This is a genomic window from uncultured Ferrovibrio sp., from assembly GCF_937960835.1.
In the GTDB taxonomy this organism is placed as follows: Bacteria; Pseudomonadota; Alphaproteobacteria; order Ferrovibrionales; family Ferrovibrionaceae; genus Ferrovibrio.
Genome location: NZ_CALGPC010000004.1, coordinates 57672 through 102190, shown reverse-complemented (window position 1 = coordinate 102190; position 44519 = coordinate 57672). Strand labels below are relative to the sequence as shown.

54 protein-coding genes and 2 pseudogenes (1 of these 56 only partly in view) are annotated in these 44519 nt (G+C 62.9%); 33 read left to right on the top strand and 23 right to left on the bottom strand.

What is annotated here, in order from left to right; genetic code table 11:
• Nucleotides 1-354 precede the first annotated feature (354 nt).
• From sulP to Q0603_RS04060, 11 genes are all read right to left on the bottom strand, one after another.
• Nucleotides 355-2091, bottom strand: coding sequence for a sulfate permease (gene sulP / locus Q0603_RS04110; RefSeq protein WP_298722479.1), 1737 nt, complete (start codon nucleotides 2089-2091; stop codon nucleotides 355-357).
• Nucleotides 2092-2173: 82 nt separating this feature from the next.
• Nucleotides 2174-3856, bottom strand: coding sequence for a bifunctional protein tyrosine phosphatase family protein/NAD(P)/FAD-dependent oxidoreductase (locus Q0603_RS04105; RefSeq protein WP_298722495.1), 1683 nt, complete (start codon nucleotides 3854-3856; stop codon nucleotides 2174-2176).
• A 13-nt stretch (nucleotides 3857-3869) separates the two neighbouring features.
• On the bottom strand, nucleotides 3870-4034 hold the full coding sequence (locus tag Q0603_RS04100) for a hypothetical protein (protein WP_298722476.1): 165 nt from the start codon (nucleotides 4032-4034) through the stop codon (nucleotides 3870-3872).
• Between the two features lie 81 nt (nucleotides 4035-4115).
• The gene (locus Q0603_RS04095; protein ID WP_298722473.1) at nucleotides 4116-4775 is read right to left on the bottom strand and encodes an MBL fold metallo-hydrolase; all 660 of its coding nucleotides are present in this window, start codon (nucleotides 4773-4775) and stop codon (nucleotides 4116-4118) included.
• Nucleotides 4776-4808: 33 nt separating this feature from the next.
• Nucleotides 4809-5288: a bacterioferritin gene (locus tag Q0603_RS04090; protein WP_298722470.1), complete on the bottom strand. Its 480-nt coding sequence runs from the start codon at nucleotides 5286-5288 to the stop codon at nucleotides 4809-4811.
• Nucleotides 5289-5333: 45 nt separating this feature from the next.
• Complete coding sequence (locus Q0603_RS04085; RefSeq protein ID WP_298722467.1) at nucleotides 5334-6281, bottom strand: MBL fold metallo-hydrolase; 948 nt, start codon at nucleotides 6279-6281, stop codon at nucleotides 5334-5336.
• 29 nt (nucleotides 6282-6310) lie between these two features.
• Nucleotides 6311-6748 (bottom strand): DUF6691 family protein, encoded by a 438-nt coding sequence (locus Q0603_RS04080; protein ID WP_298722464.1) that lies wholly within the window; start codon nucleotides 6746-6748, stop codon nucleotides 6311-6313.
• 4 nt (nucleotides 6749-6752) lie between these two features.
• Nucleotides 6753-7184 (bottom strand): YeeE/YedE thiosulfate transporter family protein, encoded by a 432-nt coding sequence (locus Q0603_RS04075; protein WP_298722462.1) that lies wholly within the window; start codon nucleotides 7182-7184, stop codon nucleotides 6753-6755.
• Nucleotide 7185: 1 nt separating this feature from the next.
• Nucleotides 7186-7401 carry a DUF2892 domain-containing protein gene (locus Q0603_RS04070; protein ID WP_298722459.1) on the bottom strand — a complete coding sequence of 72 codons (216 nt, stop codon included), beginning with the start codon at nucleotides 7399-7401 and terminating at the stop codon, nucleotides 7186-7188.
• 100 nt (nucleotides 7402-7501) lie between these two features.
• Complete coding sequence (locus tag Q0603_RS04065) at nucleotides 7502-8167, bottom strand: Crp/Fnr family transcriptional regulator (protein WP_298722455.1); 666 nt, start codon at nucleotides 8165-8167, stop codon at nucleotides 7502-7504.
• A complete protein-coding gene (locus Q0603_RS04060) occupies nucleotides 8164-8634 on the bottom strand; it encodes an Rrf2 family transcriptional regulator (protein WP_298722452.1) in 471 nt (156 codons plus the stop codon). Before Q0603_RS04060 ends, Q0603_RS04065 begins: the two co-directional genes overlap by 4 nt.
• 130 nt (nucleotides 8635-8764) lie before the next feature.
• Here Q0603_RS04060 and Q0603_RS04055 point away from each other — a divergent pair, with 130 nt between their 5' ends.
• From Q0603_RS04055 to Q0603_RS04025, 7 genes are all read left to right on the top strand, one after another.
• Complete coding sequence (locus Q0603_RS04055; RefSeq protein ID WP_298722492.1) at nucleotides 8765-9397, top strand: peroxiredoxin; 633 nt, start codon at nucleotides 8765-8767, stop codon at nucleotides 9395-9397.
• 35 nt (nucleotides 9398-9432) lie between these two features.
• The gene (locus Q0603_RS04050) at nucleotides 9433-10923 is read left to right on the top strand and encodes a multicopper oxidase domain-containing protein (protein WP_298722449.1); all 1491 of its coding nucleotides are present in this window, start codon (nucleotides 9433-9435) and stop codon (nucleotides 10921-10923) included.
• A 24-nt stretch (nucleotides 10924-10947) separates the two neighbouring features.
• Nucleotides 10948-12357: a cytochrome ubiquinol oxidase subunit I gene (locus Q0603_RS04045; RefSeq protein WP_298722446.1), complete on the top strand. Its 1410-nt coding sequence runs from the start codon at nucleotides 10948-10950 to the stop codon at nucleotides 12355-12357.
• 12 nt (nucleotides 12358-12369) lie between these two features.
• Nucleotides 12370-13374 (top strand): cytochrome d ubiquinol oxidase subunit II, encoded by a 1005-nt coding sequence (cydB, locus tag Q0603_RS04040; protein WP_298722443.1) that lies wholly within the window; start codon nucleotides 12370-12372, stop codon nucleotides 13372-13374.
• 121 nt (nucleotides 13375-13495) lie between these two features.
• Entirely contained in the window at nucleotides 13496-13924 is a 429-nt protein-coding gene (locus tag Q0603_RS04035; protein WP_298722441.1) for a DsrE family protein, read from the top strand.
• Nucleotides 13925-13935: 11 nt separating this feature from the next.
• Nucleotides 13936-14523 (top strand): rhodanese-like domain-containing protein, encoded by a 588-nt coding sequence (locus tag Q0603_RS04030; RefSeq protein WP_298722438.1) that lies wholly within the window; start codon nucleotides 13936-13938, stop codon nucleotides 14521-14523.
• 62 nt (nucleotides 14524-14585) lie between these two features.
• Nucleotides 14586-14972 carry a rhodanese-like domain-containing protein gene (locus Q0603_RS04025; RefSeq protein WP_298722435.1) on the top strand — a complete coding sequence of 129 codons (387 nt, stop codon included), beginning with the start codon at nucleotides 14586-14588 and terminating at the stop codon, nucleotides 14970-14972.
• A gap of 25 nt (nucleotides 14973-14997) precedes the next feature.
• On the opposite strand, the gene Q0603_RS04020 is transcribed toward Q0603_RS04025, so the two are convergent.
• Nucleotides 14998-15903: a hydrogen peroxide-inducible genes activator gene (locus Q0603_RS04020; protein ID WP_298722432.1), complete on the bottom strand. Its 906-nt coding sequence runs from the start codon at nucleotides 15901-15903 to the stop codon at nucleotides 14998-15000.
• Between the two features lie 106 nt (nucleotides 15904-16009).
• Between Q0603_RS04020 and Q0603_RS04015 the strand changes: the two genes are divergently transcribed.
• The 8 genes from Q0603_RS04015 to Q0603_RS03980 all read left to right on the top strand — a co-directional run bounded on the left by Q0603_RS04015 (nucleotide 16010) and on the right by Q0603_RS03980 (nucleotide 22150).
• Complete coding sequence (locus Q0603_RS04015; protein WP_298722429.1) at nucleotides 16010-16357, top strand: redoxin domain-containing protein; 348 nt, start codon at nucleotides 16010-16012, stop codon at nucleotides 16355-16357.
• Nucleotides 16354-16653, top strand: coding sequence for a hypothetical protein (locus tag Q0603_RS04010; RefSeq protein ID WP_298722426.1), 300 nt, complete (start codon nucleotides 16354-16356; stop codon nucleotides 16651-16653). Before Q0603_RS04015 ends, Q0603_RS04010 begins: the two co-directional genes overlap by 4 nt.
• Nucleotides 16654-16726: 73 nt before the next feature.
• A complete protein-coding gene (locus tag Q0603_RS04005; RefSeq protein ID WP_298722423.1) occupies nucleotides 16727-17608 on the top strand; it encodes an MBL fold metallo-hydrolase in 882 nt (293 codons plus the stop codon).
• A gap of 21 nt (nucleotides 17609-17629) precedes the next feature.
• The gene (locus tag Q0603_RS04000) at nucleotides 17630-18097 is read left to right on the top strand and encodes a ferritin-like domain-containing protein (protein WP_298722419.1); all 468 of its coding nucleotides are present in this window, start codon (nucleotides 17630-17632) and stop codon (nucleotides 18095-18097) included.
• 313 nt (nucleotides 18098-18410) lie between these two features.
• Entirely contained in the window at nucleotides 18411-19037 is a 627-nt protein-coding gene (locus tag Q0603_RS03995) for a type IV toxin-antitoxin system AbiEi family antitoxin domain-containing protein (RefSeq protein ID WP_366132445.1), read from the top strand.
• On the top strand, nucleotides 19027-19965 hold the full coding sequence (locus tag Q0603_RS03990; protein ID WP_298722413.1) for a nucleotidyl transferase AbiEii/AbiGii toxin family protein: 939 nt from the start codon (nucleotides 19027-19029) through the stop codon (nucleotides 19963-19965). Before Q0603_RS03995 ends, Q0603_RS03990 begins: the two co-directional genes overlap by 11 nt.
• 71 nt (nucleotides 19966-20036) lie before the next feature.
• Entirely contained in the window at nucleotides 20037-20321 is a 285-nt protein-coding gene (locus Q0603_RS03985; RefSeq protein ID WP_298722410.1) for a hypothetical protein, read from the top strand.
• 29 nt (nucleotides 20322-20350) lie between these two features.
• Nucleotides 20351-22150 (top strand): recombinase family protein, encoded by a 1800-nt coding sequence (locus tag Q0603_RS03980; RefSeq protein ID WP_298722406.1) that lies wholly within the window; start codon nucleotides 20351-20353, stop codon nucleotides 22148-22150.
• 114 nt (nucleotides 22151-22264) lie between these two features.
• Here the strand turns inward: Q0603_RS03980 and Q0603_RS03975 are convergent.
• From Q0603_RS03975 to Q0603_RS03965, 3 genes and pseudogenes are all read right to left on the bottom strand, one after another.
• Nucleotides 22265-22581, bottom strand: a pseudogene (locus Q0603_RS03975) (DDE-type integrase/transposase/recombinase); the annotation flags it as partial.
• A gap of 77 nt (nucleotides 22582-22658) precedes the next feature.
• Nucleotides 22659-22994 carry a hypothetical protein gene (locus Q0603_RS03970; RefSeq protein WP_298722403.1) on the bottom strand — a complete coding sequence of 112 codons (336 nt, stop codon included), beginning with the start codon at nucleotides 22992-22994 and terminating at the stop codon, nucleotides 22659-22661.
• A gap of 155 nt (nucleotides 22995-23149) precedes the next feature.
• Nucleotides 23150-24244 carry an XRE family transcriptional regulator gene (locus Q0603_RS03965; RefSeq protein ID WP_298722399.1) on the bottom strand — a complete coding sequence of 365 codons (1095 nt, stop codon included), beginning with the start codon at nucleotides 24242-24244 and terminating at the stop codon, nucleotides 23150-23152.
• 129 nt (nucleotides 24245-24373) lie between these two features.
• Between Q0603_RS03965 and Q0603_RS03960 the strand changes: the two genes are divergently transcribed.
• The 3 genes from Q0603_RS03960 to Q0603_RS03950 all read left to right on the top strand — a co-directional run bounded on the left by Q0603_RS03960 (nucleotide 24374) and on the right by Q0603_RS03950 (nucleotide 26044).
• Entirely contained in the window at nucleotides 24374-24598 is a 225-nt protein-coding gene (locus Q0603_RS03960; protein WP_298722396.1) for a DUF2188 domain-containing protein, read from the top strand.
• A 171-nt stretch (nucleotides 24599-24769) separates the two neighbouring features.
• Complete coding sequence (locus Q0603_RS03955; protein ID WP_298722393.1) at nucleotides 24770-25396, top strand: hypothetical protein; 627 nt, start codon at nucleotides 24770-24772, stop codon at nucleotides 25394-25396.
• Nucleotides 25397-25411: 15 nt separating this feature from the next.
• Nucleotides 25412-26044, top strand: coding sequence for a DUF6088 family protein (locus Q0603_RS03950; RefSeq protein WP_298722390.1), 633 nt, complete (start codon nucleotides 25412-25414; stop codon nucleotides 26042-26044).
• Nucleotides 26045-26131: 87 nt separating this feature from the next.
• Here Q0603_RS03950 and Q0603_RS03945 read toward each other — a convergent pair whose 3' ends face one another.
• From Q0603_RS03945 to Q0603_RS03920, 6 genes are all read right to left on the bottom strand, one after another.
• Complete coding sequence (locus Q0603_RS03945) at nucleotides 26132-26956, bottom strand: DUF429 domain-containing protein (RefSeq protein WP_298722388.1); 825 nt, start codon at nucleotides 26954-26956, stop codon at nucleotides 26132-26134.
• A gap of 6 nt (nucleotides 26957-26962) precedes the next feature.
• Entirely contained in the window at nucleotides 26963-27247 is a 285-nt protein-coding gene (locus tag Q0603_RS03940) for a hypothetical protein (protein ID WP_298722385.1), read from the bottom strand.
• A 6-nt stretch (nucleotides 27248-27253) separates the two neighbouring features.
• Nucleotides 27254-27544: a hypothetical protein gene (locus tag Q0603_RS03935; protein WP_298722382.1), complete on the bottom strand. Its 291-nt coding sequence runs from the start codon at nucleotides 27542-27544 to the stop codon at nucleotides 27254-27256.
• A gap of 149 nt (nucleotides 27545-27693) precedes the next feature.
• The gene (locus tag Q0603_RS03930; RefSeq protein WP_298722380.1) at nucleotides 27694-27957 is read right to left on the bottom strand and encodes a hypothetical protein; all 264 of its coding nucleotides are present in this window, start codon (nucleotides 27955-27957) and stop codon (nucleotides 27694-27696) included.
• A 122-nt stretch (nucleotides 27958-28079) separates the two neighbouring features.
• Nucleotides 28080-28769, bottom strand: coding sequence for an RES family NAD+ phosphorylase (locus Q0603_RS03925; RefSeq protein ID WP_298722377.1), 690 nt, complete (start codon nucleotides 28767-28769; stop codon nucleotides 28080-28082).
• Entirely contained in the window at nucleotides 28766-29170 is a 405-nt protein-coding gene (locus Q0603_RS03920) for an MbcA/ParS/Xre antitoxin family protein (RefSeq protein WP_298722372.1), read from the bottom strand. The genes Q0603_RS03925 and Q0603_RS03920 overlap by 4 nt, the downstream gene beginning before the upstream one ends.
• 209 nt (nucleotides 29171-29379) lie before the next feature.
• Between Q0603_RS03920 and Q0603_RS03915 the strand changes: the two genes are divergently transcribed.
• Together Q0603_RS03915 and Q0603_RS03910 are read left to right on the top strand one after the other, a co-directional pair.
• Nucleotides 29380-29685, top strand: a complete 306-nt coding sequence (locus Q0603_RS03915; protein WP_298722369.1) for a hypothetical protein — start codon at nucleotides 29380-29382, stop codon at nucleotides 29683-29685.
• Nucleotides 29685-30935, top strand: coding sequence for a HipA domain-containing protein (locus tag Q0603_RS03910; protein ID WP_298722366.1), 1251 nt, complete (start codon nucleotides 29685-29687; stop codon nucleotides 30933-30935). Before Q0603_RS03915 ends, Q0603_RS03910 begins: the two co-directional genes overlap by 1 nt.
• Nucleotides 30936-31204: 269 nt before the next feature.
• On the opposite strand, the gene Q0603_RS19310 is transcribed toward Q0603_RS03910, so the two are convergent.
• A complete protein-coding gene (locus Q0603_RS19310) occupies nucleotides 31205-31384 on the bottom strand; it encodes an RES domain-containing protein (RefSeq protein ID WP_366132444.1) in 180 nt (59 codons plus the stop codon).
• Between the two features lie 326 nt (nucleotides 31385-31710).
• Between Q0603_RS19310 and Q0603_RS03905 the strand changes: the two genes are divergently transcribed.
• From Q0603_RS03905 to Q0603_RS03865, 9 genes and pseudogenes are all read left to right on the top strand, one after another.
• Nucleotides 31711-32220, top strand: a complete 510-nt coding sequence (locus tag Q0603_RS03905; RefSeq protein ID WP_298722363.1) for a TRAP transporter small permease — start codon at nucleotides 31711-31713, stop codon at nucleotides 32218-32220.
• A complete protein-coding gene (locus Q0603_RS03900) occupies nucleotides 32217-33506 on the top strand; it encodes a TRAP transporter large permease (protein WP_298722360.1) in 1290 nt (429 codons plus the stop codon). Before Q0603_RS03905 ends, Q0603_RS03900 begins: the two co-directional genes overlap by 4 nt.
• Nucleotides 33507-33536: 30 nt before the next feature.
• Nucleotides 33537-33851, top strand: a pseudogene (locus Q0603_RS03895) (hypothetical protein); the annotation flags it as partial.
• Nucleotides 33805-34560, top strand: coding sequence for a TRAP transporter substrate-binding protein DctP (gene dctP, locus Q0603_RS03890; protein WP_366132443.1), 756 nt, complete (start codon nucleotides 33805-33807; stop codon nucleotides 34558-34560). The pseudogene Q0603_RS03895 and the gene dctP, both read left to right, overlap by 47 nt.
• A 63-nt stretch (nucleotides 34561-34623) precedes the next feature.
• Nucleotides 34624-35832 carry a CoA transferase gene (locus Q0603_RS03885; RefSeq protein WP_298722354.1) on the top strand — a complete coding sequence of 403 codons (1209 nt, stop codon included), beginning with the start codon at nucleotides 34624-34626 and terminating at the stop codon, nucleotides 35830-35832.
• Entirely contained in the window at nucleotides 35829-36974 is a 1146-nt protein-coding gene (locus Q0603_RS03880; RefSeq protein ID WP_298722351.1) for a CaiB/BaiF CoA-transferase family protein, read from the top strand. The genes Q0603_RS03885 and Q0603_RS03880 overlap by 4 nt, the downstream gene beginning before the upstream one ends.
• 9 nt (nucleotides 36975-36983) lie before the next feature.
• A complete protein-coding gene (locus Q0603_RS03875) occupies nucleotides 36984-38114 on the top strand; it encodes an acyl-CoA dehydrogenase family protein (protein ID WP_298722348.1) in 1131 nt (376 codons plus the stop codon).
• Entirely contained in the window at nucleotides 38114-39136 is a 1023-nt protein-coding gene (locus tag Q0603_RS03870) for an acyl-CoA dehydrogenase (protein WP_298722345.1), read from the top strand. Before Q0603_RS03875 ends, Q0603_RS03870 begins: the two co-directional genes overlap by 1 nt.
• A gap of 13 nt (nucleotides 39137-39149) precedes the next feature.
• A complete protein-coding gene (locus Q0603_RS03865) occupies nucleotides 39150-39953 on the top strand; it encodes a crotonase/enoyl-CoA hydratase family protein (protein ID WP_298722341.1) in 804 nt (267 codons plus the stop codon).
• Nucleotides 39954-39972: 19 nt separating this feature from the next.
• On the opposite strand, the gene Q0603_RS03860 is transcribed toward Q0603_RS03865, so the two are convergent.
• The gene (locus Q0603_RS03860; RefSeq protein WP_298722338.1) at nucleotides 39973-40740 is read right to left on the bottom strand and encodes an IclR family transcriptional regulator; all 768 of its coding nucleotides are present in this window, start codon (nucleotides 40738-40740) and stop codon (nucleotides 39973-39975) included.
• Nucleotides 40741-41111: 371 nt separating this feature from the next.
• Between Q0603_RS03860 and Q0603_RS03855 the strand changes: the two genes are divergently transcribed.
• The 4 genes from Q0603_RS03855 to Q0603_RS03840 all read left to right on the top strand — a co-directional run.
• Nucleotides 41112-41375, top strand: a complete 264-nt coding sequence (locus tag Q0603_RS03855) for a hypothetical protein (protein ID WP_298722335.1) — start codon at nucleotides 41112-41114, stop codon at nucleotides 41373-41375.
• 272 nt (nucleotides 41376-41647) lie between these two features.
• Nucleotides 41648-42424 carry a dihydroorotate dehydrogenase electron transfer subunit gene (locus tag Q0603_RS03850; protein ID WP_298722332.1) on the top strand — a complete coding sequence of 259 codons (777 nt, stop codon included), beginning with the start codon at nucleotides 41648-41650 and terminating at the stop codon, nucleotides 42422-42424.
• The gene (locus Q0603_RS03845; protein ID WP_298722330.1) at nucleotides 42328-43398 is read left to right on the top strand and encodes a dihydroorotate dehydrogenase; all 1071 of its coding nucleotides are present in this window, start codon (nucleotides 42328-42330) and stop codon (nucleotides 43396-43398) included. The genes Q0603_RS03850 and Q0603_RS03845 overlap by 97 nt, the downstream gene beginning before the upstream one ends.
• Nucleotides 43311-44519: the 5' portion of a hydantoinase/carbamoylase family amidase gene (locus tag Q0603_RS03840; protein ID WP_298722325.1), read on the top strand. 141 nt of this gene lie beyond the right edge of the window; the window shows 1209 of its 1350 coding nt (coding positions 1-1209); the start codon lies at nucleotides 43311-43313; its stop codon lies beyond the right edge, outside the window. Before Q0603_RS03845 ends, Q0603_RS03840 begins: the two co-directional genes overlap by 88 nt.

Below are 44519 nucleotides of genomic sequence, written 5' to 3'. Positions count from 1 at the left end.
TCTACGCGGCTCTGGAAACTGAAGCCATGGCCGCGTAACTAAACCAAATCAGCCTCCGGCAAACCCGGCGCGGTTCATCCGGACGCGAATCGGAACATTCCTAGTTAGTTATTTATAACTAACTAGGTGCGGACGTGCATATTGTCAACTGATGCGCCGTCGAGGCCCGCTCCTCATGGAAATTTCCCGGGCGCGGACACCCAATTTTGCTTGGCCCGTGCCTGCGGCGCTTACCGCATGTCGCGGCTCTGGTCTCCTGCGGGAAACCGGGCTGGAGAGCCCATGGTTCACTGCTGGGAGGCCGATGCGTGAACAACACCGATGGCATAAGGTGGCAGTTTCTCGATCGCCCAACTACTCCACCGCGCGGCTGGCGTGCTTGGCACCGCTCAAGGCCTCCCACGCGTCATACTGCGACAGGAAGACCTTGCCGTTCAGTTCGTCGAGGAAATGTGAGGTCTTGAGGCGATCCATGACCGGACCCTTGACTTCGGACAGATGCAGGCCGACGCCCATATCCCTCAGCCGATAATTGATGGCCTCGAGGCTTTCGAGTGCTGAATAGTCCACCTCGTTGACAGCGGAGAACATCAGGACGACATTTTCGATCGCGCAGCCTTCGGTCACCCGCTCTTGGATCAGGTCTTCGAGGAAGCGGGCGTTCACGAAGTAGAGGCTCTCGTCCACGCGCAGCGTCAGAAGGGTCGGAGCAGTGAGTACATCATGGCGCAGGATGTTGCGGAAGTGGTGGGTGCCGGGCACCAGCCCAACCTCGGCCACGTGCGGTCGTGAAGTCTTGTAAAGGTGTAGGAGAACCGAAATCGCCACGCCGCTGGCTACGCCCACCTCGACGCCCACCAGGAGTGTCAGCACGATGGTGGTGGCGACAGCGGCGAAATCGGCCTTGGAATAGCCCCATGTCTTCTTCAGGATCGACAAGTCTACGAGGCTCAAGACCGCAACGATGATTGTTGCCGCGAGCGTTGCCTTGGGCAAGAAGTGGACGAACGGCGTCAGGAACACAGAGGCGAAAAGCAGCCCCAGCGCGGTGAAGGCCCCGGCGGCTGGCGTTTCGGCGCCCGCATCGAAGTTGACAACCGAGCGTGCGAAGCCTCCCGTAACTGGGTAGCCGCCGGTGAAAGCCGCGCCAACGTTCGCTGCGCCAAGGCCGATCAGTTCTTGGTCGGGATGGACCCGCTGGCGTTTCCTGGCGGCGAGCGTCTGTGCGACCGAGATCGATTCCACGAAACCGATGATTGAGATCAGAATCGCAGGCACCAAGAGCGCGCCCAATAGATCTGGCGCAAATGAGGGCATTGTGAACGGCGGCAGACCCTGTGGAACCTCGCCGACGATGGCCACACCGCGTTCGGCGAGGCCAAGGGCCCAAACTGCGAGCGTGGTTACGACCACCGCCGCTACCGGACCGGCCTTGGTGAGCATGTCAGCGGGAAAGGCTGGCATGCCGACGCGTCGCAGAAGCGGCTTCAGCCCCTTCCGTACCCAGAACAGGAAGACGGTGGCAGCCACGCCGATCACCAGCGTGATCCAATTGACTTGGTCAAGATGTCCGAAGAGAGAGTCCAGCATTTTCGGCAGCGAGTGGCCGTCGGCGGCGACACCTAGGATATGCTTGAGCTGGCTAGTGGCGATCAGGATGCCGGAGGCTGTGATGAACCCTGCAATCACGGGATGGCTGAGGAAATTGGCTAGGAATCCCAAACGGAACACGCCTAGCAATACTAGAAATACGCCCGAAAGGAACGCCAGCGACAGCGCCGCGAAGGCATAGCCTGCCGTGCCCTGTTCGGCCACCTGTCCGACCGCCGAGGCGGTCAGCAGTGAAACGACGGCGACTGGCCCTACGGCCAAAGCGCGCGATGTGCCGAAGATCGAATAGAGGATGATGGGTGCGATCGAGGCATATATGCCTGCTTCAGGCGGCAGGCCCGCCAGAAGCGCATAGGCGAGCGACTGCGGGATCAGCATGATCGTCACGATCACCGCTGCGATCAGATCGTTGGAAAACGTCTGCCAATCGTATTGGCGGCTCCAGTCCAAAATGGGCAAGTAACGGCGAAGCGAGTTCATCTGTTCTGGGTCCCGAAAAGCAGCGGTCAAAGCTTTGAGGCATCATTTCTGAGCTGCATCTTGCCAGCAGGGACTCTCAGCGTCATTGAGCATCCACCACCTTGATAGGCTCGGGGTGCGCCAGCCACTCCTTGCCTTTCAGCATTGCGTACCAGTAGATTGGCGGTAGCATTTTATCCTTTAGGAACCAGGCTAGGCGGCTGGGCTTGGTGCCGTCGATCAGCCACTTCGGAAAGCTAGGCTTGAGCACCCCGCCATAGGAGAACTCGGCCAGAACGATCTTGCCTCGCTCCACCGTCAATGGGCAAGAACCGTAGCCATCGTACTGCGCCGCGGGCGAGCGGCCCTCGATATCTGCCATGATGTTCTCGGCCACGGTGGGGGCCTGCTTGCGCGCCGCGGCGGCAGTCTTGGCATTGGGTGCGTTCATGACGTCGCCCAGGGACCAGATGTTTTCGTAGGTCTTGTGACGCAGCGTGGCTGGGTCGACGTCGACCCAGCCGGCGGCGTCGGCCAGCGGCGAGACGCGGATGAAGTCCGGCGCCGTCTGCGGCGGGCAGACATGCATCATGTCGAACTTCATCTCGACGCGGCGCGGCTCTTTTCCGGGTTCCTTGACCTCGAAGGTGGCCGTCTTCGCCGGGCCATCAACGGCCACAAGGTTATGAAAGAATTCGAGCTTGACTTCGTATTTCTTCACATACTCCATCAGGGCAGGCACGTAGTCCTTCACTCCGAAGAGCACGCCGCCCGCGTTGCAGAAATGGATGTCAATGTCCTTTAGTCGCCCTGTGCGGTACCAGTGATCTGCCGAGAGATACATCGCCTTTTGCGGAGCGCCCGCGCATTTGATGGGCATCGGCGGCTGGGTGAATAGCGCGGTCCCGCCCCGCATCCCCTGCACCAGCTCCCATGTATAGGGCGCAAGGTCGTAGCGGTAGTTCGAGGTGACGCCATTGCGGCCGAGCGTCTCCACCAGACCTTCGACGACCCCCCAGTCGAGCTTCAGGCCCGGACAGACCACGAGGCGATCGTATGTCACCACACGGCAGCCATCCAGGATGACGGCATTGTTCTTTGGCTCGAAGGCGGCGACGGCGGCCATGATCCATTTCACCCCGCGCGGAATGAGCGAGCCCATGGCCTTCGCCGTCTGCTCGGCCCTGAAGATGCCACCCCCCACCATTGTCCAGCCAGGCTGGTAGTAGTGCACATCGGAAGGATCGATGATGGCGATCGAAAGGTCCGGCTTGCGCCGCTGCAGGCTGGACGCCGTGGCGATGCCCGCGGCACCACCGCCGACGATCACGACATCGAACTTCGCATCGCCCGTTTCGGTCGGCGTCTTCCCCCCATTCGCAATCCGGCGCGCGACTCCGGTCATGTCATAGCCTGCAGCTTTGGTCGAGGCCAGGATCTCGGGCAGCGGACGCTTCTTGGCCTCATGCAGCGACCAGAGCGTGGCCGAACGCGTGCCAGTGCGGCAGTAGCACAGAACCGGGCGCGGCACCTTCTTCAAAGCCGCCCCGAAGGCCTCCACATCCTCGTCCCGCACCATACCCGATTGCACCGGCACATAGGCGGCCTCGATCCCGAGTTGCTCCGCCGCGCGGCGGATCTCCTCGAAGCTCGGCTGGTCGCTACCCTCGCCATCCGGGCGATTGCAGATGATCGCGCGAAACCCGGCCTTCTTCACCTCGGCCAGTACCGGCAACGCGATCTGCGGCGACACCGACACCTTTTCAGTTATTTTTCTTATTTCCATTGATCCCACCTTTTTAAAACTTATTTGCCGGGATCTTGAAATAGCTGTGCCCGTCGTCTTCAGGCTCAGGCAAGCGGCCGCCACGTAGGTTCACCTGCAGCGCCGCGAGCATCCGGTCCGGCAGCGGGAGCGTTCGGTCGCGCGCCTCGCGATTTTCAACATATTCCTGCTTGGACACGCCTCCGCCCACATGGATGTTGTTGGCCTTCTGCTCCGCGACCGTGCTTTCCCATGCGGGCTCCGCGCGTCTGTCGGTCCCTTAATCGTGACCGATGAAAATGCGATAATGGTCGGGGTGGTCGAGGATCGCCATGACACTGTCATAAAGCTTAGAGGCCGATCCGCCGGGAAAGTCGGCGCGCGCGGTGCCGGCGTCAGGCTGCATGAGCGTATCATGGGCGAAGATCGCATCGCCCACGACATAGGTGATCGAGCCAAGCGTGTGACCGGGCGACAGCATCACCTTCACATTCAGTTTGCCGATCCTGAAGGTGTCGCCATCGGCAAACAGGCGATCAAAGTGCGGATCGATAGGGAAAGCCTCTGGTGCATTGTAGATTTCGCGCCAGAGTGCCGCTATGTCGCGCACTTTCTCGCCAATGGCCATCGGGATGCCAGTCTGCTCCTTCAGCCAGGCGGCGGCCATGAAGTGATCGGCATGGGGGTGCGTGTCGAGGATCCATTCCAGTTCCAGCCCGTTCCGCGCAATGTAGTCCAGCGCCCATTGCGCATGCTCGAAGGCGGTGGAGAACGACTTTGGATCGAACTGCTGCACGATGTCGATCACCGCGCATTTTCGCGTTACCTCGTCGATGCAGATATACTGGCAGCTGCCGGTGTCGGGCTCATAGTAGCCCACGACGGCCGGGCTGCCTGCGCCGCGCGACTGTGAAACCTTGCTGATAATTTCCCTGTTCACCGGAAGCTCCTCTGTTCTTTGCACGTCGGAAGCTCACACCTCTTCCACCGTTTCAAGAAAGTGCGCGCTGTAGGCGGCCTCGCCCAGTCTTTCGAGGAGACCCATCTGCGTCTCAAGCCAAGCCTTGTGCCCTTCCTCGTCCAGCACGATCTTCTCGAAAAGAGCGCGCGACCCGATATCGTTTTCCTCGCTCGCCTCTCTTGCCGCACGCGAATAGAACGCGATGGCTTGCTCTTCGTCCTTGAGATCTGAGGCGAACATGTCTCGCAGCGTCTGCGCCCGGACTGGGGGCTTTTCAAAGGCGACCTCGGGACTGCCCTTGAGGAACAGAATGCGTCCGATGAAGCGGTCGGAGTGGTTGGCTTCTTCCGCCTGCTCCCGTCGCATCTTTTCGGCCAGTCTTGTGAGACCCCAGTCTTCCAGCACATGGGCGTGCAACTGATACTGATGCATTGCGCTCAGTTCCATCTTGAGAGCCTTGTTCAGGTTTTCGAGCGTTTTCTTGTTCGACACGCCGACCTCCATCAGAAACTCGGCTTTTATCGGAAGCTCCGCTGATCAAAGCTTGTTGATTGGAACCTTCAGCATCTGATTACCGTCCTTGTCGGTCGGAATTTGACCCGCACGGATGTTCACCTGGATCGAGGGTATGATCAGCGTCGGCATGGCCAACGTCTTGTCCCGCTCGGTGCGCATCTTTATGAATTCCTCGCGTGTCTTGCCGCCGCCGACATGGATGTTGTGCGCCTTCTCCTCGGCCACAGTGGTCTCCCACTTCACCTCGCGCCCGCCGGGCTTGTAGTCGTGACACATGAAAAGCCGCATCTGGTCCGGCAGGCTCAGCACCTTCTGGATCGAGTCGTAGAGCGTGCCCGCGTCGCCGCCGGGGAAGTCTGCGCGCGCTGAGCCGCCATCGGGCATGAAGAGCGTATCGCCCACGAAGGCCGCGTCGCCGATGACATGGGTCATGCAGGCCGGCGTGTGGCCCGGCGTGTGCATGGCGAAGGCGCTCATGTTGCCGATCGTGTAGGTGTCGCCTTCAGCGAAAAGCGCGTCGAACTGCGATCCGTCGCGCTGGAACTCGGTGCCCTCGTTGAAGATCTTGCCGAAGACCTGCTGCACGATCTTGATGTTCTCGCCAATGCCGATCTTGCCGCCGAGCTTCTGCTGGATGTAGGGCGCCGCCGAGAGGTGGTCGGCATGGGCATGGGTCTCGATGATCCATTCGAGCTTCAGGCCCTGCTTGCGGATCTCGCCGATCAGCATGTCGGCATGATCGAAGGTGATGCGGCCGGCGGCGTAGTCGATGTCCATCACGCTGTCGATGATCGCGGCCGCGTTCGAGGTCGGATCCTTGACGATATAGCTGATGGTCGCGGTTGCCTCGTCGTAGAAGCCTTTCACCACCGGCTTCACGCTCATGTCCACCGGATAGCCGGCGATGGGCGTGGCAATCGCCGCGGCCATCTTCCGTTCATGTGCGTCGATTTTCTGATGCGTGTTCATCTGTCCATCTCTTTTTTGTGTGTCGGCTGTCAGGCGCTCACAGGACGCGAGATCAGCGGTTGTCCCTTCAGGATCCGGGCCAATGCGAGGCCCACAACGACGGCACCGAGGAAAAGCACAACCTCCCAACGGCCGGTTCCGAGGGCGGGAATGGCTGCGCCCGGACAGAAGCCGGCTATGCCCCAGCCAATCCCGAACAGCGCCGAGCCGCCGACGAGCCGGGAGTCGATCACCTTCGAGGCCGGCACCTGGAAGCGGTCTTCGAAGAGCGGTTGCGCGCGCCGCCAGACCAGACGGTATCCAATGAAGGTCACAATGACGGCGCCGCCCATCACGAAGGCGAGGCTCAAGTCCCAGGTGCCGGCGATATCGAAGAAGTTCAGCACCTTAGCGGGGTTCATCATACCCGAGATCGCGATCCCGAGGCCGAAGACCAAGCCCGTGGCCCATGCGTAGATCAGTTTCATGGGGTCAACCTCCAAACACGTGGCGGATCAGGTAGACGGTGACGGCCGCGGTCGCCATGAAGGTCGGCACCGCCACCAGCGAGCGCAGCGAAAGTCGCGACAGGCCGCAGACACCGTGGCCCGACGTGCAGCCGGATCCGAAGCTCGCGCCGAGGCCCACGATCACGCCGCCGATGGCGATCATCGTCGGGCTGACTGGCACGTCGAGCGCGGGCCAGGCCCCGGTGACGATGAAGATCAGCCCGGGCGCCAGCACCATGCCGAGCACCAACGCGGCTCGCCAGGCAAACTCCGACCGGCTTTCTGCAAAGACGGAGCCCGAAACAATGCCGGTCGCGCCGAAGATCCGGCCAAGGCCCAGCATCAGAAGCACGGCGGCGAGCCCGATCAGAAGGCCGCCGCCGAACGAGGCAGAGGGGGTGAAAGCCGTCTCCATCTCAGCACTTCTTGCAGGTCTTGATCCCGATCAGCGAATAAAGCGGGCACATCCGGATGGCGGAGGTCGCCAGCATCACGACCCCAATTACGACGGCGCCGTATTTGAACAGAGGCGCGGCAAAGGTAGGCACGCCGCTGAGGAACGCGAGATAGAGCAGGACGACACCCAGCGCGGCGCGCAGGATACGGTCGATGTTTCCCATATTGGCGGTCATGGTGTCCTCCAGATGCAAGAGCTGAAGGTCACATAGGACCTTGCTCTCTGGCTTTCAGTGACAATGTCACCCAACGGACATTTTTTCGGGGAAACGCCTCTCAACCACTTTCTGCAAGCGCCCTCAGGCCCGGCTTATCGACCAGCGCGATCCGCCCTCGCGACTGCGCGATCAGCCCGCGTTTCTGGAAATCGTTCAAGATGCGCGAGATCACCTCGCGGGCTGTTCCAAGCTCGTCGGCAAGCTGCTGGTGCGTCGCTGTGATTTCCCGGTAGCCCGCGGCGAGGGTCAGGAGCCGGTCGGCCAGTCGCACGTCCATGCGCCCGAAGGCCACGTCGTCGACGACGCGGAGAAGATCGAGCAGCCGCCTGGAGTATGCCGCGAACACGAAGTTCCGGAACGCCGACTCCTCGCCGGCTAGCTGATCGAGCGCGAGCTTGGGTAGGCTGACGATGGTGACGTCGGTCTCGGCGGTGCCTTCGGCGTTGTAGGCCTCTTCGGCCAGCATGCAGGCCGTGGTCAGTACGCAGCTTTCCCCCGCCTCGACCCGGTAGAGCACGATCTCGCGCCCGTTGTCCGAGCTTTGCGAGACGCGGATCGTGCCGTCGTAGAGGAACAGAAGATTGTCGGGCACGTATTTGGGCCCGAAAACCTGTTCGCCCTTGGCGATGCGCCTGACGTTCGCGAACTGCAACAGCCTGTCTCGGACATGGCGGGGAAGGTTGCTCGTGCCCTGAAACCGCTGCGTCCAGTCGCCGATGCTCATCGCGTCCTCCCCAATGGCGCGACGATGTTCGCCTCGATCGGGGCGATGCGCGTCAGCAGGTCGTCCTTGTTCGATGCAATTTCGGCCAGCGTCAATGTATCCAGAACATCCATGAAGGCCTGCGTCGCCCGTCGCAGGGCCCGCGAAAGCTTGCAGACGCCGATCAGCGGGCAGGTGTTGGTGTCGGGGTTGAAGCACTCGACCAGGTTCAGCGGCCCTTCGGTCAGGCGGACGACGTCACCGATCACGACCTCTTCGGCGGGTCTTGCCAGGCGGAACCCGCCGCCCCGGCCGCGGATCGTCTCGAGATATCCCGCCCGCCCAAGCTCATGTACGATCTTGACGATGTGCGGTCGTGCGAGCCGGTGCACCCGCACGACGTCATCGACCCGAATTCGCTCCGGCGCCTTGATCGTGGCCAACTGAAGCGTGCGCAGGGCATAATTGGAATAGGCGGTGAGTTTCATCGTCTACCTCCTGAAATTAGCTCTACTGGAGATATAACTTTTTGCAAGATCGGTGACATTGTCACTGTCTGCGCGAATGGGCGGCCTTATGTCGGTGATCGAAACCAACCAGCAAACCGACGAGGACACAATGAGCTTGCATATCGGCGACATCGCCCCCGACTTCGAAGCCGACACCACCAAAGGCCACATCAAGCTCCATGACTGGGCGAGCGACGCCTGGGTGTTCTTCTTCAGCCACCCGGCCGATTTTACCCCAGTCTGCACGACCGAGATGGGCCGCACCGCGCAACTGGCCGAGGAATTTGCCAAGCGCAACGTTAAGCCGCTTGGCCTGTCCACCGACACGGTGGAAGAGCACAAGAAGTGGATCGAGGACGTCAACGACACCCAGAACACCACGCTCGATTTTCCCATCGTGGCTGACCCCGATCTGACGATCTCCAAGCTCTACGACATGATCCACCCCGGCGAGAGCGCAACCGAGGCCGTGCGCACCGTCTTCATCATCGACCCGCAGAAAAAGCTGCGTCTGACGATGACGTACCCGATGAGCGTCGGCCGCAACTTCGACGAGATCCTACGCGTGATCGACGCGCTGCAGACCGCCGACCGCAACAGGGTGGCGCTGCCCGCCGACTGGCGCCCGGGCGGCGAGGCGATCATCCCGCCCTCGATCCCGAACGAGCTGGCCAAGGACCTCTTCCCGCAGGGCTGGGAAGAACTCCGTCCCTATCTCCGCAAGGTGAAGCTAAGCGCCTGACAACGCACAAACTCGTTCACGAAGGAGCTTCGCACATGGACCGCCGCCGCTTCCTGACCCTTGCCGCCACCACTCTGGCCATTCCCGGCCTGATCGGTCGCGCGCATGCCAACCCGGTTGCGGGCCAGTCCCTGCCGATCCCTGACATCCTGGATGTCACCGGCTCCGCCGATGCTGTCCTGGAGGCGATCCGGGGCACGACGGCCTTCGTCGAGGGCGGTGCGGCGCGCACGACAGGGTACAGCCAGCCCTATCTCGGCCCGGTGCTGCGGATGCGCCGGGGTGAGATCGCGCGGCCGGTGTTGCGGAACCGCCTGGACATCCCCGTGACCGCGCACTGGCACGGGGCGCATGTTCCGGGTGCCGTGGATGGTGGTACGCAGCTCGCCGTTGCTCCAGGCGCCAGCTGGGCACCGGAGTTGGAGATCGATCAGCCGGCGGCAACGCTCTGGTACCACTCGCACATTCACGGGCAGACCGGGCGGCAGGTCTATCACGGGCTCGCGGGCATGATGATTGTCGAGGATCCGGGCGCGCAGAATCTTGGCCTGCCCTCGGCATGGGGCGTGGACGATATTCCAGTGATCATCCAGGATCGTCGGTTCGGGCGCGGCGGCCATTTCGCCTATGACCTTGACATGCCGACGGTCATGCACGGTGTCCGGGGCGATACGGTTCTCGTCAATGGCGCGGTGCAACCCAACGCCAGCGTCGCGCGCGGGCTGGTACGCCTGCGCCTGCTGAACGGTTCCAACGCGCGGATCTACACGCTGAAACTCGACGACGGGCGCGGGTTTCACCAGATCGCCTCGGATGGTGGCTTCCTGCCCGCTCCCGTGGCTCGGGATGCGCTGGTGCTGGCTCCGGCCGAGCGGGCCGAGATCGTCGTGGACCTGTCGGACGGCGCAACGGTCCGGCTGGTGTCGTTGCCAGACACGAATGCGCCGATGGGCGGCATGATGGGCGGTGGCGGAATGATGCGGCGCATGATGGGCGGCATGGCTGGCACCGATCCGGAAGCCGTGACGGATGACGGTGCATTCGCGGTCCTGAGCCTGACACCGGACCGCCCCGCACCAGCCGGGCAGGCCCTGCCGCGCACCCTTGCCGGCGCCCCCGCGCCAATCAGCGACGAGCCGGTACGGCGTCGCCGCATCGGTCTTCAGATGGGTCCTATGGCTATGCGCGGCGCCGGCAACCCGCTGGCAATCAACGGCAAGGCTTACGACATGGGCCGGGTCGACTTCGAAACGCGACGCGGGGAGGTAGAGCTATGGGAGGTGTCGTCCGACATGATGGCTCATCCCTTCCACATTCATGGCACCTCGTTCACTGTCCTGAGCCGCAACGGACGCCGCGAGCTCTTCGAGCAGATGGGCGCCAAGGACGTCCTTCTGGTCGACGGCGAGGCGGAGATCCTCGTCGAATTCCGAAAACCCGCCGACCGCGCAACGCCTTACATGTTCCACTGCCACATCCTCGAACACGAGGATGGCGGCATGATGGGACAGTTTACCGTGGCCTGACGCCTAAAAATCAGGAGCATTTGCATGTTCGACAGCTTCAGCGCGGAGACGCTGGCGCGCGCGCAGTTCGCCTTCACCGTCTCGTTTCACATAATCTTCCCCGCCTTCACAATCGGGCTGGCGAGTTGGCTTGCGGTGCTCAATGCGCTCTGGCTGCGCACGCGCGACGAAGCCTATCTGACGCTGTTCGAGCACTGGAAGAAGATCTTCGCCGTCGCCTTCGGCATGGGCGTCGTGTCGGGCATCGTGATGTCCTACCAGTTCGGCACCAACTGGTCGGTGTTTTCAGACAAGGCCGGCTCAGTCATGGGGCCGCTTCTGGCCTATGAGGTGCTCTCGGCCTTTTTCCTCGAGGCGGGGTTCCTCGGCATCATGCTCTTTGGGCGCAGCCGCGTGGGCGACGGGCTGCACATGTTCGCCACCGCGATGGTGGCCGTGGGCACGCTAATGTCGGCCTTCTGGATCCTCAGCGCCAACAGCTGGATGCAGACGCCGCAGGGCCACGGGATCAACGAGGTCGGACAGTTCGTGCCGGTGGACTGGTGGGCGATCGTCTTCAACCCCTCCTTTCCCTATCGCCTCGTGCATATGGTGATGGCGGCCTATCTCACTACGGCCTTTGTCGTGGGCGCGGTGAGCGCCCTGCACCTCCTGCGTGATCGGAGCAACCCGATGGCGCGGCGCGGCTTTTCCATGGCGATGTGGATGGCGGTGATCGTGACGCCCCTGCAGATCCTTGCCGGCGACATGCATGGACTCAACACGCTCGAACATCAGCCGGTCAAGGTCATGGCGATGGAGGGCCATTTCCAGAGCCATCCCGAGGGCGCGCCGCTCTATCTCTTCGGCCTGCCCGATCAGGAAAATCAGAGGCTCGTTTACGCCGTAGGAATCCCGAAACTATCCTCGCTCATCCTTAAGCACGACCTCAATGCGCCGCTCGACGGGCTCGATACCGTCCCGCGCGAGGATCAGCCGCCGGTGGCCATCGTGTTCTGGGCCTTCCGCATCATGGTGGCGCTCGGCTTTGCCATGCTGGGGCTGGGTCTTTGGGCGCTCCTGCGCCGGGTGCAGGGTCGGCTTTACGACTGCGGCGCCCTGCATCGCACGGCGCTTGTCCTGGGGCCGTCGGGCTTCGTCGCGGTGCTGGCGGGTTGGGTGACGACCGAGGTCGGGCGTCAGCCCTTCACGGTCTATGGCCTCTTGCGCACCGCCGACAGCCTAGCCCCGGTCGCTGCGCCGGCGGTGGCGGCCTCGCTTTTGGCCTTCATCGCCGTCTATTTTTTTGTGTTCGGGGCCGGGACCTTCTACATCCTGCGCCTGATGAACCGGCTGCCCGGCGCCGCCGATAGCGGTGACGAGGGGCCGACCCGCGCGGCTGGCATCACGCCCGCGTCGCAACTCAGACCCGACGCCTTCGTTCCCGGCGAATAAGGAGGACCGGACATGGCATTCGATCTCGCCTTCATCTGGGCCGCGCTCATCGCTTTCGCCGTGCTGACCTATGTGATCCTCGATGGCTTCGATCTCGGCGTCGGCATCCTGTTCCCGTTCGCCGGATCCGAAACCGAGCGCGACACCGCGATGAACTCGGTGGCGCCCGTCTGGGACGGCAACGAGACCTGGCTCATCCTCGGCGGCGGGGGCCTGTTCGCCGTGTTCCCGCTCGCCTATGCGGTGGTGATGCCGGCGCTCTACATGCCGATCACGCTGATGCTGCTGGCGCTCGTGTTCCGCGGCGTCGCCTTCGAGTTCCGCTGGAAGACGCGCCGCTGGAAGTCGGTATGGGATCACGCCTTCTTCGGCGGCTCGCTGATGGCCGCGCTCTCTCAGGGCATCGCGCTCGGCGCGCTGGTGCAGGGGATCGAGGTGCAGGGCCGCGCCTATTCGGGGGGCTGGTGGGACTGGCTCACGCCCTTTTCTGTGCTCACCGGGCTGGCGGTGGCAACGGGCTATGCGCTTCTGGGCGCCACCTGGCTGGTCATGAAGACCGAAGGCGGGCTGCAGCACCGGATGCGGCGGCTGGCCTGGCCGCTAGGCTTTGCCACGCTCGGCTTCATGGGGCTGGTGAGCCTCGTCACTCCCTTCCTCGAGCCGGTCTATTTCCAGCGCTGGTTCAACCTGCCCGGCAGCCTGTTCAGCGTGGCCATGCCGATGCTGGTGCTCGGGGCGGCATGGGCGCTCTTCACCGGGCTCAATGACGGGCGCGACCTGCGGCCGTTCCTCGCGGCGCTGTCGTTCTTCGTGCTGGGCTTCATCGGCATCGGCATCAGCTTCTACCCGATGATGGTGCCGCCCTCGATGACCATCTGGCAGGCCGCGGCGCCCGACGCGAGCCTCGGCTTCGCGCTCGTCGGCGCCGTCATCCTGGTGCCGATCATTCTCGCCTATACCGCCTACGCCTACTGGGTGTTCCGCGGCAAGGTGCGGCATGGCGAGGGATACCACTGATGCGGCCCGCATTCCGGCGCGGTCTGTGGTTCGTCGCCCTCTGGGCGCTTGGCGTCGGCGCGCTTGGCGCCGTCGCCGCCGCGATCAAGCTTTTCCTCTGACCCCATTCATGGAGACCATGATGAAGAAGACCCTCATCGCAGCTGCCACCGTCGCGGGCCTCGCCACTGCGGCGCAGGCGGGCGAGAAGCGCCTGGTGACCGTCGTCACCTCACCCGACGCGCAGACGCAGCTCATGTCGATGGTGCTGACCATGCAGGCGGTGCAGCAGGGCGCCAAGGTGCGAATGCTGCTCTGCGGTCCGGGCGGCGACATCGCTCTCAAGGACGCGCCTGAAAGCGCCATCGCGCCGCAGCCGCCGCGCGGCATGAGCCCGCAGGGCCTGATGCAGAAGATTATGGAGGCCGGCGCCACGGTCGAGGTCTGCGCGATCTATCTGCCCGGCCGCGGCGTCGGTCCCGAGGCGCTGATCGAGAATGTGGGCGTTGCCCGCCCGCCCGAGATGGCCGGCGCGATGCTGGATGACGACGCCATCGTCTGGTCGTTCTGAGGGAGGCCCCTATGCGACCCCTTGCCCATCTCTGCGCGGCGGCGCTGATCGCGCTCGCGCCGCTCTCGGCCCCGGCGGCCGAGCCGCCTGCCGACCCCGAGAAGCAGACGCCCTGGGGCCTCTATCTCACCGCGCGCGAGGCGGCGGAAATGAAGGCCGCCCAGGGCGACGCCGTGCTCTTCGTCGATGTCCGCGACCCCATCGAGATCATGTTCACGGGCTTTGCCGATGCGCTGGACGTGAATGTGCCGTTCCTGCTGTCGAACCCGGCGAAGTGGAACGACAAGAAGCAGGTCTTTGCCATGGAGCCCAACCCGGATTTCGCCAAGGCCGTCGAGGCGGCGCTCCATGCCCGCGGGCTCGACAAGTCGGCGCCGGTGGTCTTGATGTGCCGCTCGGGCGGCGAGCGCGGCGCGCCCTCGGCCAGGGCGCTCGCGCCCTTGGGCTTCGCGCAGGTCCATGTCGTCGTGGATGGCTTCGAGGGCGGCTCGTCGAAGGCCGAGCCGGGCAATCCCGCGCGCAATGTCGAGGGCTGGAAGAATTCGGGCCTGCCCTGGAGCTACAGGCTCGACCGTGAAAAGATCTGGTTCCCCCACTGACCCCTGACCCCCGCCGCCGCGCCGCCCCGACTGGCGCGGCGGCATCATCTGATGGAGACGACATGAAGACCGAAGAGACCGACAAGGGCCGCTTGGAGCACTGGACGCCGCAGGACTTGGCCGAGGCGTTTGCGCGGAATGAAGTGGCGATCATCGACGTGCGCACGCCGCAAGAATATTCCTTCGAGCACATCAATGGCGCGCTGCTGGCGCCGCTCGCCACCTTCGAGCCGCGCAACCTGCCCTCGCAGCAGGGCAAGCGGCTGGTGTTGCACTGTGGCTCGGGCCTGCGCTCGCGCAGGGTGGCCGAGGCCTGCCTCGCCGCGGGCATCTCACCCGTCGCCCATCTCGAAGGCGGTTTCGGTGCCTGGAAGGCGGCGAAGCTGCCCTATATGGCGATCGACCCGGCCACCGGCGGGATCAAGCGGGTGGAGCCTGCGGGTACCTGATCGGAGGCTCTCCGGCCGGGGCGCATCATGCCCGCCGGCCCGCGGCGCCGCGCAGCGCCTTGGCCAGAAGGCGGAAATCATCCGCACGCGCGGAGCTGCGCCGCCAGACCAGCACGACCCGGCGCGGCGCAGCGTCCGGCGCGGGAACGAGGGCGATCTCATGCCCCTCGGCGATGCCGGCCTCGACGGCGAGCTGAGGCAGCAGAGTGACTCCAAGTCCCTCTTCGACCATCGCTACCAGCGTCGGCAGGCTGGTGGCCGCAAAGCTGCGGTCCTCGTGGATCTCAGCCTCGCCGAAGGCCGAAAGCGCATGCCGTTGCAGGCAATGGCCGCGTTCAAGCAGCATCATCGAACGCCCCGAGAGATCGGCGCGCCCAACCCGCGGTAGATTCGCCAGCGGATGAACGCGCGCGCAGGCCAGCACATAGCCATCCTCGAACAGGTCCTCGCGCGAAAGCTCGCCGATGTCGAAGGGCAGGGCCACGATGGCCGCATCCAGACGCCCGTCAGAGAGCGCGTCGATGAGCGGCTCGGTCCGGTCCTCGCGTAGATAGAGCCTGAGCCCCGGGAACTCGCGGCGCAGATGCGGCATCACCCGCGGTAGGAGATAGGGGCCGACAGTGGGGATGACGCCAAGGCGCAGCTCGCCCGAAAGCGCCGCGCCGCTCGCCTGTACGAGATCCACCAGCGCCTCGGCCTCGCGCAGGATGCGCCGGGCACGCTCGGCAATTTCTCGGCCGATGGCGGTCAGGATCACCTGCCGCCTGGTGCGCTCCGCGAGCGTTGTGCCGAGTGTGGCCTCAAGCTCCTGCATCCCCTTGCTCAGCGTCGATTGCGTGACATGGCAGCGCTCCGCCGCCCGCCCGAAATGCAGCTCGTCGGCCAGCGCGACGAGGTAGCGCAGATGACGGAGGTTGGGCGGGTGGCGCATTCTTTATTCCAATTTACGATCACTGTGACGAAACTAATTCGTTTCACTCATGTAGCGCAAGCCGCTATCTCTGCCTCACCGAAACCGACGGGCCAAGGAGACCCCCATGAACGCAGTCACCCCGATCTCGCTGCCGCGCCTGAACGAGCCGGCGCCCGACTTCAGCGCGCCCACCACCCACGGGCCCAGATCGCTCGCCGACTATCGCGGCAAGTGGCTGGTGCTGTTCTCGCACCCGGCCGATTTCACACCCGTGTGCACCACCGAATTTACCGCCTTCGCCCGCAAGGCGGATGATTTCGCCGCGCTTGGCTGCGAGTTGCTGGGCCTGTCGATCGACAGCCATTACGCCCACATCGCCTGGGTGCGAAACATCAAGGAGAAGTTCGGCGTCGAGATCCCCTTCCCGATCATCGCCGATCTCTCGATGCAGGTGCCCATGCCTACGGCATGATCCAGCCCGGCGCCTCGGACACCGCGGCGGTGCGCGCGACCTTCGTCATCGACCCCGAGGGCAAGCTGCGCGCGATGCTCTACTATCCGATGACCAACGGCCGCTCGGTCGACGAAGTCTTCCGTCTTGTGCAGTCGCTCCAGACTTCGGACAAGCACAAGGTCGCTACGCCCGAGGGCTGGCAGCCTGGCGACAAGGTGATCGTGCCGCCGCCCGCCACCGCCGCGGCCGCCGAAACCCGCGCCGGGGAAGGCTACGAGACCACCGACTGGTATTTCTCCACGCGCTCGCTCTGACGCGAGACCCGTGGGCCGGCGCCCTTGTCGCGCCGGCCCGCCACGATCGCCCGACGCCGAAAGGAGCCCCTACATGACCTCGCCCATCGTGAAACCGTTCTACGACGCGCCCACGGGAAGTTGGCAATACGTCTTTCACGATCCCGAGACGCGCCAGGCCGCGATCGTCGATCCGGTGCTGGACTTCGATCCGCTCGCCGGCGCCACGGCCACCCGCCGCGCCGAGGAGATCCTCGCCCATGTCGAGGCGGAGCGGCTGGAGATCGTCTGGATCCTCGACACCCATCCCCATGCCGATCACTTCTCGGCTGCGCCCTGGCTGAAGGCGCGTCTCGGCGCGCCGACGGCGATCGGCGAGACGGTGGTCGAGGTGCAGAAGCTCTGGAAGGAGATCTACAACCTCCCCGACAGCTTCCCGACCGATGGCTCGCAATGGGACCGGCTGTTCGCCGACGGCGCGCGCTTCATGGTGGGCAACGTTCCGGTCGAGGTTCTGTTCACCCCCGGCCACACTCTCGCCTCCATCGCCTATGTGGCGGGCGATGCGGCCTTCGTGCACGACACGCTGATGATGCCGGATTCGGGCACCTCGCGGGCGGATTTCCCGGGCGGGGACGCGGGCGTGCTGCATGACAGCATCGCGCGCATCCTGGCGCTGCCGGAGGAGACGCGGGTCTTTGTTGGCCACGACTATGCGCCGGAAGGCCGTGAGCCCCTGTGCGAGAGCACCGTGCGCGCGCAGCGCGAGACGAACATCCATATCCGCGACGGGTTCGCGCGCGCCGATTTCATTGCGCGGCGCGATGCGCGCGATGCTACCCTACCGTTGCCAAAGCTGATGCTGGCGGCGCTGCAGGTGAACATCCGCGGCGGCCGGCTGCCGGAACCGGAGGTGAACGGCCGCAACTACCTGAAGATCCCGCTCAACCACTTCGCGGGCAGATTTTCCGACTGAAAAGCGAAAGGAGACATCTTGATGAACACGAATACGGACATGAGCGCCGACGCGAAACTGGCGGTGGCGACGGGCCTCGAGCAGGTTCTCGGCGCGACCTTCACGCTCTATTTCAGGGCGCACAGCTTCCATTGGAACGTCGAGGGGCCGATGTTCTTCGGTTTGCACGCGGCCTTCGAGGAGGACTACACCGACCTCTGGAACAGCATCGATGGGTATGCCGAGCGCATCCGCGCCCTCGGGGCGAAGGCGCCCGACAGCCTGACGCGCCTCATCAGCTCGTCGGAACTACGCGAGAGCGACGCTGCCTCCGACGCCGTGGCGATGGTGCGCGAGATGGTGGCGGGTCATCATGCCGTCGCCGGAATCATCCGCACCACGCTGCGAACCGCACAGGAGCATGGCGACGAAGTCTCAGCCGGACTTCTGGCGGATCGGCTGCAGTTCCATGAAAAGCGCGCCTGGATGCTCGGCTGCCTGACGGCCTGAGCCGGAGCGGGGAGCTGGGGCGGTGACCCGCAGCCCGTCCCCGCCATCGCTCACCCTGTTCCGACCCCGTCGCGCGGTCGCGGTTCGGCCTCGGGATAGCCGTCGGGTAAATGGAAGATCCGGTCTAAAGCGGTCGTATAGCTGGCGGTCGGATGCGGATTTCGAATTTTGCCCATTTTGATGGCTCCAAGCCATCAACCGGAAACTCGTTCGAAATCGGACTTGGCGGGAGCGCCGGTTACAGGAGCTTTTCGAATGCGCCAGGATGTGATAGAGAGTCGGCATATACACGGAGAAGCCGACAGATCATCACATGCCTGCGCATCGCGCTGAATCTCAGAAAGAAACAGCCGTCAGACTCCTTGGCGAGCAAGGCATCATGCGCCTGTCGGAGCTGAAGGCGGCCGGGGTCCATTATCAGACACTGGCCCGGATGGCGGAAAACGGCTCCGTCCTGCGTGTCGGCCGCGGCCTCTACCAGCTTCCCGAGGCCGATTACTCCCTGACCCACAGCCTTGCAGAGGTGGCCAAGGCCGTGCCGAAAGGGGTGATCTGCCTCATCTCGGCTCTCCAGTTCCATGAACTCACGCTTCAGGCCCCACCCCATGTATGGGTCGCCATCGGGCGCAAGGACCGGATGCCGAGCATCAGCTATCCCCCGGTCCGGGCCATCCGGTTTGGCGAAAAGGCCATGTCGGTCGGCGTCGAACGCCATGTGATCGACAAGGTCGAAACGCCCATCTTCGATCCGGCCAAGACCATCGTCGACTGCTTCCGCTATCGCAAGGAGATCGGCATCGACATCGCCCTCGAAGGGCTCCGCAACGGGATCCGCAGACGCAAGGCGCATCCCGACCGGATCGCCGCCTATGCCAGGGATCTGCATATCTGGTCGGTTCTCAAGCCCTATCTCGACGCGACGGTGGCCGATGAAGGATAAACGCAAGAACGTCGCCCAATCGGTGCGCGACCGGCTCCGGACGGTCACCGTTCGACTGCGCCTGGACTACAACCTCGTTCTGACCCGCTACGTGCTTGAGCGCTTGCTCTATCGCCTGAGCGTGTCGTCGCAGCGGGATCGCTTCGCGCTCAAAGGCGCCATGCTGTTCGTCGTCTGGACGACGGACATCATTCGCCCGACGCAGGATCTCGACCTGCTTGGTTTCGGCGATTCCGACGTCGATGCGCTACGAGATGCGTTCCGCGACATCATGGGCACGCCTGTTGCGGATGACGGTGTCGTATTTGATCTCGACTCGGTGCGCGCCGAGCCGATCCGGGCGGAGCAGCTCTACGACGGCGTTCGGGTCAGCGCGCTGTCGTTCATCGGCACGGCGCGCGTGCCGATCCAGATCGACATCGGTTTTGGGGACGCCGTCACGCCAAGCCTGGAGGAGCAGGAATATCCGGCGCTGCTCGATGCCCCGGCGCCGCGCCTCAAAACCTATCCGCGCGAAACGGTCATTGCCGAGAAACTCGAAGCGGTCGTCGATATTGGCACCCGCACCAGCCGAATGAAGGACTATTACGATCTGCTGTCCATGGCTCGCCTCTTTGCATTTGACGGACAGACGCTCGCGCAGGCCATTCGGGCCACCTTCGACCGCCGCAAGACAGAGCTGCCGGACACGGTGCCGCCGGCGTTATCGCAGGACTTCGCCGCCGACGCGGACGCCATGGAGCGCTGGAATGCGTTCGTCCGGCGAACGCCGCTGCTGATCGATCCGCCGAACCTGGCCAGTGTCGTCGAGGAGATCACGAGGTTCGTCATGCCGCCGACAATTGCGGCGGCATCGGGAAAGTCGTTCGCGCAGAATTGGCGGCCATCCGAGGGATGGACGGCAGAAGTGTCAGAAGAGCGTACATAAGGGCCATAAGAATAATCCGCGCCTCGGGCGATCCTTTTCCGGTGTGTACCCATATTGGAAAGGTTCGACCCATGAAGGAGAAGGAGGACCAGACGGCCGCGGTCATCCCGCCCCCGGCGAACGATAACGGCCCCGAGCAAGGGGCAGCGCAAGAAGCGGAGCGGCACCTGGATACCATTGCGCGAGCCATCGGCCGCCATATTGCTCGCGAACACATCAGGGCCTGGGAGCGGGAGCGGCGGAAGCGGGCGGCCAACGACAATGAGGGACGGTCTGCCAGCGGCAGGCAAAACGCCCCAGTGGGGCGTTTTGAGGCCCGAATGCCAAAGGAAGAGGAGCGGGAACCGGATGGGTGAAATCCGCCCTTGAGAGAAAGGAAAGTCTCATGACCCGCGTTGCGCTATACGCCCGCTATTCCTCGGACAATCAGAGCGTTTCCTCGATCGAGGACCAGTTCCGCATCTGCCGGGACCAGGCGGCGCGGGAGAAGTTCAAGGTGGTGGGGGCCTACAAGGACGCCGCCATTTCGGGCGCGAGCGTCACCCTGCGGCCGGGCATCCAGGCGCTCTTGCAGGACGCGCAGGCGGGCAAGTTCGAGGTCGTGCTGGCGGAGGCGTTGGACCGCATCAGCCGCGACCAGGCCGATGTCGCCATCCTCTACAAGCATTTCAAATTTGCCGGCGTGACGCTCGTGACGCTCGCCGAGGGCGAGATCTCCGAGCTGCACGTCGGTCTCAAGGGCACGATGAACGCCCTGTTCCTGAAAGATCTCGCCGCCAAGACCCATCGCGGCCTGCGCGGCCGCGTCGAGAAGGGAAAGGCGGGCGGCGGCCTCTGCTATGGCTATGACGTTGTGAAACGTCTCAACGGCGATGGCGAGCAGGTGCGCGGCGAACGGAAGATCAACGAAGCCGAGGCCGAGATCGTCCGCCGCATCTTTCGCGAATTCGCCGCCGGCAAGAGCCCCAAGGCTATCGCCGCCGATCTCAACCGCGACGGTATTCCCGGTCCCAATGGCAAGGCTTGGGGAGACACCACGATTCGCGGCCATGTCTGCCGGGGCACCGGCATCGTCAACAACGAGCTCTATGCCGGCGTGCTGGTCTGGAACCGGCTGCGCTACATCAAGAACCCGGCGACGGGAAAGCGCGTCTCGCGGGTCAATCCGGAGTCCGAATGGATCAGGACCGAGGTGCCGGACCTGCGCATCGTGGATGAAGACCTTTGGCAGGCAGCGCGGCGGCGGCAGGAGGAGATCTCGAAGCAGTTCGAGAATGTCACCAAAGGCGTGCGCGCCTATCGTGCCAGGCACGTCAACGAGCTGCGCCGCCCGGCCTTTCTGTTTTCGGGCCTGCTCAAATGCGGCTGCTGCGGTGGCAACTACGGCATCATCACCCGTGACCGGTATGGCTGTCTCAATCGCTATCGCCGGGGTACCTGCGACAACGGCCATACCATCCGTCGCGATGACATCGAGCAGCGTATTCTCTCCGGCCTTACCGAACGGCTGGTTTCGGCCGACCGGGTCGCCAAGGCCGTGCGCGCCTATGCCGAAGCGCTCAACAGTCAGAACCGTGAACGCCGGGCGCAGGCGGAGCTTGACCGCAAGGCGCTGGAGAAGATCGAACGCGGCATCGCCGGTATCATCGCGGCGATCGAGGATGGCATGTATCAGCCGGCCATGAAGGATCGGATGGAAGACCTGGAACGCCAGAAGGCGGATGTCCTGGCGCGCATGGAACAGGCGCCCGAGGACGTTCCGGACATCCACCCCAACATTGCCGAAATCTACAAGGCCAAGGTGACGCAATTAAGCGAGGCTCTGGCCGATCCCGAACTGCGCGATCAGGCCGCCGAGGCGTTCCGCGCGCTGGTGGACGAAGTGGTGCTTGAGCCCGGCGACAAGCGCGGCGAGGTCAACGCCACCTTACGCGGCGAGGTAATGAACATCCTCGACATCGTTTCCGGGCGCAAAGTCCGAAATCGGCCTCAAGTTATAACAAAAGACGTTGCGGGTCCCCGCAACCAGCTTATCCTGCGACGGGTCGCTCTTGCCGAGCGGCCCGTTTTCGTTTGCGGCAAGCGCCAGAATTCCGGCGAGGTCACCGTAAAGGTCCATGTCGAGCTTGCCTTCGACAGTCGCGTCAGTTCGATCCGTTCGATCAACACGCACTCCGCTTCATGAAGGAAGGTTCTCGGCTTGGCTTCGTTACCCCTGCGAGCTGGCTGACTGCAGACTACGCGCTTTCGCTTCAAGAGGTGCTTCTGGGTAAGATCCGACTTGCCGCCATCATTGCGTCCAGCGCAGGATCGGCATGCCGGTGAGTTCGGTCCCGTTATCCGAAACACAGACCCGGGGCTGCCCCCGCGCAGCGATCACCGCATCCAGCTCGCGGGCCACCTGGCACCCGACAGCGAGGTGTTGGCCACCAGGCACAGGCATTCACGGGTGAAGTCGTCGACCACCGCCAGGATCCGGAAACGCCGACCATCGGTCAGGCTGTCGCTGACAAAATCCAGTGACCAGCGCTGGTTGGGCCCTTGTGGCAAGGCCAGTGGGGCGCGCGTGCCAAGGGCACGTTTGCGGCCGCCCCGGCGCCGGACCTGCAGTCGCTCTGTGTGCCTGTCGCGCATATCGGTTGCCAAGGACAAGGCCGAACAAACTCTGGGTCGCCGTTCAGCTGGCTGCTCGATCAGATCAACCGTGCCAGCCGCCTAATTCGGCGCAGCACCTCATCCTTCGGAAGGAACACGAGATCATCCTCGTGAAGAATCCGCAGCGCGTCATACAGCCTGCGCAGGGGGACAATCGAATGGGTTTCGAGTTCATCCGTGAGCCACAGCACCCCGTGCACCTCAACCCCGTTGCCTTCAGCCACGGCCCTTAGTGGACCGTCGCCGGTAAGCAGGATGCTGTCTTCGATATCTTCAGCCAGCGTCAGGGCGAAGCAGTCGTTGAGCGTGAGCCGTTTGTGCTGGTTGAAATAGCGCGCGGCGCGCATCACCGCCGTTCCCGGAAGATCGCGCACTTCCAGCCCCCCCGTCGCGCAGCGCCTTCTTCTCCGCGGCTGTCAGGCAGAGCCATTCATCCTCGAACAGAGGAGTCGGCGTCACGAACGTGTACGGGAGCCGCAAGACGGCCTCCAGGAGCGCCGTCTTTCTCAGATCGATCATGCATGATGTGTCACTCACGATGATCCGCATCGGCTCCAGCAGGCCCCCTCAATCCGTATTCGATCATCTCCAATGGCTGCTGAAGCAACTCGCTTGCCTTGCCCGGTGAAATGAGTCCTTCGGCCAGCGCCCGGTAGCAAAGGCGCTCGAAACGCCGGGGAAACTCATGACGGCCCTCTTCGTCGCGAGCTTCGAGGGGCGCGGGCTCGTTCGTGCGCCACCCCCTTGCGAAGGTCTGGAAAGCGTAGGCAAGGGTCGATTCGTCAATGACGCCGATCTGCCGCAGGCGGACAAGCAGGGCCGATGCGCTCACGCGGTACATACGCTTGAGCTGGATCAGCTCCTGATAGCCCACCGCCTTTCTGCTCTTGCCGATCTCGCGAACGAGGTGTGCCCGCGGCACAAGAAAGGCGCCGGCAAACACGTTTGAAGCCTTCTCATGGTGCACCGTCGAGCTGTCATCGATCAGACGGTGCGCGAGTTCGTGCGCAAGGGTTAGCCGCCGCCTTTCCAGCGTGGCATTTCGGTTCACGACAATCACCGGAACCTTGATTTTCTGGCGGGGCCGCCGGACAAGGCAGGTGAGCCCCGATACGCTGCCGGGCAGGGGTATCAACAACACCTTGATTCCCCGGTCCTCCAGCAGGGAGGTCATGTTGGGAATAGGATCGATCCCGAGTTGCCATTCCCTGCGCACATCCTCGGCAAGAATCTCGCCCTCGTCCTCCCTTCCGAGAAACCGGTTTCCGAAACGTGGGGCGCGCCAGGCCCCGCTATCGAGGTCGAGAATTTCCTCGACCGTCAGATAGCGTTGCAGGCAATCGATTACCTCGGCCTCGACCCGCGCCCGGTCGCTGGCAGAGGTGCCGGAAAGTTTCCGGAACTCGACAGCCTCAAGCTCTTCGACCTGCTCGCTCAGGAGATATTCGAGGGAGACGCCAAGCACCTTCGTCAAGCGCGCCAGCACGCCTGAACTCGGCATCATCTCGCCGCGCTCGTACTTGCCGATCGCTTGCGCGGTCACTTCTCCGCCGAGCGCGTCCGAGAGGCCGCGCAGCGAATAGCCGGCCTTCTTCCTCGCAAGTTTCAGGCGATCTCCGAACATGGGGTCCTTGGTGCTTGAAGTTTACAGTTTTAAATCTTATCTTGAAATTGTAAACCAACTCCTTCCGCTGTGTCAAACTTTTCGAGCAAGGAAGCTGTTGGAAAACGAATGAAAATACGGGAGCTTACGATGAGCAAACGCAATCAGCATGTTGTCCCGCACGACGGCGGATGGGCGGTTCGCGGGGCCGGCAGCCAGCGGGCTACCTCGGTTCATGCCACCCAGCAGCAGGCGATCGACGCCGGACGCGCGATCGCCCGCCATCAGGGGACGGAGCTGCTCATTCACGGTCGCGACGGACGCATTCGCGAGCGTGATTCCCACGGGAATGATTCGTTTCCGCCGCGGGGCTGATCGCCCATGGCACGCGGCCCGGAACAGCAGCGGATCGGAGGTTGCCCGTGAACATCACGGCTATCGATCAGGCGCCAAGAAGGCGAGAGAATCGTCCGGCGCCCAAGCCGGACCGGCGCCTGGTCTTTATCAGCCACGCCAATCCGCAGGACAATCCAGCCGCGGCTTGGTTTGCAACGCAGCTTACGTTGCTCGGCTACGAAGAACCTGCGCATCGACAATTTCATCGTCCCCGTCCGGATCGAGAAGCTGACCCGGTCGCTGCCGATCCTCCTCAATACGGGGCTCTACATCAACGCGGAGAACTGGGCCGCCGGGCTCAAGGACCTCGTCGAACGGCTCAATGAAGATGGCGTGCCCAAGCGCGCGGTCATCGATTTCGAAAGGATCGCGTCCTGGTGGCCAGCGATGTCCGCCGAGAGCGTGGTCCGGCTAAACGAAGAAGAGGATCTCGTTTCCAACATTCTCAGCATCACCGCCCTTCCTGAAACCATCCATCTCCTCAAGGTTTCCTCGGAGGGCAACCCGATCGTCGGATACGAGCGACTGCAAAAGGCGCTTCCATCCAATCCCGCACACTATGCCTACCGCGATTTTGCCGTCACTTTCGCAGCGCCGTTTGATTTCGCCGAACTCACAAGCGGGTATGACTTTGAGTCCACCTATGCGCGCTCAAGACGCGCGAAATCCAAGCGGTGCCAACAGCCGACAACAAACTCGATACGCCGGCGGACTCCGCTTCCAGGCGAGGCGTTCTTGTTCGCTTCTAAACTGTCAGAAACAGACATATATTTCTGACAGAGGAGTTGAGCCATGAACACGATGGCCAAGACCATACTGGAACACACCAAGGGATTGCCCGAGGGGACGCCGATCTGCGCCAAGGAGCTTCTGCACCTGGGCGGACGCGCGGCTGTCGATCAGGCGTTGTCCCGCCTGCTCAGGCGCGGCCATCTCATGCGTGTCGGTCGCGGCGTCTATGTCCGCCCCGTCGAGGGCCGCTTCGGCAAGCGCGCGCCTTCGGCATCAAGCGTGGTCGAGAACATCGCCCGCGTCACTGGCGAGGCCATAGCACCGCATGGCGCTGCCGTGGCCAACAAGCTCGGCCTGACGACGCAGGTTCCCGTCCGTTCTGTCTACATCACGTCTGGCCGGAGTCGTCAGTTGAAGCTCGGCTCGCAGGTCGTGGAACTTCGTCATGCGCCCCATTGGCAACTGGCGCTCGGCAACCAGCCTTCCGGGGAAGTGCTCCGGGCTCTGGCCTGGCTTGGCCCCGAGAAGGCCGGTGCGGCCTTGCGCACACTCAAGCGGAAGCTCTCCGCGCCCGAACTTCAGGCGATCGCATCGGCGCGCTCACTTCTGCCGTCCTGGCTCGCCAAGCAAGTAAGCGAAGTCGTCTTGAACCTGGGAGCAAGCTCTGCTTCGGGTCAAAAAAGCGACAGATGATGAATTCGCAGCGCGCAGTCAGGATGACTAAACCCATTCAGCATCGCCTGCTGGCCGCGCTTCTCCCGAAGATCCCCTGAGATATCCTTAGCTGCGGGCTGCATTCATTAGATGAGGATCGGCAATCCAGCCTTCGAGCGGATCGAGGTTATCAGGCTTGCCGAAGCCGTTCTCCCGCTGCGACCACGCCCAAGCGGCCTGCACGGCGCAGAGCAGCGCATCGAGATGGTCAGCGCCGGGGTCCTTGCATAAATTGAGTGGTGCTTCGATGTTGAAGCCATAGCGAGCGTCCGCTTCTTTTGTCAGTTGCTGAAAGAGGGAAAGCCGCGCGTCCAACTGTTCTCGCGTCTGCTTTCGCTTCGCATCGTTCTTGTAGCTTTGCCGGTCGATCAGCGTACGGGCTACAATACCCGGATAGGCTTCGACGACGATGCGCGACGGGTCGCCCTGATGCACGTGCGGGATTGTAACGCCGGATTTGAGCAGGCGCGGCGCGCCCTCGAAAAACATCAGCCCAACAGGTACGCCATAGAGCTTCTGAGGGCTGATCGAGCCAGCGGTCTTATCCGTGGCGCGCCGATGTTCTTTGTCACCGGCAAGGCGGCTTTCTTTGTACCGGGTCAGGATGTCGCGAAAGCCAGGGCGATCAAACGTGGCGACGTGCGCGACGTAGGATGCCCAAGAGAGCGGCCAGCCGATCGTCTCAACGAAGCGGCGTGACTGGCCGAATGGAAAGTCGATGCCGGCGACCCAGGGACCTGGACGCCGGAGGGCGGTCTCAAACGCGCTGAAGTTCGGCCACTCTTCCAGTCTGCCGGCTATCAGCGTGTTGCTCTCCAGCACGCAGTGCAGGGCGGTGATCGGCTTGCGGCGAGAGGGAGAGCTCGTGAAATCGATGCCAATGATCTGCATGGAGGCCTACGCAGCCCTTCTCAGCAGGACATTGTGATCCTCGAACCCGTGGGCCAAGAGTGCGGTCAGGGCTTCGGCATGGGCCTTCCGGCTGTGATCCTCGTCAATGAGATGCTCAATGAGCCGGAGCCTTGCCATATGGTCATCGCTGAGCGCGTGGTGGTGAACTCCGGCAATGACGAGCGTCAGATACCAGTCGAAAGGCTTTAGCTGGCAGTCGATCGTGCCGGCGATGTAAGTGGTGGCCGTTATCCGTTCTCCGGTGCCTGTCTCCGCGGAGAAGTCATCCATACGTTCCTAGCCGGGGACTTCCGCGCGGTCGAGTTCCGCTCGGTCGCATCTATCGATCTCGAACAGCACGCCAGGAGTCGCAACATCGGCGGCGGCTACCCCCGGCGGCAGGCTGCGGCGGAACCCGGCAGAGCGGGCGGCGAGTTCGACGGCGAGGTCGGTCAGCGCCGTGCGGTGCTTCGAGCTCTCGCTGATGAGCAGCGGCTCCATCAGGCCGATGCTCTCGCCGCGATCGGCGGGAGCCTTGTCTTTGGCCGGATTTTTGTCCGCTTTTATGTCCGGTTTTGAATTGCTCATAATCCCAATTATGGCATGAACTTATGAGCTACGACAGCTTCATTTCATGCCGTCTTATGTCCGGTTTATATGCCGGACGCCGGTGCGATCTCGTCCTGATCCTTCCGGTCGCTTCCTCGCCTTCGATTAGGGCGTCTTCACGCAGGTCGTCAAGGAATTTCAACGACAAAGCCGTCGGGCTGACGGTAGAGCAGCGAGCGCTTGACCTGCCGGTCCGTGAGGCCCGTACGCCTCATCACCTCTTCCTTGAACGGCTTGCATTGTACGTAGCTCATGCGGCCGTCGACCATGGCTTTTCCACGGGCGTCGGGCCGGTCGGCCTGAGGCTCTTGGCACAGCGCTGCGTGCTGGTTCGACAGCACAGCGTCTTTCGCTGGCTCAAACACGGCGTCCAGATGGCGAATGACGGTCATGGGAAAGGATGACCTCGCGGTACTTTCCCCGCGCATGGACATGCCGAAGGACATCGTCGGCAATGTTCCAAATGAATTACTGATGTTGAGATTGCTCCTGATGCGCCCTTTGGGTGCATTTCCTATTGCCCGTCACCGAGCTCGCGCTTCTCGTACACGGTCGTTATCCGCGCACCGTCCCAGACATAGCAAAGATGTCGCTCTTGTCGTGCGTTAGAGAGTAGCGGCGGGCGGAACACGGCGACGCACTCCCCGCCGTCGCATCGCACGCTGTCGTAGACGATGCCATTCGAGCCACCCTTGCGCGCCACCTTCGCAAGGTGCTGGGCCGCGGCATAGTTGTCCTTGCGGTAGACCAGCGGATACGTGGCCTTTTGTCCCCGGAGGTCGTGCAGTTCCCCTGCAAGATCGACCAGATAGACACGCATATCGAGTTCCATGTGCGCTTGCGCGGTAGCCCGCATGAAGCGCTCGCGGTGGTATCTCGTCTCGGCGATGGCCGTGTCGAGGTTGTTGGCCGCGTAGAACACGCCATAGGTCCCGTCGGTGAACCGGCTTCCATCGGGATTGAGGTGGGTGAAAGCCGCCATGATGACGCTCGTGCCGGGGCCGCTGATCCGGTCCTCCTGCGGCACGAGCCTTATTTCGCCAGCTTCATCGCGTAGACGAGGATTGGTCAGGGACTCCAGCTCGAAGATGGCTTCGAGGTCATCCGGCTCGGTCACCCGCTCGAACAGCTGAATCGGAGGAAAGCGGCTGGGTATGATCCGCCAGCACGGCATCCATTCGACATAGGCGACCGGCAACGTCATGTCCAACCGCCGCGCTGGGCGTCCAGGTACTGGCGGACAACGAAAAGGTCGGCTACCTGGCCAGACAACATGCGGTCGAGCGCCGACTTGCCTGCGAACAGGGGGGCTTGGTTCGGTTGCTTGACCCAGGCGTCTGCTGCTGCCTCGTCAGGTAGAAGGATTTGAAGCGCCTTGTAGATCCCGAGAATGTAGGAGATGCGCTCCAGCGTGTCCTTCGGCAACACCGTATTCGGGTCCTTCTTCCATTTGAAGAACGTCGAGCGCGCCGTCACGCCGAGAAGCGTCATTTGCTCGTCGACCGACAAGTCCCACAATTTGGCGATGCGAAAGAACGTCCGTAGTGCCGGGCCAGAAAGGCCTTTGCGATCAATCGCGGATGCTGGTTGTCCATGCGCAGCCATGACACCATCCAATAGCGGATTATATAATCATGGTAGTCTATATATGGACTTTATGGAAGGTGTACTATCAGTGATGTCCTTGAGCCGCATCGCTCCTGGCCGACGCCTAAAAGGCCGGATTGAGTTAATGTTAACTATTGCTTACACTAAGTCATATAGTGTAAAGTTTAGTGAGCATTATGAGGGCCAAACCAGAAGCGACCTTGCCCATGCCGGTGCGCCGCGCTCTCAAGAAACTGGGCGCGGACATCCGCGATGCACGCCGCCGCCGGAGAATCCCGACGACGATCATGGCAGAGCGCGCGCTCATCAGCCGTGTGACGCTTACCAAGGTTGAGAAGGGAGACCCCAGCGTCAGCCTGGGCATCTACGCCACGGTGCTCTTTGTCCTTGGTATGACAGAACGCCTGGCCGAACTGGCCGACCCCAAACACGACGCCATCGGCCTCAGCCTGGAAGATGAATTGCTGCCGCAGCGCATCCGCAGCCCGCAGAGGCCGAAGGGGAATGGCTGATGAACCGCGAGATGTTCGTCTACATCGACCTTCAAGGGAAGCCGATCCTGGTCGGCCGCCTGTGGTCGCGTATCCGCAAGGGGCGCGAGAGCGCCACCTTTGAGTATGATCCTTCATGGCGCGTTCACCCGGAGCGCTTTGCGCTGGAGCCCGCATTCGCGCTTGCGCCGGGGCCATTCCATACGCCACCGGAGAAAACCCTCTTTGGCGCGATTGGTGATTCTGCCTCCGACCGTTGGGGGCGCGTGCTCATGCGCCGTGCCGAACGTCGCCGTGCCGAGCGGGAAGGACAGATGCCCCGCACGCTGTTTGAGGCAGATTTCTTGCTGATGGTGGACGATGTGGCGCGTCAGGGAGCCTTGCGGTTCAAGTCCGACCTGGATGGGCCGTTTCTGGCCCCGGAAAACGGTGTGCGGATTCCGCCGCTGATCGAACTGCCCCGCTTGCTGTCCGCAGCCGAGCGGCTTGCCAATGAGGAAGAGGATGACGAAGATCTGCGACTGCTGATCGTGCCAGGCTCATCCTTGGGTGGTGCACGCCCCAAGGCATCCGTCCGCGACCATGACGGCCACCTGGCGCTGGCCAAGTTCCCGCACAAGCAGGACGACATCAGCGTGGTCCTATGGGAGGGCGTCGCTCTGTCACTGGCTGAGAAGGCAGGGATTGCCGTGCCGAGTTGGCGTATCGAGCGCATCGGCGGCAAGCCTGTCATTCTCATTCGCCGCTTCGACCGCGCCGGTGGTGCGCGTATCCCGTTCCTGTCCGCCATGAGCATGTTGGGCGCTAACGACAACGAACAACATTCCTACCTGGAGATCGCCGATGCTCTGCGGCAATACGGGGCCGCGACCAAGGACGATCTTGCCCAGCTCTGGCGGCGGATCGTGTTCAGCGTCCTCATCTCCAATACCGACGACCACCTGCGGAATTATGGGTTCCTGTATTGCAGCTATGAGGGCTGGCGACTGTCGCCCGCCTACGATCTCAATCCTGTGCCCGTGGACATTCGCCCGCGCATCCTCTCCACGGCCATCGACATGGATGATCCTACGGCTTCCTTCGAGTTGGCGCTTAGCACGGCCGACTACTACGGCCTCAGGCAGGGGGAGGCGAAGGATATTGCTCGGCAGGTCGCACATGCTGTTGCCGACTGGCGAGGCGAGGCTGTAAGGCTGGGCATATCATCGCGCGAGATCGAGCGCATGGCATCGGCCTTCGAGCACGAGGACGCCAGGAAGGCGCTCGCCTAAAGGGCGTCGGCCGGCTAGCGCGTTGCGACACGGTGCGCCTCCAGCCAGTGCTCGAAGGCCGCACGCTCAATCAGCACCCGTCCGCCAATACGGATGATGCAGACATTGAAGCCATTTCTATCCACATTGAAATCCACCCGCGAATCATCGATTCCGTAAAGGCGGGGTAGGCAGCAGCATGCTGCTTCACGATCATCAGGTTTTCTGGTGCAACAGTCATTCATGAAATCCCCCAAATAGTTTGTGGTTGCTCAGCCCCTCCTGAAAGATCACGCAGTCGTCGCGGAAATCGGTCCCCATGAGTTTCTGAGGAGAGGCCACCCGACCCTCGCCGCTCCAGATGGATGTGCTCCGATGGCCGTGTCGAGGATGTTGGCCGCGTAGAACACGCCACAGGTCCCGTCGGTAAACCGGCTCCCATCGGGATTGAGGTGGGTGAAAGCCGCCATGATGACGTTCGTGCCGGGCCGCTGATCCGGTCCTTCTGCGGCATGAGCCTTATTTCGCCAGCTTCATCGCGTAGACGAGGCTTGGTCAGGGACTCCAGCTCGAAGATGGCTTCGAGCCGTTCAGGGCGAACGGCGATTTCATGCTTGCCCCCCTTCCTGACGCATCGCGCGACTACTTTAAGGGACAAACCCGGCTAAATGCACCCGTTAAAATAAAATTCTTATATGAAAAGTGATTTAAAACAAACAGTTACAAAGATATCAGAATTCTCTTTCCATATTCTGAAAGAATAGCCATGATGTCGAAAAATACCTGGGAGAAACGTGTGAGCAGGGTCATCCGCTTCTGCGAGGATGCAGCAAGGGCCGTTGGCATCGCCGCCTTGCTGCTGATCATGGTGATCATCGCCTGCGACGTGGTGCTGCGCTACGTCGCCAACGCACCGCTGGCCTGGGCCTACGATTTCATCGGCCTTTATCTGATGCCAGCATTGTTCTTCCTGCCGCTGGGCTATGTCCAGCGCTGCCAGGGCAATATTGCCGTCGATCTGCTGGTGCAGCTTTTGCCGGCGCGCGGCCGCCGCTTGCTCTTCCGACTCGGGAACCTAGTCGCGACCGTCCTTTTTGCTGCGACCTGGCATCTCTATGTGCAGAAGAGCAGCATCGCCATTGAGACCGGCGAAGAGATCATCGGCCCCAGGGTGTGGATCACCTGGCCCATTTACGCAATGGTCGCCCTGGGCCTGACCTTCTTCGTGTTGCGTCTGATCTATCAGGTGTTCCAATCGCCAGACGACCTTGATCGCGATGCGGCGGTGGGAGGCCATAGCCAATGAGCCTCGTCTTGATCGCGACTCTGGCATTGGCTGCGATGCTGATCCTCGGGGTGCCGGTGGCCTTCGCGCTCGGCATCGCCGGCGCGCTCGGCCTTTACATGCTCGGCGGCTGGAGCGTGTTGTCGGGGATTCTGCAGACCACGACGCTGTCCAGCGTCAATTCATACGAGCTTGTCTCCATCCCGATGTTCATCCTGATGGCGGAGTTCGTCATCCTCAGCGGCATCGCCAATGGCCTGTTCAATGCCGCTGCGCTCTGGGTCGGACGGCTGCGCGGCGGACTGGCCATGGCCACAGCTTTGGCCGGCGCTGGCTTCGGCGCCATCTCGGGCTCGAGCACGGCCTCGGCAGCGACATTGGCCTCGACCAGCCTGCCGGCGATGCTCAGGCAGGGCTACGATCCCAAGCTGGCCAGTGGCGTGGTCGCCATATCGGGGACGCTTGCGATGCTGATCCCGCCCAGCGTGGCCCTCGTGCTCTACGGCGTAATCGCCGATATCAGCGTCGGCAAGCTGCTGATCGCCGGCGTCATTCCCGGACTGATCGTGACGGCAGCCATCATGCTGACGGTCTGGGGCGTAGTGCTGATCGACAAAGAAGCGGCGCCGAGGGCATCCTCGGCCAGCTGGGCGGCGAAGCTGCGAGTGCTCAAGGAACTCGGGCCGATGCTGCTGCTCTTCGGCCTGATTACGGTCTGCATCTATACCGGACTGGCAACACCGACCGAGGCCTCTGCCATTGGCGCGGCGGGCGCACTCCTTTTGGCTCTGCGCAGCCCCGATTTCACCCGAGAGGGCTTCGTCAACGCCTGCTCGCGCGCCGTGCAGACCACCTGCATGATCCTGCTGATCATCATCGGCGCGCATATTTTCGGCTACTTCTTCACCCTGACCCGTACCACCTATTCGATCGTGACGTGGGTCTCCACCCTGCCGCTCGATCCTTATGTGATCCTGGCGATCATACTGTTCGGCTATATCCTGCTCGGCTGCGTGATGGACCAGGCGGCGATCCTGATCCTCACCGTGCCGATCGTGCTGCCAGTCATCAAGGCACTTGGCTTCGACCCGATCTGGTTCGGCGTCATTGTCGTGGTGACGGCCGAACTTGGCATGGTGACGCCGCCCGTCGGCCTGAATGTCTTCGTAGTGTCGAAAACCACGGGAATGCCGCTGCGGACTGTGTTTGCGGGCGTCGTGCCGCACATCGTCGCGCATATCCTCGTGCTGATCCTGCTCGCCGCAGTACCCGGCCTGGTGCTCTGGCTGCCGCAGAACATGCAATAGCCAACAAGAAGGAATAGGAGGAACGCTATCGTGAAGCCCGCTTTGACAACGACGGCCATTCTTGGCCTGGCTCTGGCCGCAACATGGTCGGCCAATGCACAGGCGCAGATCACCTTGAAGGTGGCCGATTCATTTCCCGCCGGACACTATGTCACGCGCTACATGACCAAGCCCTGGATGGAGGAAGTGACCGAGAAGACCGGCGGCAAGGTCAAGTTCGAGCATTACCCGGCCGAACAGCTCGGCAAGCTGAAGGACATGCTGATGCTGGCGCAGTCCGGCGTGACCGACATCGCCTATGTCGTCCCTTCGATCGTGCCGGACAAGATGCCGCTGTCGCCGGTGGCCGAGCTTCCGCTGCCCGAGGCGGTCGGCTGCAACGGCGCGATGGCCTATTACAAGGTGGTCAACCAAAACAGTCAGCTGCGCAGGCTCGACTTCGAAGCCAACAAGGTGCGGCCGATCCTGGTGCAGAACCTGCCCCCCGTATCAGGTCTTCACGGGCAAGCAGATCAATGGCCTGAAGGATCTGCAGGGCATGAAGATCCGCGTCACCGGCTCGGCCAAGGCGGCGGTGATGGAGCGCTTCGGATCCGTCCCGGTGCAGATTCCGACCCCGGAAGTCCGCGAGGCGCTTTCGCGGGGCACCGTGGACGGCATCATGTTCGTCTATTCCAGCCTGTTCCCCTATGACCTGCATCCGCTGGTCAAGACCGCCACGACGGATCTCAATTTTGGCGGCTGGATCTCCGCCTATCTCATCAGTGAGGCGAAGTGGAATGCTCTCCCGGCTGATGTGCAAGAGATCATGACCACGCTTGGCGAAAAATACACACGCCGGAACTGCGAGCTGGTCATGCAGGACGATGCGAAAGACCGCGATCGCTTGGTGCAGGGCGGCACGAAGCTGCTGCAGCTTTCGGCAGAAGAGAAGGCGGAATTCGCCAGCAAGACCGCCGATGTCGCCGAAAAATGGGCAGCCGACCTCGACAAGCGCGGTCGGGCCGGCAGCGCGGTGCTGAAGGAATACAGGGAAGCCCTGAAGGCAAACTGAAGGCATAGCCCCGGTCTGCCTGATGCAGGCCGGGGCCATTTTTTATGGTCGATGAGGCGCGTGATGCCGCTGTCTGGCGTGAGAATTCTGGATTTGACGACGGTGTTGATGGGGCCTTATGCCACGCAGCTGCTGGGCGATTTCGGCGCCGATGTCATCAAGATCGAAGCGGCCAACGGCGATTCGGTACGTGGCATCGGCCCGATGCGGCACAAGGGCATGGGCGCGGCTTTTCTCGCGGTCAATCGCAACAAGCGAAGCATCGTCATCGACCTGAAACGGCCGCAGGGGCGGGAGCTTTTGCTCGACATGGCGCGCCGGGCCGATGTGCTGGTCTATAACCTGCGTCCCCATGTGATGGAGAAGCTGGGCCTTGCTTACGAGGCCTTTGCCGAGGTCAATCCAGCCTTGCTGTATGTGGGCGTCTATGGCTATGGCCGGAGGGGGCGCTACGCCACGCGACCGGCTTATGACGACCTGATTCAGGCCATGACGGCAATCCCGTCCTTGTACAGCCAGTCCTCGGGCAACGATCCGCGCTATGTACCATTCCCGGTTGTCGATCGTTTCGTCGGCATGTATGCGGCGCTGGTGGTGGCGTCGGCCCTCTATGAGCGGAAAAACTCCGGCAAGGGGCAGCGCATTGACGTGCCGATGTTCGAAACCATGACCAGCGTGGTTCTGGGCGACCATATCGGTGGCCGCGGCTTCGTGCCGCCGCTCGGGCCGCCCGGATATGCGCGGCAGCTCTCGCGCAGCCGTCGCCCCTTTCCTACCAGCGACGGATATCTCGCGATCCTGCCCTATAATGACGAACAATGGCGCCGCTTTTTCCGCGCCGTCGGCCATCTGGAGGCATTCGAGAAGGATCCGCGCTTTGCCGATATCGGCCTGCGCACGCGCAATATCGACGCGCTCTATGACATTGTCGCAAAGATCCTGCTGACCCGCACGACGTCCGAGTGGCTCAAGGTGATGGCGGAAGCCGATATCCCGGCAACGCCGCTTTACACTTTGGACGATGTATTCGACGACCCGCATCTGCAGGAAGTCGGCTTCTTCCGCGAATGCGAGCATCCTTCCGAAGGGCGGGTGCTGTCCATGCGCGTGCCGTCGGAATGGTCGCGCACGCAACCGGATTACAACCGTCCGGCTCCCCGTCATGGCGCGGATTACCGGGATATCCTGCAGGATATGGGCGTCTCACAAGAGCGCATCGCCGCGCTGACCGCGAGCCAGGTCGTCATGCAACCGGCGGGCGCCGAGGAATGAGCGGCAAGGGCGTCCTCGCCGGCATTCGCGTCGTCGAATTCGCCGGCATCGGTCCCTGTCCGATGGCAGCCATGCTGCTTGCCGATCTCGGGGCCGAGGTGCTGCGGATCGACCGCATGGTCAAGGTGCAAATGGGAACCCCGAAGCCGGAGCGCTACAACCTTCTGCTGCGCAGCCGTCCGAGCATCGATCTCGATCTTAAGTCTGCCGAGGGGCGTGCCATGGCGCTGACCCTGATCGAGAAGGCGGATATCCTGCTGGAGGGTTTCCGGCCAGGCGTCATGGAGCGCCTCGGCCTGGGGCCGCAGGAATGCTTCAAGCGCAACCCCCGCCTCGTCTATGGCAGGGTCACCGGCTGGGGTCAGGAGGGGCCGCTGAGCAGCCGCGCCGGCCATGATCTCAACTATATCGCGCTGAGCGGCGCGCTGGATGCCATTGGCCTCAAGGACGGCCCGCCGGTGCCGCCGTTGAATCTGGTCGGCGATTTCGGCGGCGGCGCCCTTTATGCCGCGATGGGCGTGCTGGCCGCCCTGATCTCGGCGCGCAGTTCGGGAAAGGGGCAGGTTGTCGATGCGGCCATGGTCGATGGCGCGCTGTCGCTGATGACCATTTTTTACGGCATCCACGCCGCCGGATTGTTTTCCACGCAACGCGGCAGCAATGCGCTCGATGGCAGCGATCCCTTCTATGCCGTGTATGAATGCAGCGACGGCAAGTATCTGTCCGTCGCTCCGATCGAAACCCGCTTTCGGGAAGTCTTCGTCGACATCCTGGGGCTGGATTTGCGCGGGGGCGATCTTGTTCCGGCAACGCCGCAGGACAAGCAGCGGGTGCGCGACCTGATCGCCGCACGCCTGCGGACCAGGTCGCGAGATGAATGGGCTGCGCTCTTTGCCGACAGCGATGCCTGCGTGGCCCCGGTATTATCGGTGGCGGAAGCGCCGCATCATCCTCACCTCGTCAGCCGCGGCTCGTTCACCGAAATCGACGGCGTGCTGCAGCCGGTCCCCGCGCCACGCATGCCAGGCAATGATGCGAAGCCGCAGATGGCGCGGCGCGGCGATCCGGACGAGGCGCTTGCCGCCTGGGGCGTGACTGCCGACATGGTGGCTTCGTTGCGCCAGGCTGGACTGCTTGCATAGGAGGGAGCGATGACGCATTTCAGCTTCACCTACCGGAATGCCGATCTTGAGGCCTACAGCGATTTCCGGCAGCAGATCCGCCGCTTTCTATCCAGAGATCCGGCCGCACAGACGCCGCGCGCCGATTGCTGGTCGCAGTTCGATGCCGGCTTCAGCCGTCGCCTGGCCGAAGAAGGGCTGCTTGGACTGACCTGGCCGAAGCAGTATGGCGGGCAGGAGCGTTCGGCGCTTGAGCGTTTCATTCTGTTGGAGGAATTGCTGGCCGCAGGCGTTCCGGTGGCGGCCCACTGGATTTCCGAACGCCAGGTCGGACCGCTGCTGCTGCGCTATGGCACCGAGGCGCAGAAAGAGGCCTATCTTCCCGCTATCCTGAGGGCGGAATTGTTCTTTTGCATCGGCCTCAGCGAGCCCGACAGCGGATCCGATCTTGCAAGCCTGCGGACCAGGGCCGACCGGACCGAGGGCGGTTGGATTGTGAATGGGCGCAAGATCTGGACCTCGAATGCGCATCGGTCGCATTTCATGGTGCTGCTATGCCGCACCAGTCCGGGATCGCAGCGGCATCAGGGGCTGTCGCAGCTGATCATCGACATGAAATCGCCCGGATTGACCATCCGGCCGATTCCCAACATCTCGCGCGAGCACGAATTCAACGAAGTGACTTTCGACGATGTCTTCGTGCCCGAAGACCGGCTGATCGGCAGCGAGGGCAATGGCTGGGAGCAGGTCACCAGTGAACTGGCCTTCGAGCGCAGCGGCCCGGAGCGCTTCATGTCGTCCTTTGTCCTGCTGCGGCAATTGCGGCAATCCGGGCATCAACTGCCGCCTGAGATGCTCGGAGAACTGACGGGCCGGTTCATGGCGTTGCGGTCGTTGTCGATCTCGGTGGCGGCAATGCTGGATGAAGGCAAACTGCCGAATCTGGAAGCGGCTTTGGTCAAGGAGCTTGGCTCCCGTCTGGAGCAGGATATCGGCGAGGCTTTGCTGAACTGTCTGGACGCAATGCCGGATCCGGACAGTGCGGCATCCTATGAACGGCTGTTGGCCCAGAACCTGCTCCATGCCCCGTCCTACTCCATTCGTGGCGGTGCGCGCGAGATCTTGCGCGGCATCATCGCCCGCGGCCTGGGGATGCGCTGATGTCTGAACAAAATCCCGTCTACGCCTCGGTCCAACACGCGCTTGAGGCGATCTCGCCGCTGCGCTGCGGCGGGAAGCTTCCTCCCGAAGCGGCCTGGCTGGAACTATGGCCCGCGCTGGAGCAGGACGGTTTCACCTTGCCGTCCGTGCCCGCGGATCTGGGCGGCTCCGATGGCGGCTGGGAGGAGGAACTTGCAGTCGTCGAGGCTTCGGCAGCCATGGCTGCCGCCTTGCCGTTGCCGGAGACTGCCGCCGTTGGTGCCCTACTGGCACAAGCCGGAGCGGCCATTCCTCCCGGGCCGCTGACCTTTGCGGCACCCAACCAGTGCAAGGAGCTGAGCCTTTCGGATGGCGCGCTGTCCGGCATTGTTCGGCACCTGCCGTGGGGGCGGCATGCCGGACATGCATTGCTGCCGCTGCGCGATGGCGTGGCGCTGGTCGCCCTGGCAGGCGGATCGGTGACGCGGGCCGCCAATCTGGCAGGTCATCCCCGCGATATGGTTGTCTTTGAGCAGCTGCGGCCACTGGCCATGCTGCCCGGCGTCTTCAGTGATCTGCTCTGGTTGCGCGGCGCTGCCATGCGCTCGGCCCAGATTGTTGCAGGCGCGAGCAAGGCCCTGGAACTGGCCATCGAATATTCCAGGACGCGGGTGCAGTTCGGTCGACCGCTGGCCGGCTTTCAGGCCGTGCAGCATCAGATCGCCGATGCCGCCAGCAAGCTGGCGGCAGCCCGCCTCGCGGTCCAGGCGGCCTATGACCGCCTCGGTGCGGGCGAGCCCAGCGAGATGGCGGTCGCGACGGCCAGGATCAATGCCTGCCTGGCCGGCGCGGCCTGTGCTGGTGTGGCGCATCAGGTCCATGGCGCCATCGGCTATACCTGGGAATACGATTTGCGGCTTCACACCACCGCCATACAGGCCTGGCGCGCCGAGTTTGGCAGCTTGCGCTACTGGAGCGGTCGGCTGGGAGAACTGGTTGCGAAGGACGAGGCTGCCGATCTTTGGCATATGATCACGGGCTAACGGGAGGATCGGAATGGAGCCGGCAATCATCGTCGAGAGGCAGGATTCAATCGCCATCGCGCGGCTGAACCGGCCGGAGAAGCGCAATGCCTTCACCGATGTTGAAATGATCGATGAGGTGGTCGAGGCCATTTATGCCCTCAATGCCGATCGCGACGTGAAATGCCTGATCCTGACCGGCAATGGACGCGCCTTTTCGGCTGGCGGCGACCTGAAGGGGATGCAAAACGGATCGTCTTTGGTCGACCGGAACCAGCCGGAGGTGACGCGCATGGCCTATCGGCGGGGCATCCAGCAACTGCCCGAGCTGTTCGAGGCGCTGGAGATTCCGGCCATTGCGGCGGTCAATGGTCCTGCCATGGGGGCGGGATGTGATCTTGCGCTGATGTGCGATATCCGGATCGCCTCCGAGCAGGCTCGCTTTGCGCAAACCTTCGTCCAGCTCGGCCTGGTATCCGGCGATGGCGGTGCCTGGCTGCTGCCCAGGCTGGTCGGCTTTGCGGATGCCTGCGAGATGGCGTTCACCGGCGAGGCGATCGATGCTGCGCGCGCCTTGCAGATCGGTCTGGTCAGCAAGGTGGTGCCGCCGGAGCGGCTGATGGACGAGGCGCTGGCCCTGGCGCGCCGTATTGTGGTCAATCCCGCCGATGGGATCAGGATGACCAAGCGGCTGCTGCGGCTGGGACGCAATATGCAGATGAACCAGCTGCTGGAGGTTTCTGCGGCGATGCAGGCGCTGGCTCACAACACCCGCGAACACCGGGAGGCGCTGCAGGCGGCCTTGGACCGGATCGCCGGTGCCGCCGGCAGGGCATAACGGGGCGCCAGCTGCAAGACTAGGAGCGGCTGATCACCTTGGCTGCCGCAGCCAGGCGGTCGAGATTGGCCTGCAGGTTGGCCTTGATGCGCACGCTCGGTCCTGAAACGGCAAGGGCGTAATATTCGCCCCGCAGCGTCAGCGGCACCGCAAGGGACGTCATGTCGGGAATGGTTTCCTCGGCATTGACATACCAGCCGCGCCGCCGGCTCAGGTCGAGGTCGCGCTTCAACTGCGCCAGATCGGTAATGGTCTTTCGGGTCAGCCTTTCCAGCTCGATCTGACTGAGAATCTTGTCGCGTGCCGCATCCGGCAGCGAGCCCAGCAACGCCTTGCCGATTGAGGTCGCATAAACCGGCCGCATATCGCCGACCTGCGGCATGTAGCGCGAGGGGCCCGGGGGAACCTCGACGGCCAGCAGGATCACCTTGTTGCGGGAGAGCTTGCCGAACATTGCGGTCTCGCCCGATTCGTCGCGCAAATGCCGCACGGTATCGCCGACGGAGGAAAGGACCGGGTCGGATTTGGTTATGTCCTGGGAAGCCAGGTAAAGCCGGCTCGTGGGGTAGAAGCTGGTGCCGGGCGGGGTGCTGTAGAGATAGCCGCGCGTCTCCAGAGTGCGGATGATGGTGAAGCAGCTCGACACGGGAATCTTCAGTACCCGCGCAAGCTCCGACACCGTCATCGGGCGGCGGATTGTTGCGAAGGCCTCGAAGAGATCGATGGTCCGCGAGGCTGCGCGGACATTGGCGCCGCTCCCTTCACTGCTCTTTTTCTGCTTGCGCACGGGTTCCTTCAAATTTGCCTCGCAGCCATTTGCCTTGACGTCGTGCAACGTTCATATGAATGCCATAATAGCGGAATGAAAGCCAAATCGACATCCTCCAAATGCCATGCGGCAAAGAGCTTGCGGTCTTCTCCGAGCCGAGGCTGCGGGAGCTGCGCGGGCATGCCTGGCCGCGCCGGCCAGTCGTCATTCCCGATCACAAGGATGCCGGCCGGCCGGCGCGGCGCTGAACATTTGTCTGGGTGAGCATCTATTCTGCAGTTCGGCGTTGGAGCATCCAGCTCCCTTCTTTGGTGGTAGGGCATGACGGTTGCGCCGGCTATAAGGCGCATGCGCGTCGTGCAAGCCTCCGTCACCTCAATGCAGCAATCATGGCAATGCAGCAATCGTGCTCCATACGTCTGGAGCGTCCCCGCCTGAGCCGGAGGAGGCAGAATGCCATTGCTAAGTTTCTCATCGCCAATCGATGGCTTGGCGGCATCAACAGCACCACCGATCCGCTCGATGCGCTGCCGGCCGATGTGTCTCGCCTGATGTATGAGACGCGTTCGGCTGAGCATTTGGGACGCAATCAGCGCATAATTTCCGATCAGCGCTTAAGCCGCCTGCCTCAAATGGAGGCGATCCGGGACTGAATTTTGAGCGCGGCATCCTTTGTTGCCGAAAAGCGCTGTGGAAAGCTCGTCTCTTCGTTCGGATTACAGCGCGTTCCATCTACCTGTAGTAATGGCGCTCCTGGCAAAGCGCGGATGCGCTGGGTTGCAAAATTGAGCCTTGACCGGGTCTGTGTCGAAATCTAAAAAATGAGACGTCGTATCTTTTTTGGGTGCCGGGCATACTGGGGCGTCATATGGACGGTTTGGGAGGATGTGGTGGAGGGGGCGAGCGGGCGATATGCGAGCGGTCGTTGACGGTTCTCGCCCATGCGGCGGTCACCGGCGAATATCGACATCTGGTGCTGCAGGCGGAGCGCCCGATGACGCTGGCTCGGCCGGGACAGTTCTTTCACCTGCTCTGCACGGGCGAGATGGGGATGCTGGCTCCTTTTTTCCGTCGGCCCATGAGCGCCTATCTGGCGGACCCCAGCTCCGGGCGCCTTGAATTTCTCTACAAGGTCAACGGGCGGGGCACGCGTGCCCTGGCCGCGCTGCAGCCAGGCGAAGAGCTCAATGTGCTTGGCCCCTTGGGGCGCGGCTTCAGGCTCGATCCGTCGTGGAAAAACATAGTCGTTGTGGGGCGCGGCGTGGGCCTGGCAACGCTTGCGCCCTTGGCTGAGGCGGCGGCGGCGCAAAGGATTAAGGTGACCGCCATCCTAAGCGCTCGCCGACCGGACTTGTTGATGTCTGCCGAGCGTTTTCAGAATACCGGTGCCCGTGTCCTGCCTGTCTATGACAGCGATGGCTCGAGTGCGCCTGAGGAAGTGGAAAAACTGCTGGATCGCTTGATTGCATCCCGGCTTGCCGACGCCTTCTTCGTGTGTGGCTCGCAACGGCTGCTCAGATTGCTGCAGCGGTTCAGCGAGACCCATGCGATTCCAGGGCAGGTCGCTTTGGAACAGCAGATGGCATGCGGTCTTGGCATGTGCTTTTGTTGCGTCCGGCCGTTCCGCGAGGACGGCAAGATAGCGCAGCGGCGGGTCTGCTGGGAGGGGCCGGTATTCAATCTTCAGGAGGCTTTGGCATGACGTCGAGGCTTGCTGATGTGAAAACAGACTCGCGCGAGCCGCAGGTGGACCTCAGTGTTCGCATCGGCAGGCTCACGCTGGCCAATCCGGTCATGCCGGCTTCCGGGACTTTTGCCGAGGGCTTGGAGCAGGTCTTCGACTTCAACCGGCTGGGCGCCTTCGTTACCAAGACGATCACCCGGGATTATCGCAGCGGCAACCCCACGCCCCGGGTGGCGGAAACGGCGTCGGGAATGCTGAATTCGATCGGCATTCCCAGCAAAGGGCTTGCGACTTTCCTTTCGGATACGCTCCCTTTCTACCGGCGATACCGCCCCCCTCTCATTGTCAGCATCTCGGCGCCGACGGCCGAGCAGTTCGCGGAATTGGCGCGCGAGCTCACCGTGCCGGGCATTGCGGCGATCGAGGCCAATATCTCGTGTCCGAATATCGAAGCCGATGGTCGCGCCTTTGCCATGCTGCCGGACAGTACCGAGACGGTGGTGCGCCGGCTGCGGGCGGCGACAGAACTCCCCCTTTGGGTAAAGCTGACGCCGAATACGGCCGACATTGCAGCGGTTGCATCTGCCGCGGAGGCCGCCGGTGCCGATGCCTTGGTCGTCGCCAATACGATACTCGGGATGGCTGTCGATGCCGATACGTTCCGTCCCCGTCTGGGGAGCATCATGGGCGGGCTGTCTGGTCCTGCGGTCAAGCCGATCATCCTGCGCATGACCTATCAGGCTGCCCGTGCCGTCTCGATTCCGGTGATCGGCTGCGGGGGGATCGGCACGGCCGAGGATGCCGTGGAGTATCTTCTTGCCGGCGCGACCGCGGTCCAGGTCGGGACTGCAACCTTTTTGCATCCCAATGCTACGCCGGAGATAATCGATGGACTGGCGACGTTTTGCTGCAGGCGGGGTATTGCCAGGATAGAGGATCTCGTCGGTGCCTTGGTGCTCGACGACGCTTCATTGCCGGCAGCTGCGTCATGATAGCCGCTTCCCCTTTGGCGGCCCTCTTGCCGCGGGCGCAAGAGCTGTTCGATCGGCTGGCCGGGCTCGGTTATGACGGCGTGGGCATCACCCGCGATGCCTACGGCAAGGGCGAGACTGCGGCGCTTGAATATCTGGCCGGCGTGGCGACAGAAAGCGGACTGGTGACAAGCCGCGATGCCGCGGGCAATCTGATGATCGATCTGCCCGATTACCGAAGCGGGCCTGCGATTTGGGTCGGCTCGCACCTCGACTCGGTGCCGCGGGGCGGCAATTATGACGGCGCAGCAGGCATCATCGCCGGACTGCTCTGCCTGATGCAGTTGCGCTCAGAGGGTATTACGCCTCCGCAGCCTGCCCGTGTCATCGCGTTGCGGGGCGAGGAAAGTGCCTGGTATGGCAAGGCCTATATCGGCTCCAGCGCCCTGCTCGGAAAGCTCGACGAGCAGGATCTCGACAGCAGGCGCCGCGACGATGGCACGCGCCTTGCCGATGGGTTGGCGGCTGTGGGGGCTGATCTGGGCCGTATTCGTGCCGGCGAGCCTCTGATCGATGTCAAGAACGTTGCCGCCTATTTGGAACTGCATATAGAGCAGGGGCCAGTCCTGGTAGCGCGCAATCTGCCGACTGCCGTGGTCACCGGAATCCGGGGCAATATCCGCCACGGCACGATCACCTGCCTGGGCGAAGCGGGTCATTCGGGTGCGGTGCCGCGCTGGCTGCGGCGCGACGCGGTCTTCGCTGTTGCGGAGCTGATCGCCAGGCTGGATGAGCATTGGCGGGTCCTGCTCGAGCGGGGGCTTGATCTGGTCGTGACCACCGGCATCATCGCAACCGCTCCTGAAGAGCATGCGATATCGCGGATTCCGGGTAAAGTGGACTTCAGCTTCGAGGTCCGAAGCCAAAGCCACGATACGCTGGAGGCTTTCTATCATTTGATGCAGACCGAGGCGGCCACGATCGGCCGCAACCGCGGCGTCAGCTTCGAATTCGACCGCAGGATCTATTCCGCGCCGGCCCGCATGGATGAGGGGCTGGTGCGGCGGCTGCTGAGCATCTCGGCACAGCACAACCTGCCGACGGAAACCGTGCCAAGCGGCGCCGGCCACGACGCGGCAGTG

Coding starts and splice junctions, on each gene's coding strand:
- Q0603_RS03875 (WP_298722348.1), top strand. CDS start 36,984: ATGACGCATTTCAGCTTCACCTACCGGAATGCCGATCTTGAGGCCTAC.
- Q0603_RS03980 (WP_298722406.1), top strand. CDS start 20,351: ATGACCCGCGTTGCGCTATACGCCCGCTATTCCTCGGACAATCAGAGC.
- Q0603_RS04015 (WP_298722429.1), top strand. CDS start 16,010: ATGAACGCAGTCACCCCGATCTCGCTGCCGCGCCTGAACGAGCCGGCG.
- Q0603_RS03900 (WP_298722360.1), top strand. CDS start 32,217: ATGAGCCTCGTCTTGATCGCGACTCTGGCATTGGCTGCGATGCTGATC.
- Q0603_RS03910 (WP_298722366.1), top strand. CDS start 29,685: ATGAACCGCGAGATGTTCGTCTACATCGACCTTCAAGGGAAGCCGATC.
- Q0603_RS03995 (WP_366132445.1), top strand. CDS start 18,411: ATGCCTGCGCATCGCGCTGAATCTCAGAAAGAAACAGCCGTCAGACTC.
- Q0603_RS03915 (WP_298722369.1), top strand. CDS start 29,380: ATGCCGGTGCGCCGCGCTCTCAAGAAACTGGGCGCGGACATCCGCGAT.
- Q0603_RS04050 (WP_298722449.1), top strand. CDS start 9,433: ATGGACCGCCGCCGCTTCCTGACCCTTGCCGCCACCACTCTGGCCATT.
- dctP (WP_366132443.1), top strand. CDS start 33,805: ATGTCGTCCCTTCGATCGTGCCGGACAAGATGCCGCTGTCGCCGGTGG.
- sulP (WP_298722479.1), bottom strand. CDS start 2,091: ATGAACTCGCTTCGCCGTTACTTGCCCATTTTGGACTGGAGCCGCCAA.
- Q0603_RS03885 (WP_298722354.1), top strand. CDS start 34,624: ATGCCGCTGTCTGGCGTGAGAATTCTGGATTTGACGACGGTGTTGATG.
- Q0603_RS04035 (WP_298722441.1), top strand. CDS start 13,496: ATGAAGAAGACCCTCATCGCAGCTGCCACCGTCGCGGGCCTCGCCACT.
- Q0603_RS04045 (WP_298722446.1), top strand. CDS start 10,948: ATGTTCGACAGCTTCAGCGCGGAGACGCTGGCGCGCGCGCAGTTCGCC.
- Q0603_RS03990 (WP_298722413.1), top strand. CDS start 19,027: ATGAAGGATAAACGCAAGAACGTCGCCCAATCGGTGCGCGACCGGCTC.
- Q0603_RS04075 (WP_298722462.1), bottom strand. CDS start 7,184: ATGGAGACGGCTTTCACCCCCTCTGCCTCGTTCGGCGGCGGCCTTCTG.
- Q0603_RS04060 (WP_298722452.1), bottom strand. CDS start 8,634: ATGAAACTCACCGCCTATTCCAATTATGCCCTGCGCACGCTTCAGTTG.
- Q0603_RS03935 (WP_298722382.1), bottom strand. CDS start 27,544: ATGAGCAATTCAAAACCGGACATAAAAGCGGACAAAAATCCGGCCAAA.
- Q0603_RS04030 (WP_298722438.1), top strand. CDS start 13,936: ATGCGACCCCTTGCCCATCTCTGCGCGGCGGCGCTGATCGCGCTCGCG.
- Q0603_RS03940 (WP_298722385.1), bottom strand. CDS start 27,247: ATGGATGACTTCTCCGCGGAGACAGGCACCGGAGAACGGATAACGGCC.
- Q0603_RS04005 (WP_298722423.1), top strand. CDS start 16,727: ATGACCTCGCCCATCGTGAAACCGTTCTACGACGCGCCCACGGGAAGT.
- Q0603_RS03865 (WP_298722341.1), top strand. CDS start 39,150: ATGGAGCCGGCAATCATCGTCGAGAGGCAGGATTCAATCGCCATCGCG.
- Q0603_RS03950 (WP_298722390.1), top strand. CDS start 25,412: ATGAACACGATGGCCAAGACCATACTGGAACACACCAAGGGATTGCCC.
- Q0603_RS04080 (WP_298722464.1), bottom strand. CDS start 6,748: ATGAAACTGATCTACGCATGGGCCACGGGCTTGGTCTTCGGCCTCGGG.
- Q0603_RS04000 (WP_298722419.1), top strand. CDS start 17,630: ATGAACACGAATACGGACATGAGCGCCGACGCGAAACTGGCGGTGGCG.
- Q0603_RS03945 (WP_298722388.1), bottom strand. CDS start 26,956: ATGCAGATCATTGGCATCGATTTCACGAGCTCTCCCTCTCGCCGCAAG.
- Q0603_RS04065 (WP_298722455.1), bottom strand. CDS start 8,167: ATGAGCATCGGCGACTGGACGCAGCGGTTTCAGGGCACGAGCAACCTT.
- Q0603_RS03920 (WP_298722372.1), bottom strand. CDS start 29,170: ATGGCTGCGCATGGACAACCAGCATCCGCGATTGATCGCAAAGGCCTT.
- Q0603_RS03930 (WP_298722380.1), bottom strand. CDS start 27,957: ATGACCGTCATTCGCCATCTGGACGCCGTGTTTGAGCCAGCGAAAGAC.
- Q0603_RS04010 (WP_298722426.1), top strand. CDS start 16,354: ATGATCCAGCCCGGCGCCTCGGACACCGCGGCGGTGCGCGCGACCTTC.
- Q0603_RS19310 (WP_366132444.1), bottom strand. CDS start 31,384: ATGGCGGCTTTCACCCACCTCAATCCCGATGGGAGCCGGTTTACCGAC.
- Q0603_RS04085 (WP_298722467.1), bottom strand. CDS start 6,281: ATGAACACGCATCAGAAAATCGACGCACATGAACGGAAGATGGCCGCG.
- Q0603_RS04020 (WP_298722432.1), bottom strand. CDS start 15,903: ATGCGCCACCCGCCCAACCTCCGTCATCTGCGCTACCTCGTCGCGCTG.
- Q0603_RS04055 (WP_298722492.1), top strand. CDS start 8,765: ATGAGCTTGCATATCGGCGACATCGCCCCCGACTTCGAAGCCGACACC.
- Q0603_RS03925 (WP_298722377.1), bottom strand. CDS start 28,769: ATGACGTTGCCGGTCGCCTATGTCGAATGGATGCCGTGCTGGCGGATC.
- Q0603_RS03855 (WP_298722335.1), top strand. CDS start 41,112: ATGGCAATGCAGCAATCGTGCTCCATACGTCTGGAGCGTCCCCGCCTG.
- Q0603_RS03960 (WP_298722396.1), top strand. CDS start 24,374: ATGAGCAAACGCAATCAGCATGTTGTCCCGCACGACGGCGGATGGGCG.
- cydB (WP_298722443.1), top strand. CDS start 12,370: ATGGCATTCGATCTCGCCTTCATCTGGGCCGCGCTCATCGCTTTCGCC.
- Q0603_RS03870 (WP_298722345.1), top strand. CDS start 38,114: ATGTCTGAACAAAATCCCGTCTACGCCTCGGTCCAACACGCGCTTGAG.
- Q0603_RS03985 (WP_298722410.1), top strand. CDS start 20,037: ATGAAGGAGAAGGAGGACCAGACGGCCGCGGTCATCCCGCCCCCGGCG.
- Q0603_RS04070 (WP_298722459.1), bottom strand. CDS start 7,401: ATGACCGCCAATATGGGAAACATCGACCGTATCCTGCGCGCCGCGCTG.
- Q0603_RS03880 (WP_298722351.1), top strand. CDS start 35,829: ATGAGCGGCAAGGGCGTCCTCGCCGGCATTCGCGTCGTCGAATTCGCC.
- Q0603_RS04105 (WP_298722495.1), bottom strand. CDS start 3,856: ATGGAAATAAGAAAAATAACTGAAAAGGTGTCGGTGTCGCCGCAGATC.
- Q0603_RS03965 (WP_298722399.1), bottom strand. CDS start 24,244: ATGTTCGGAGATCGCCTGAAACTTGCGAGGAAGAAGGCCGGCTATTCG.
- Q0603_RS04025 (WP_298722435.1), top strand. CDS start 14,586: ATGAAGACCGAAGAGACCGACAAGGGCCGCTTGGAGCACTGGACGCCG.